Source organism: Xanthomonas sp. WCS2018Noco2-27 (assembly GCF_031843525.1).
Taxonomy (GTDB): domain Bacteria; phylum Pseudomonadota; class Gammaproteobacteria; order Xanthomonadales; family Xanthomonadaceae; genus Xanthomonas.
On sequence record NZ_JAVTIK010000012.1, the window covers coordinates 115,343 to 159,149 of the forward strand.

Genomic DNA, 43,807 nt, shown 5'->3' on the forward strand with positions numbered 1-43,807 from the left:
TTCTGGTTGAGCGAGACGCTCAAGGTCACTGGCGATCTTCGCAAGTTTATGCCCGCCCCGCGTACGCCTGCGCAAAAACTGCTGATCGAAGAACTCGGCGAAGGCCCGGGCTCGCGGCTGTTGCTGATGGCCTTGTCCAATAGCGACCCGGCCACCCTGGCCGAGCAATCGCAGCAGTTGCACCAGGCATTGGCCGCGCAGCCGGCGCTGTTCGAGCTGGTCGGCAACGGCGGCACTGCGGGGTTGGAGGCGATTCCGGAGCGCTTGTTGCCGTATCGCTATCTGCTTAGCGATAGCTTCGATACCGCACCGCTGGACGCGGCGACGCTTGAAGCGGCGCTGCAGTCACGCGTGCAGGATCTGGGTTCGCCGGCAGCGGCGATGGTGGAGCCGCTGCTGCCGCGCGACCCGACGCTGGAAGTGCTGCATCTGGCCGAGACCCTGCAGCCGGCGGCCGCACCGCAAACACGCAACGGGGTGTGGTTCGATCGCGCCGGCACCTCGGCGTTGTTGATCGTGCAGACGCATGCGGCCGGCTTCGATCCCACCGGCCAGCAGCTGGCCTACGACGCCGTGCAAGCGGCGTTCGCCACAGTCAGCAAGGGCACCACGACGCAGCTGACCTTGACCGGCCCGGGCGCATTCGCGGTGGAGATCACCGCACGCACCCAGGGCGAATCGCAGTGGATCGGCACACTGGATACGGTGGGTCTGGTGCTGTTGCTGATGATCGCCTACCGCAGCTGGAAGATTCCGGTGCTGGGCGTGTTGCCGCTGGCCAGCGCCGGCCTGGCTGGCCTGGGCGCGGTGGCGCTGGTGTTCGACGGCGTGCATGGCATCACCGTGGCATTCGGCTTCACGTTGATCGGCGTGGTGCAGGATTACCCGATCCATTTGTTCAGTCATCAACGCCCCGGCCTGGATCCGCGCGACAACGCGCGGCATTTGTGGCCGACGCTGGCGACCGGCGTGGTGTCCACCTGCATCGCGTATGTGACCTTCCTGTTCTCCGGTGTGGATGGTCTGCGCCAGCTGGCGGTGTTCACCATCGCCGGTTTGGCCACTGCGGCGGTGACCACGCGTTGGCTGTTGCCGTGGCTGATCGACCCGGCCCCGCGCGACTATGCCGACTCGCGTCTGTTGGCAACGCTGTGGCGCGATATCGCGCGGCTGCCGCGGCCACGCATCAGCCTGGCGGTGATCGCGGTGATCGGCATGGCGGTGATCGCATTCGCGCCTGGCCAGTTCTGGCAGAACGATCTATCCAAACTCACCCCGGTGCCGCCCAAGGCATTGGCGCAGGACACCCACTTGCGTCAGGAACTGGGCGCGCCCGATGTGCGTTATGTGCTCGCGCTGCCTGCCGCCAACGATGAAGCGGCGCTGCAGGCCAGCGAATCCCTGCGGCCGCGGCTGGATGCGCTGGTACGCGACGGCGCCCTGGCCGGCTATGACATGGCCGCGCGCTATCTGCCCAGTGCCAAGACCCAGCAGGCCCGTCAGGCGGGGTTGCCGGATGCAGCGCAGGCGCGCGCGCTGACCGATCGCGCGGTGGCGGCCACGCCATTCCGCAGCGATGCGTTCGCGCCATTCCTGCAGGATCTGGATGCCGCCAAGCGCGCGCCGCCGCTGCTGCCAAAGGATCTGACCGGCTCGCCGCTGGCCACCTCGGTGGGCGGCTTGCTGCTGGGCCGCGGCGATCGCACGACTGCCCTGGTGTCGCTGACCGGCTTGCATGATCCGGCGGTGTTGGCTGCGGCGGTGCAGGGCAGCGGCGCGCAATTGCTGGATCTAAAAGACGCGTCCGAATCGCTGGTGGCCGCCTACCGCGGCCGCGTGCTGGGCGCCCTGGGTGTGGCGGCGTTGTTGCTTGCGGTGACGGTGGCGATCGCGTTGCGCAGCCCGCGCCGTATCGTGCGTGTGCTGTTGCCGATGGCGCTGACCACCGTGTTGATCCTGGCAATCCTGCGCGGCATCGGGGTGGAGCTCAATCTGTTCCACTTGATCGCGCTGATTCTTGCCGCAGGCTTGGGCCTGGATTACGCCTTGTTTTTCGATCACGCCGGCGACGATCACGCCGATCAGCTGCGCACGCTGCATGCATTGATTGTCTGCAGCCTGATGACATTGCTGGTGTTCGCGCTACTGGCCGCCTCCAGCATTCCGGTGCTGCGCGCGATCGGCAGCACGGTGGCACTGGGTGTGTTGTTCAATTTCATCCTCGCGTTGCTGGTGTCGCGCGAACCGGCACTGGAGCGCACACGCAATGGAGAATCGCATGCAGGGACGTGACGCAATCGCCGCCTTGATCCCGCATCAGGGCAGCATGTGCCTATGGGATGAGGTGGTGACCTGGGACCCGCAGCGGATTGTGGTGCGTAGTCACGCGCATTGCAGCGACATGCATCCGCTGCGTGCCGATGGACGTCTGCGCGCGCTGCATCTGTGCGAATACGGCGCGCAGGCCATGGCCGTGCATGGCGGCCTGCTGGGGCGAGAGTCAGGCAAGCCGGTGCGCCCGGGCATGCTGGTTGCGCTGCGTGCGGTGGAATTGCATGTGACGCATCTGGAGGCCTTGCCCGATGCCATCGAGTGCGAAGCGCAGGTGCTGATGCAGGGCGAGGACAGCCAGCAATACAGTTTCCGTCTGACCCATCAGGCGCAGCTGCTCGCCGAAGGCCGTGCCACGGTAATGCTGGGTGCGGCCTGAGATCTGCATCAGGGTGCGGCGTGTGTCTTCGTTGCAACCAGTGCGCTCAGCTTGACGACGCTAGGCAGGCGGTGCGCATACAGCCGCGCAATGTCGTCGCCGCTGTGTAGATGCTCGAAATGCTCCAAGCCGATAGAGAGGAATTCGGGATTATCATCGCGCGCGGGCTTGATCTCGCCGACTTCAAGTGCCTTCAATGCGCTGATCCAATGGAAGGACTGACCAGCATCCTGGCGATTGAAGTAGGCGTACCAAACCGGAATGCGGAACAGTCGTTCGAACGCCACCGCACGTTTGAGCTCGCTCTCGTAGGGAAGGCTGTAATACGCCTGATTGGCGTGCTTGAACTGAACGTAGTTTTTTACGTCGATGGCGATCAAGCCAATTGATTCCAAAAGCATCAGGAAATCCGGACGTTTAACCGCAGTGCCAAATAATGGCGCGAAGGTATCCGGCGCTTGGCAAATGGCTACATAGCTGAAGCCATGCAATTGCAGCCAGGAATTCATCGCGTCCTCGCCTTGTTTGCCAAGGCCCGCCAAGTTCACTGCACTCATTTCGTTTCGTTCATCGCCGCGCATGCCTGGAAGCTACCAGCCAGATTCGAAGGTACTCAAGCGGCAGTGGTCGGATTTGCGGCATGGTTAGGCAAATACGGGATGGGTGCCAAGAGTCCGTCTTTCAGCAGGCAGCTTGCTCTACGATAACGCTCCTTCTCTGCTCATATGGTTCGTGGCTTATGAACTCAGCTGCACGACGCGCACTCGTCACCGGCGGCAGCGGCGATCTTGGCGGTGCGATCTGTCGCCATCTGGCGGCGCAGGGGCGGCACGTGATCGTGCATGCCAATCGCAATCTGGCGCGCGCGCAAGAGGTGGTTGCCGCCATCGTGGCCGACGGCGGTAGCGCCGAAGCGGTGGCCTTCGATGTGGCCGATGCGCAGGCCAGCGGCGCGGCGCTGGAGAACCTATTGGCGTCCGGCCCGATCCAGATCGTGGTCAACAACGCCGGCATCCACGACGACGCGCCGATGGCGGGCATGAACGCCGAGCAGTGGCATCGGGTGATCGATGTGTCGCTGCACGGCTTCTTCAACGTCACCCAACCGTTGTTGTTGCCGATGGCGCGCACGCGCTGGGGACGCATTGTCAGCGTGTCGTCGGTGTCGGCAGTGCTGGGCAATCGCGGGCAGACCAATTACGCCGCAGCCAAGGCGGCATTGCATGGCGCGACCAAATCGTTGTCGCGCGAGATGGCCAGCCGCGGCATCGCCGTGAATGTGGTGGCGCCGGGCGTGATCGAAAGCGACATGGTCGGCGAAAATTTCGCGCCGGAGGTGATCAAACAACTGGTGCCCGCCGGGCGCGTCGGCAAACCCGACGAGGTCGCCGCGCTGGTCGCCTTCCTGTGCTCGGAGTCTGCCGGTTACATCAATGGCCAGATCATCGGCATCAATGGCGGCATGGGCTGATTGCCTGACGTCCAGGCTGCTGCGTTGCGCGCGTGGCTAGCTGCGACGACGGCGTTGATCGATAGCACATTGCGTTACAACCGATGGCGTCCGAGTGCCATCGGCTTTACAGCCGATCTCATCGATCTTCATGTCGAATCGCACAAGCATGACGTGCGCTTCAAGAAAAACGCGCCGTTGCCGGCGCGTTCGATCGGCCTCACGCCGCGTCCGCGTACCACGTCGCCGTCAGGATCGGGTCGCCGCTGGCGTTGGCGGTCAGTGCGTCCAGCCCGTGATCGGGCAGGTCGGGGTGACGGTGGCGCGCCTGCTGCAGGATCTCGCGTGCCAGCACCGCCATCTGCGCCACGTTGGTGTGGATGCGTGCGGCAAACGCGTCGTCGTCCAGGGTGTCGTGCAAGGCGCCATTGAGCTCGTTGAACCAGCCGATCAGATACTGGTCCAGCAGACGGCCATCGCTGGTAGCGATGCCTTGAGCAGTGTTGTGCACGCCCCAGTCGTGCAGCACGCGCTGCATGGCCAGGTTCATGTCGCGCGCATAAAAGAAGTCGGCTTTCATGCGCGACAACAGGCTCAGGTCGGCGATGCGTCCGGAACAAAACAGCGGCGCCAGCAACGACCAGTAGTAGGTGTAATCCCAGATCACCTTGACCGGCATGACCTGCTCGTCGCCGAACAGCGCGTACTGATCCTGATACAGGGTCAGGGTGTTTTCGTAGAACGAGAAATACAGTTGCTCATACAGCTCGGTATACGGGCTGAGCGACCTGCCGGCGCGATCGCGGCCGATCAGTTCGCAGATATAGGTGTTGGAGATGGCGATGAAGTCGCTGCCCGGCGAATAGAACGGATCCAGGAACACCCCTGCCTCGCCGGTGAGCGCCCAGCGCTGCGACGAGAACACCTGTTTGCAGCCATACGAAAAATTGCGCAGGAACAGAAAGTCCTGCAAGCGGTAGTCGGCCTTGTCCAATGAGGCGGCGACCTGCGGTTGATGCAGACGCAGCCAGTCCATGGCTTTTTCGTGCGTGTTCATGGTCTCCAGCGGGTGCATCTGCGCATCGCACACGATGCCCAACGAATGCGCGCCGGACGACAGCGGGATCAACCAGAACCAGTAACCGGGCCCGCACATGTGATTGGTGGAACGCCAGCGATCCGGCGGCGTGCAGCGCTGCAGCCAGCTGCTGTCCTGCGACCAACCGTTCGGGTCGATCAGGCCTTCCACGCGCCACCACACCGCATTGGCGTTGTGCGCGTTGTCCTGTGCCAGGCCCAGCTTGCGCTTGAGCAGGCCAGCGCGGCCACTGGCATCGACCACCCAACGCGCGCTCAGCGTGCCTTGCTCGCCGGCATGCTCGTAGCGCACCGCATGGTCGGTCTCGTCCTCGGACAGATCCACGCCCTTGACGCTGCAGTTGTCCAGGAACGCGATGCCCTGCGCGCGGGCGCGCTCACCGAGGAAATTTTCGAAGCGGCCGCGGTCGATCTGCCACGACGGTGTCGGCAGGATCTGGCTGACGCCCAGTTCGGTGCAGCGGTCGATGTCTTCGCGTTTGTCGGAGAAGAAGAAGCGGAAACCGAACTTGCGGATCTGCTCGGTCTCCAGATGCTCGCGCAACCCCAGCACGTCGGCAAAATAATGCGCGCCGATCTCCACCGTGGATTCGCCCACCTTGAACGCGGCCTCGCGCACCGGGTGCGCACGGCGCTCCAGCACGGTGATCGCAAGCTCCGGATCGCGTTGCTTCAATTGCAGGGCCAGGCTCAGGCCGGCCAGACCACCACCGGTGATGACGACATCGCGACGCTGTGCATTCATGGGGACGGGTTGCTCTTGGTAGCCGCGGGCACAGTAGCAAATTCGCCGTCGACATCGTCAATGATCACCGGGTTGGCGCGCACGTTGCGGTACTCGCGCCAGATGTGCCCATAGGTCCAGGCCTGCACGACCACGTGCGAGGTGATGTTCCACAGGTCGCGCACCAGCCGGAAATGGCTCTTGCGGAAGGTGCCCGGCGCGCTGCCCGCGTAGCGGGTTTCGATCGGCACCGCGACCACCCGTGCGCCGGCCTGGCGTGCGGCGGAAATCAGCAGCTGCGCCTCGAACACGAAGCCTTCGCCGGACACGTTGGGCAGGGTGAACACCGAGGCCGGATACAGCCGTTGGCCGCTCTGGCTGTCCACCAGTTGAAAACCGCAGGCCCAGGCGATGCCCCAGTCGCCGAAGTCGTTGCCGATCCGGCGGATGGTGGGCTGGGTGGCGCGCTTGCGCATGCGCGCGCCGACGATCACGCAGCCGGGGTAGCGGTTGGCTGCGGCCAGCAGGCGCGGGAAATCGGCGGCCTTGTGCTGGCCATCGCCGTCCATGGTCATCACCGCGCGCATACCCATCTGCTGCGCCTGCGCAAAGCCGCTGCGCAACGCGGCGCCCTTGCCCATGCGCTGCGGATGGCGGATCAGGCGCACCGGCAGGTCGGCGATGCAATCGGCGGTGCCATCGTCGGAACCGTCGTCGATCACGATCACATGCGAGCAGTAGGTCAACGCATCGTTGACCACTTCGCGGATACGCAATGCCTCGTTCAAGGCCGGCACCAGAATCGCGGTGTCCTCGCGGGTCAGCGGCACCCGGCTCATCGCTGCAGCTCCACACGCAGCACCCGGCCAGGGCCGGCATACAGGGCGGCGCTGTCGCCGTGGCCGGCCAACAGCGCGAACAGCGGCAGCATCGGCGCCATCGCATTGGCGGCGACATGGCGCGCCAACGCGCCGTCAGCGGGAGACGGCGCGCCATCGTCCAGCCACGCCTGCAGCTGCGGCTTGCCGGCCTGGCCAGCGCTGCCCAGCACCAGCGCGCCACCAAGCAGGCCCTGGCTGGGCGAGATGCGCCCAAGCGGCCCCACCGAGCGCGCGTCGTAGCCGGCCAGCAGCACTGCATCGACGCCGGCGGTGAGTTGCACCAGCGCTTCCAGCAGGCCTTGCGCAAAACTGGCATCGCGGGCGCTGATCGCCGTGGCCGGGGTCATCGCGCCGGCACCGATGGTCCAGTAGCCGGCCGCGGCGTTGTGCACCGAGTTGTGGAACTTGGTCGGCGAGATCGCCAGCGGGTCGCTGGCCAGCGTGGTGCACATGTAATCGGTGATGGCCAGATCGCCGTGCGTGGAGGTGAACACAGACGGCAAGCTGGCAGGGTCGCGGCCGGCGGCGGTGCAGGCCGCCAATGCGGCTTCCAGCGACACCGCCACCGTATCCGGCGCACGGCGGCGCTCGTTGGCGGCCAGCAGCTGCGGCGCCGGACGTGCGGGCGTCTCCTGCAGCGGGCCGCCCTGCATGAAGGCATGCGCGGCCTCCCAGTTGGGCAAGCCTTGGGTCCAGAAACCGATCCCTTCGATGGTGGCGGTCAGCATCAGCGTGCCCGCCCGAACAGCAGCGAACAGTTGTTGCCGCCAAAGCCGAAGGAGTTGTTCATTGCGTAATCGATCCGGGAGTGGGCGTTGTCGAAGCGGATCTGCGGGCCGCAGGCGGGGTCGGGCACCTCGCTGTTGAGCGTGCCAGGCAGCACGCCGTCGCGCAGCGCCAGCAGGGCGATCACTGATTCGACGATGCCGGCCGCGCCCAGGGTGTGGCCGGTCCAGGCCTTGGTCGAGCTGGCGTGCAAGGTGTCGGGGAAGATCGCCGCCACCGCTGCCGCTTCCACGCTGTCGTTGGCCGGCGTGGCGGTGCCATGCAGGTTCAGATAGCCCACCGCCGCTGCGTCCAGGCCGGCGCGTTCGAGCGCGCCGCGCATCGCCAACTGCGCGCCCAGGCCCTGCGGATGCGGGGCGGACATGTGGTGCGCATCGCTGGATTCGCCATAGCCGTACAGCCACAACGTCGCATCCGGGGCGGCGGCGGTGCGTTCGACCAGCGCAAAGCCACCGGCTTCGCCCAGGCTCAGACCGACCCGGCGCGCGTCGAACGGCTGGCACGGTTCGGGGGCGACCACCTGTAGCGAGTTGAAGCCGAACAGCACGCTGCCGCACAAGGTGTCCACGCCGCCCACCAGGGCCGCGTCGATCACCCCGGCCTCGATCAGCCGCGCCGCCTGGGCAAACACCTTGGCGCTGGACGAACAGGCGGTGGCCACGGTCACGCTGGGGCCGCGCAGGCCGGTGGCGTGCTGGACGAAGTCGCCCAACGAATGCGGGGTGTGCACGATGGGGCGGTCCAGATCGTCCGGAAACCGCGCGCCGTCGGCGTCCTCTACCAACCGTGTATAGGCTTCTTCGCTGGCGCCGATGCTGGAGGTGGAGGTGCCGATGATCACCGCCACGCGTTCGGCGCCGTAGCGCTGCGCGGCGGCCTGCACGGCATCGGCCATGCCGTCCTGCTGCAGGGCCAGCCAGGCCAGCCGGTTGTTGCGGCAGTCCCAGCCTTGCAGCGCAGCGGGCAGGACCACCTCTTCCACGCCGTCGACGCGGCCGATCCAGCACGGCAGCGGTTGCGGTCCGAAATCGTTGTAACGCAGGCCGCTGCGGCGCGACTGCAGCGCGGCGGCCTGGGCCGCAAGCCCGGCGCCGAGCGCGGTGGTGGAGGTGTAGGCGGTGACGGCGACCGGGGCCATCTGGGACGAATGCTGCGCTTGGCTCACGATGGTCTGGCTGGCAAAAAGTGCTCGCAGTATATCGGTGGCGTACGCCAGCCCCGTCGATGGCGCAACTGAACGCGCCGGTCATGTCGCTGACGTGGCTGGGATTTTTCGCAGCGGCCGCGCTTTCGCCGTCGCCGCAATTGGGACACAATCCTGCGACCCACCGCTCTACGAGCGCGATCACGCGCGCATGCACGCCTACGTCTATAAAAGCCAACGCAAGCAGGACACCTTCGTCTACCTCGCCAAGCGTGACGATTTCTCCGGTCTTCCCGCTGCCGTGCACGCGCCGTTGGCGCCATTCGCATTCGTGCTGGAGGTGGCGTTGACGCCTGAGCGCCGCTTGGCGCAGGCCGACGTGGTGACCGTGCGCGAAGCGCTCGCCAAGCACGGCTTCTACCTGCAGCTGCCCAAGACGGTGGTGCTGGCGGGCGAGTGCGACTATGACTGAGCCGCAGCGTGCCGCGCGATTGCGCGCCGCAGCGCTGGCGGGTGCAGCCGGCGTGGTGTTGTCCCTGCTCGGTGGCCTTGGCGGCGCCGTTGCCGCAGTGAGCCTGTGGCTGGCGCAGCCGGCCTTTGCATTGGCAGTGTCGTGGGCGCGTGGCACCCGCACGCTGGCGACGCAGCCGCGCGCCATCGCACAGGCGCTGCCGCCGTTGCTGGCGATCTGGGGTGTGGGCCTGCTCGCCTTGGCGGCATTGATCAGCTGGCCGCTGACCGCGCTGCGCGATAGTGGCAGTCTGGCCGCTGCCTTGGCCTTGAGCGTGGCCGTCAGCGCCGCCTTGCTGGGACTGTGGCGTACCTGGCCATTGTGGGGCGAAGTGGAACGCGACGGTGGCGCGCTGGCGCCACGCTGGCACGCCCTGGCCACGCAGGAACTGCATGCCTGGCGCGGTCTGCTGGCCGCCGCATTGGTGTTGGCGGTGTGCACCCTGGTGGTGGCGCTGGCCTGGCCGGGTTGGTTGTCCGGCGGTCTGCGCTGGGGCCTGGCGATTGCCGCCAGCGCGCTGCTGCCCGCCGCCCATCTGCTGTTGCAACGCACCGCCGCACCGGCGCGCAGCGATGTGCCGGTAGCCCGGCAGGCTGCCGATTTCTTCTCCGAAGCGGCCGCCGAACCGCGCCCGCTGGAGCCGGTCGCCCAGCATCAACTGGTGCCCGAACTGTTCGAAGCCGCACGTAGCGGCCGGGTGGATCGCGCGCTGCAATTGCTGGAGGCCGGCGCCGACCCGCAGGCGATGCCGCTGCCGGAATGGCGCGACCAACGCAGCCTGCCGGCGCTGGCGGCGGTGCTGCCGGATCTGCGTCTGCTGCGCGAACTGATCGTGCGCCGCGTGGACGTCAACCAGCCGCATCGCGGCATGACGCCGCTGCTGGCCGCCACCCGCGACAGCTGGCATGGCCGCCCGGATGCGGTGATGACGCTGCTGGCCAACGGTGCCGACCCGCGCTCCACCGACAACGACGGCAATACGCCGCTGCATCATGCGGTGCGCAGTTCCGACCCCGGCGTGGCCGCGTTGCTGCGCGATGCCGCCGCCGACCTGGACGCGCTCAACAACGAAGGTCATTCACCGCTGGCGATGGCGTGCCAGGTCGGCAATTGGCGGTTGGCGAAATTTCTGCTGGAACGCGGCGCCCATTCCGAACCGGACGGCGGCGCGCCGGTGTTGCTGGCCGCCGCCGGCACCGAAGAAGACGACCCGGCCGGCGTGCAGCTGCTGCTCAAGCACAAGGCGCGCGTGGATGCGCGCGACCGCCAGCGCCGCAGTGCCTTGCACGAAGCCGCGCTAGCCGGCCACGGCGACATCGTCGAGGCGCTGTTGTCGGCCGGCGCCAATCTGGAAGCGCGCGATCTGCTCGGCCGCACGCCGTGGCTGGATGCCGCGCGTCAGGCGCGCAGCGCGGTGCTCGAACGCCTGGTCGCGCGCAAGGCCGATGTGCTGGCCATCGACGGCGACGGCCGCAATGCGGTGATGCTGGCCTGCGCTGCCGACAGCGTGTCGCCGGCGCTGATCCGCCGCCTGCTCGATCTGCAGGTGCCTGCCGACAGCGTCGATGTGCATGGCCGTCGCGCCGTGGACGTGGCCGCCGAAGCCGGGCGTTGGGCGATCGTGCAATTGCTCGACCCCAACTATCCCTTGCCGGCCGCCGTCAGCGATGCGCATGGCGACACCCCCGGCGTGGCGGTGCTGCCCGATCGCCCGCCGCTGGTGTTGCTGCGCGAGGGCCTGCAGTTCGGCCAACGCGATGGCCTGGACGCGCTGGCGCGACTGTGCGGCCCGGACGAACTTGGCGGCCTGCTGCACGACGCGCATCTGGCGCTCAACGCCGATGCGGTGGACTGGCTGCTGCGCCACGGCGCCGATGCCGAAGTGCGCGATGCCTGCGGCGACGTGCCGATGTTTGCGCTGCTCTCGCGTGGTGTGGAGGCGGTGCCGGCGCTGCAGGTGCTGCTGCGTCACGGCGTGTCGCCGGCCGGTGCAGGTGGCCTGACCCGGCTGCTCAGCGCCTGCGTGCAGCACGATGCGGCATCGCGCGGGCTAGAACAGTTCGCAGTGGAATTGCTCGAACGTGGCGCCGACCCGTTTGCGCCGTCGGCGGCCGGCGATCCGCCGTTGTCGCTGGCCGTGCGGCTGGGCTGGCTGCGCCTGCAGCAGTGGTTGCTGGAACACGGCGTGGACCGCGAAGCGCGCGACAGCCACGGCATGACTGCGCTGCATCTGGCCACCGCGCTGGGCCGCGATGCCTCGCTGAAATTGCTGGTCAAGCAGGGCGCCTCGCCGGAAGCACGCGCTGCCGACGGGCAGACCCCGCTGGGCGTGGCGCTGTCGATCGGTCGGCGCGATCTGGCCGACTGGCTGGACTGGCGGATCTGGTCGCTGCCACGCCGCACGCTGCGCGAAGCGGACGTGCCCGCTGCCGCGATGACTGGCGATACCGATGCGGTGCGACGCCTGATCGACCTCGGCCTGCCGGTGGATGCTGTCGATGCCCAAGGCTGCACCGCGCTGCTGCGTGCGGCCGGTGGCGGCCACCTGGGCGTGGTCGCGCACCTGCTCGGCCGCGGTGCCGACCCCCAGCGCGCAGCCAATAGCGGTGCCACGCCGTTGTCGGCGGCGGTGAGCATGCGCCAGACCGACATCGTCGCCGCGCTGCTGCAGGCTGGCGCGCAGATCGAACATCGCCTGCCCGGTGGCGTGACCGTGCTGATGCTGGCGTGCGCACTCGGCTTGCCGGACATCGTGGCGCGTCTGCTCACGGCCGCAGCCAACGTGCACGCCACCGACGATCAGGGGTTGGCACCGCTGCATTGCGCGGCGCTGTACGGTTTCACCGCGCGCGACACCACCCGCCTGCTGGCGTTGCTGGACACCTTGTTGCTGGCCGGCGCCGACCCGGACGCGCTCGCCGGTGGACGGGTCAGCCCGTTGCTGCTGTTGCTGGGTGCGCGTGCCGAACCGGGCACCGCCTGCGACGAGAAGGTGGTGCTGGCCGGCGTCGAACGTCTGCTCGACGAAGACGTCTCGCTGGATGTGGCAGACCAACGCGGCTTCGGCCCGCTGCATCTGGCCGCACTGCATGGCTTGCCGCTGCTGGTGCAGCGCCTGCTGCGCGCCGGTGCCGATGCCGACCGTCGCGATGCGCTCAACCGCACGCCGCGCGAGATCGCCATCATGCGCGGCTTCATCGATGTGGCCGGCCAGTTCGAACCCGCGTTGCCGGGCGTCTCTTCGATGGCGCGCTTCCTGCGCGAAGGCCGCTGAGCCAGCGCGGCGGCACACCGCTGCGGGTGCTGTTCGTATGTAGCCGCAACCGGCTGCGCAGTCCCACCGCCGAGCGCGTGTTCGCCGACTGGCCGGGCGTGCAGACCCAATCGGCCGGGCTGGCAGCGGACGCCGAGGTGCAGGTCACGCCCGAATTGCTGCAGGAGTCCGATCTGGTGCTGGTGATGGAGCGCCGCCACCTGCAGTTGCTGCGCAAACGCTTCGCCGCGCATCTGCGCCATTGCCGCGTGGTGTCGTTGCAGATTCCCGACGACTACACCTATATGGATCCGGCACTGATCCATCGGCTGGAACACACGGTGCCACCGTTGCTGCGTTTGCCCGCGTATTCGTAACCCGATCCCGACACCGCGCATGTAAGACTGCGGATTCTTTCGCTGGAAGGAAACGCCCACACGATGAGCGTGCGTATCGAGGACCACGCCATGCTGGGCAACTGCCACAGCGCGGCCCTGGTCGACCATCGCGGCACCATCGACTGGCTGTGTCTGCCACGCTTCGATTCCGATGCAGTCTTCGCATCGCTGCTGGGCGACGAGCAACACGGGCAATGGGCATTGTCGCCCGCCGCCGCATTCCGCAGCGAACGCGCTTACGAAGACGACAGCCTGGTGCTGTGCACGCGCATGAGCACCGACACCGGCACGGTGGAACTGGTCGACTTCATGGTCGCCAACGACAAAGGCGACAGCCACCAGCATCTGGTGCGCATCGTGCGCTGCGTGCAGGGCGAGATGCCCATGCACATGCGCCTGACGTTCCGTTTCAACTACGGCCGCACGGTGCCGTGGGTGACCGGCATCGACGGCGGCATTCGCGCGATCGCCGGCCCCGACCAGCTCGCGTTGCGCTCGCCGCAGGAACTGCATGGCGAAGACCTGGGCACCGAAGCCGACTTCACGTTGCGCGAAGGCGAAAGCACCTGGTTTCTGCTCAGTCACGGCGCCTCGCATCAGCCCACGCCGCCGGCGATCGATCCGGAGCAGGCGCTGCAACGCACGACCGCGTTCTGGCATGGCTGGGCACGTCGCTGCACCGATGTCGGCCCGTGGACCAAGCAGGTGCGTCGCTCGCTGGTGGTGTTGAAAGGGCTCAGCTATCTGCCCACCGGCGGCATCGTGGCTGCGCCCACCGCCTCGTTGCCGGAGCATCTGGGTGGCACGCGCAACTGGGATTACCGCTACTGCTGGTTGCGCGATTCGGTGTTTACGCTGATCGCGTTGCTGCAAGCCGGCTATCGCGATGAGGCTGCGGCGTTTCGCGACTGGGTCCAACGCACCATCGCCGGGTCGCCGGATCAATTACAGGCGCTGTATGGCATCGGCGGCGAGCGCCGATTGCAGGAATGGGAAGCGCACTGGCTGCCCGGCTACGAAAATTCCGTTCCGGTGCGCATCGGTAACGGCGCGGTGGATCAATTTCAGCTCGATGTGTACGGCGAGCTGATCGGCGCCTTTCATTACGCACGCGAAAAAGGCGTGGGGCCGCCTGCCGATGACGATGGGTCGTCGGCGTCGTTGCTGGAAAAGATTCTCGACACGCTGGAAACCCTGTGGCGCCAACCGGACGAAGGCATCTGGGAAATCCGCGACGAGCGCCGCCATTTCGTGCATTCCAAAGTGATGGCGTGGCTGGCATTCGATTGCGGCAGCCGCGATGGCATTACCAATGCCGATGCCGACAAGCGCGCGCACTGGGGCCGGCTTGCCGAAGAGATACGCGCCGAAGTACTGGAAAAAGGCGTGCATCCAGATGGCCACTTCGTGCAGAGCTACGGCTCCGATCGTCTGGATGCAGCGCTGTTGCTGATTCCTATCGTCGGCTTTCTACCGCCGGACGATCCGCGCATCGCAGCGACCGCCGATGCGATCGCGCGCGAGCTCACCATCGATGGCCTGGTCGAACGCTATCGCGCCGACGACAGCGCCGATGGCCTGCCGGCGGGCGAGGGCACCTTCCTGGCCTGTAGTTTCTGGCTGGTGGAAAACTTTGCGTTGATCGGTCGCACCGATGAGGCGCGCGCATTGCTCGAGCGTTTGCTCGGGCTGTGCAACGACGTGGGCCTGCTCGCAGAAGAATACGACCCGCGCGGCAAACGCATGCTTGGCAACTTCCCGCAAGGGTATTCCCACGTGGCCCTGGTCAATGCGGCATTGCGCCTGCACGGACGCATGGGCGAAAAGGAAACACATCCATGAACGAACAAGCCACAACCCCGCCGTGCATCATCGTGGTCTTCGGCGCCCGCGGCGATCTCACCAAGCGGTTGGTGATGCCGGCGCTGTACAACCTGCGCCGTGCCGGTGCATTGGGCGAGGAATTCGCCATCGTCGGCATGGACCATGGCGACATCAGCGAACGCGCGTGGCGCAGCAACATGGGGCAGTCGATGACGCAGCTGCTGAGCAGCCGCGATGCCGAATTCCAGACCGACGAATTCGACACCGACACCTGGGACTGGCTGCGCGAGCGCATGCATTACCTGCGCGGCGACTTTACCGACCTTGGCGCGTATCAGGCGCTGGACGGCGTGCTGGAGAAACTGCACAAGCGCTATGGCACGCAAGGCAATGTGCTGTTCTATCTCGCCACCGCCGCGCGCTTTTTCGAGCCGGTGCTGTTGAATCTCGGCGAAGCCGGCCTGGTCAAACAGCGCGAAAATCAGGGCTGGCGCCGCGTCATCGTGGAAAAACCGTTCGGCCACGATCTTCCCAGCGCCAAGCATCTCAATGCCACCGTGGCCAAGGTGCTGCATGAGGATCAAGTGTTCCGCATCGATCATTTCCTGGGCAAGGAAACCGTGCAGAACATTCTTGCGTTCCGTTTTGCCAATGGTTTGTTCGAGCCGGTGTGGAACCGCGACCGCATCGATCACGTGCAGATCACCGCCGCCGAAACCATCGGTGTGGAAGGGCGCGGGCGCTTCTACGATCCCACCGGCTGCTTGCGCGACATGGTGCCCAATCACCTATTCCAGTTGCTGGCGATGATTGCGATGGAACCGCCAGCCGCATTCACCACCGAGGCGATGCATCGCCGCCGCGCCGAAGTGATCGAAGCCGTGCGCCCGATCAAGCCGGAAGATGTGGTGCGCGGCCAATACGCGTCCGGCGCGGTCAATCGCAGTGCCGTGCCCGGCTATCGCGAAGAAGACACCGTGCCGGACGACTCGGAAACCGAAACCTATGTGGCGATGAAGCTGCAGGTCGATACCTGGCGCTGGGCTGGCGTGCCGTTTTATTTGCGCACCGGCAAGCGTCTGCGCGAGCGCACCACCGAGATCGCCATCCGCTTCAAACCCGCGCCGCTGGCACCGTTTCGCAGCACCGAGGTCGGCGGCTATGGCCCCGACTGGCTGGTGCTGCATATCCAACCTGATGAAGGTATCTCGTTGCAGTTCGACGTCAAGCGCCCCGGCGCGCAGGTGGCACTGGCGCCGGTGCGCATGGACTTTCGCTACCGCGACTGGTTCCCCAAGGAATACACCGTGGGTTACGAGCGTCTGCTGCAGGACTGCATGAACGGCGAAGCCGGTCTGTTCCAGGACGCGGCGATGGTGGAAGGTGCGTGGCGCATCGTGCAGCCGATCCTGGATGCCTGGAAACAACCGGCCAGCGACTTCCCCAACTACGCCGCTGGCAGCGCCGGCCCCTCGGCCGCCGACGCGCTACTGGCCATGAACGGCGGACACGCCTGGCGCGCACTCACCCCAGGCCGCAAACCGCCGCCGCGCCGCCCGCCGGAAGTGCGCAGCAGCGCTACGACGCCGATCAAGAAGGTAAGCAAGAAGACGGCGAAGAAAGCGGGCAGGGCGACATCCCAACGTGCTGCAGCACCTGCCGCAAAATCTGCTGGAAGCGCAGGCGGTTTGCCCAGCAAGGCTGCAAAAAAGCCAGTGACCAAGCGGGCGGCGAAGAAAGTCGCAAGAACAGCTGAGAAGACCATGAGCAAAACCGCAGCCGGCAAGGTGGCAGCGAACAAGTCGATCAGCAAGAGTGCAGCTGCGCGTAAACCGCACAACTGATTCGCAGGCGCCAGCCATTGCGTGATGGCTGGCGCGTGTACAAAGCAATCGATGAAGCTTCTGGCTTGCTGCGTCACGATGCTCGTTGCCTAGCGACCGGCACACAGCGTGTGAAGACAGGCGCTCGCGATCATCGGTGTGTGCGTGAATCTCGATTGCAAACTAACGTGACGTGACGCGATGCTTGGCGAGCCCAGATCTGAGCAAGATAATGTGCGCATAGCAGATTGCTGAGGCCGCTAGCTGGGAAGAAGCTGTGCGCCTTGATCATTAGGTGAGCCAGCATAAGTTGAACTGATACTTGACTGGAGCAATTTCGGCAGGTGATAGTGGCGCACTTGTGGCAGCCACGTCGTGCTCGATAGCGCCTGTAGCACTGTTGAGCAGTTAAAAATAGAGAGAGATTAGAACATGGAAGTTCTTAGGCCCTTGTGGCTTAGTCATTACGTTTGCGCCCTGCTGCTGACCGCTGTCTGCGGAGTCTCCGCGCAGGAGGTCAAACCAGAATGGACGGTTTCTGCCAAGCACCCAGAAATTCCGACGACAACCGTTGGCGTTTTTGACAATCAACATCGTGCAATTGAGGCCATGGCGCAGATCGCTGGTCCCAGCGATGCACAGTATGCGTATGCTTTAGCTACGCACATAAAAGAGACAAAAACAAACGAAGACCAGACAGTGACGCTCACATACTGGCTTGGGAACGATCAACCTTCCGATCCAGAATGGACTTTCTCTGCAGTAGATGGCCGTTACGCAACTGAGGCTGAGATGGTTGCACGTCTTGAGTCCTTCTATGGTGGATTGAATGAATGTGGCAAGGTTTCGCTGAAGCCATCAACCGAATGGACGCCATATTCTGATGAATTCGAAGGTCGTATAGAGTCAAGAAATTTTGACATTATATCGAATGTAATTCTATACGATGGAACTTGCTTCCCCATAGAGCACTTTGGGACCGGCACTCGCGCCCGCAGGTTATTCTGTCCTGTGTATACGACTTGGAACAATGATTATAAGGCTTGTGTAAATCTGGAGATATTTGCTTATTTGACAGGACCTTCCTTGGAGGATACGTGCTCGGTTGGTAATCCTTGCGACGTAAAAACTGGAGAAAAGTCTCAGCCTGAAGAAGATTTTGATCTTGGGTGGATACGTCTCGTTCGAACGTTTCGGTCCTCGCAGGTTGGACGGCGATCCAACCTTGGGGCGGGCTGGTTCAACTCACATGAAATCAGCGTTTCTGCAAGTGGCTCTCACGCAATGCTTGCAGAAGGAAGCGGGCTTCAACGTAGTTTCAAATCGGTCGGAAATTCTTTTATTGCTTCTGATGGTTCTGGGGATCGGCTCGAGAAAATAGCTAATGGATGGCGGCTTTTTAGGTCGGATACGGTTTCGGAATTTGACGCCACAGGCGCGTTGAGCTTGGTGTCGAAGGACGACGGTACTTACCTTCGATATGCGTACGATCGGTCCTCAAGGTTGGAGTCGATCACGCACTCGACCAGCCGCAAATTGGTTTTCCACTACGCTGATGGTTCCCGTTATGCTCAGCTTATTCGAATTGCGCTGGACGGAGTTGCGTTGGCCACCTACGCTTACTCTGACACTTTCCCGGATAGCGCGGTGCTGGAGAGCGTGACCTCTGCGGACGGCCGGGTCAGGTCGTATCTGTATGAAGACGAGGATTTTTACCGCTTCTTGACCGGTGTGGTCGCCGAGGATGGAATGCGCTACAGCACATTCGCCTACAGCGCTACGGGGCGTGTTGTGTCAAGCCAACATCACGACGGCGCAGACAGTGTGACGCTTGATTACACCGATGACGCCACCGTTGTAACCGATGCATTGGGAAAGCGGACGACATATACGCTGAGCCAGCGTTCCGCAGGTCCTAGAAAAATAGATGACGTCACCGACAGCGCAGGTACCCTCAGCAGCGACTATCTGGACGCAAGTGTCGATTTTCGTCGGCGCTTGAGAGCATCTACCGATCGTGCCGGGTTTATCACGCAACACGCGTATGCCGAACTTGCGGATGCTGGCGTGCCAGTCAATATGCATACGGTCACCGAGGCGGCTGGTTTAGCCAGTCAGCGAACGACAAGTACGCGCACGGCTGTCGACAGCAATCGATTGATGTCAGTTCAATCAAGTGATAAGAAAATAGGCTATGTCCGAAATGCGCGACTGCAGCCGCAGCAAGTCATCACGACCGACGTCGCAAGTGGTCAGACCAGGATTCTCAGGACGGACTACTGCGAGGCAGCCGATGTGGTTGCAGGCGGCGACTGTCCCGTGCTCGGCCTCCTGAAGTCCATCGACGGCCCGCGCACAGATATCGACGACCGTACGACCTACAACTACTACCCCGTCGATGACGCTGGGTGCGATACGGTCACTGGAGCGTGCATGTATCGCAAGGGTGACCTCAAGCAAACCATCAACGCCCGCGGCCAGATCCGCGAGAATTTGAGCTATGACGCAGCAGGCCGCGTTCTTTCTGCTGTCGACGAGAACGGCGTGCTGACTGATTACAGCTACCACCCACGTGGTTGGCTGGCATCGACCACAGTTCACGGTGCGACTGTCGCGCAGAATCGCGTCACCACGTTCGAGTATTGGCCCACCGGCTTGGTCAAGCGCATCACCCAGCCCGATGGCAGTTACGCCACGTTTGTCTACGACCAGGCCCAACGCCTCACCGATGTCACCGATACGCTCGGCAATACCCTCCATTACGTGCTTGATAAGGCTGGCAACCGTCTGGAGGAGCAGACCAAAGATGCACAAGGCGTGCTCAAGCGCAGCTTGAGCCGTATTTACAACCAATTGGGCCAACTGGAAACGCAGGCAGACGCAGCCGCAAATCCTACCGACTACGCCTACGATGCAAATGGCAACCTGCGCTTGATCACCGACGCATTCGGCCGTAGCACCCTGCAAGAGCACGACCCACTCGGCCGGCTTGCACGCACGTTGCAGGATGTCGATGGCATCGAGGCCGAAACCAATGTGGGCTACGACACGCAGGATCGCCCGTTGCAGGTCAAGGACCCCAAACGTCTGGACACGCGCTACACGTACAACGGCTTCGGCGATACCCTGAAGCTGACCAGCCCGGACACCGGCGTCACTAGCTATACCTACGACAGCGCGGGCAACCGCGCCACGCAAACCGATGCGCGCGGCGTCACCTCCACCTACGCCTACGACGCGCTCAACCGCGTCTTGAGCATCAGCTATCCAACCGCCGCCTTCAATGTCAGCTATACCTATGACGTCACGCAGAGCGTGTGCGCCAGCGGCGAGACGTTCACAGTCGGGCGCTTGACCAAGCTCCAGGATGGCGGCGGTACCACTCAATACTGCTACAACCGCTTCGGCGAGGTGGTGCGCAAGGTGCAGGTGGTCAATGGCAAGACATTCGTGTTGCGCTACGACTACACAACCGGCGGCCGCCTACGGTCGATGGTCTACCCGGACGGCACAACGGTCGATTACGTCCGCAACGCGCAAGGGCAAACGACCGATGTTGGGGTCACCGCACCAGGTGGCAGCCGCCAGCGCCTGCTGGGCAATGCGACCTATTACCCATTCGGTCAATCCTCGGGCTGGACTTACGGTAACGGCCGTAAGCTGGCGCGCATGTACGATCTTGACTACCGCCCCCGTAGCATCCAAGACACCCGCGCGGGCGGCTTGGAAATCGGCTTTGGCTTCGATGCCGTTGGCGACCTCACCGCTCTGACCCCGGCTGGCAATCCGACACCAGAGCTACGACTGGACTACGACGCCCTCGGTCGGCTCAAAGCGCTTAAGGACGGCGCCGCCAATACCGTGATCGATGGCTACAGCTACGATGCCACCGGCAATCGCCTGAGTGCGAAGGTCGGCGGCGCGACGCAGGCCTACACCTACCCAACCACCAACCATCGCCTGAGTGCGGTCGCCGGAGTGGCGCGCACCTACGACAAGATGGGCAATACCCTCACCATCGGCGGCAAGGCGCGCGAATACCTGTACGACACCACCGGCCGCATGACCCAGGTAAAACGCGCAGGTGCCGCGGTCATGAACTACCGCTACAACGGCCGCGGCGAGCAGGTACGCCGTTACCTAGGCACAACCAACACCTACACGCTCTACGATGAGGCGGGCCACTGGCTCGGTGATTACGACACCAACGGCGCACCCAAGCAGCAAGCGATCTGGCTAGATGACTTGCCGGTGGGCCTGCTGGCCAACGGCGGTCAACTGCACTACATCGAACCCGATCACCTCGGCAGCCCACGTGTGGTCGTCGATGCCGCCCGCGATGTTGCCGTGTGGAACTGGAGCCTGAAAGGCGAAGCCTTCGGCAACACGACACCCAACCAGGATCCGGATGGGGATGGCATCGCGATGGTGTTCGATATGCGCTTCCCAGGGCAGCGATTTGATGCGGCCAGCGGGTTCAATCAGAACTACTTCCGGGATTACGATGCGGCTACTGGGCGGTATGGGCAGAGTGATCCGATTGGACTCGGTGGTGGCCCAAGTACTTACTCATATGCTTCCGGCAACGCATTTAACTTGTATGACGATCAAGGAATGCGTGCGGTATGTAGGTGCGTGGAAGGTGGTGTTGAAATAAACATAAATTTGGAATTTAGTGGTGTTGCGTCTAATCCGCAGGTCATCAGCTCGATGCGTAGTGCGATAGAGGGAATTTGGTCCGTCCCGGGCTTCAGGGTAACTACAAGCATAGGTGGCAGACGGGCGAGCAAAATTGAGCTACTTCCAGGCACCGGGACATCATTCGTCCAAGGCAACGGCGGGAAATGGTATGTGGACAATGATCCATGGGTTGCCGCCCATGAAGCCGGCCACCTGATGGATTTCTATTATAGCTCCCGAGACGATATGTACGACATAGTAGGTAGAAATCCCAGAAAAGCGAAAGCGGTCCCGGGTTGGGAGGGAAACATCATGGGGGAATATTTTGGCGCTCCTGATGATCGAGTTAGAGATATCATAAAAGATAGATTGGATTGCAAATGAATCGATCAAGATCTCTTGTTTTTCTATGCGTCCTTATTTCTGGCTGCGCCAGCGGTGCTGTTGGAAAGGCCAGTATGAGCGAGGGCGGGAGTGTTAATGAATTAAAGAAATCCTATAGATTAAATAGTGGTGAAATATTAGAGGTTTCTCCTGGTGCTATTGACGCTGTTAGAGCTGCTCTTGGTACAGAGGATTATAAAAAAGTAAGTGTTGAGTTTTTTCAAAAAATCACCGGATTGCGTGAGTCTTATGAAAAAACTAAAAATTATTATATTGTAAAATCAAAAAAAGATGATGTGGAAGGAGTGTATTCTGGATTTTTCAATCAAGGTAGACTTACCTTGAACTACAGCCACCTGGGCGAATGCGGCCAATTAGTGCCAGATATGGTTGTTGTTTTAGTGGATGCGGAATTGACAAGTGTGTCGAGCGGATGCTCCGGAGCACTTTAAGAGCGAGCTCGAGCGTCTTATGAGTATAAAGAACATAATTGACATATTTACAATACTGAACGAAGGTGCGTAAATAACATTTGCGACGCATCGGTACCCGTCTGAGTACCAAAGTCGGCGCCGCGACGCAGGCCTACACCTACCCAACCACCAACCACCAACCACCAACCACAAACCACAAACCACAAACCACAAACCACCGCCTGAGCGCGGTTGCAGGCGTGGCGCGTACCTACGACAAGATGGGCAATACCCTCACCATCGGCCGCAAGGCACGCGAATACCTGTGCGACACAACCGGCCGCATGGCCCACGTCAAGCGCGCCGTTAACTACCGCTACAACGGCAACTACCGCTACAACGGCCGCGGCGAACAGGTACGCCGTTGCCTAGGCACCAACAATACCTACACGCTCTACGATGAGGCGGGCCACTGGCTCGGTGATTACGACACCAACGGCGCACCCAAGCAGCAAGCGATCTGGCTGGACGACTTGCCGGTGGGCCTGCTGGCCAACGGCGGTCAACTGCACTACGTCGAACCCGATCACCTCGGCAGCCCACGTGTGGTCGTCGATGCCGTCCGCGACGTTGCTGTGTGGAACTGGAGCCTGAAGGGCGAAGCCTTCGGCAACACCGCACCCAACCAGGATCCGGATGGGGATGGCGCCGCGATGGTGTTCGACATGCGCTTCCCAGGCCAGCGATTTGATGCAGCGAGCGGGTTCAATCAGAACTACTTCCGGGATTACGACGCGGCCACAGGTCGGTATGGGCAGAGTGATCCGATTGGATTGGAAGGTGGGACAAGCACCTATGCCTATGTCGGGGGAAATCCAGTCTCGAACATTGATCCGCTGGGATTGCTTTGCTTTAACTTCGATCAGTTTGTGAATGACATTGAAGAAAACAGATTCGATCTAGGAAAAACTGCGGCGACTCTTGGGATTACGTTGGGTGCTGGCACAATGCCAAAAACCCCATCTGAGCTCAGGGGTTTGGGCGTTCCGAAAAGTCAGCTGAATCCGTACACGAGTCAGCTCAGCCGCTGGGCAGGCAGAACAGGGATTAGGGACCTGCGTGAGCTCGGTCGGACTGTCGGCGGAAAGGCACTCGGTGTAGCTGCGACTGGCGCACTAATCTTCGAAGGGTTCTTTGACCTTACTATTGAAGTCAAAGCGGCAGTAGATGCGATTTCAACTGAAGATGATTGTGGCTGTAAGTAGGGGGACACCATGGACGCGTTGGAGCAAATGATACGGGCCAGTGCTATCGTAAGGCTGGCCGAAATTTTTCACTTGCCAGTAACCAAGTTGAGCCCTGATCTAAGGTTCGGCACTGACCTCGCGGCGAGCTTCGTCTCTGATTTTCGGAGTAACGAGCTTGATCAGGTCAATGACGACATTCGCGATGTTGCGGATAGGGCAATCACGAAAGAACTCGGTACGGGGCAGGTCACCATCCGAACTGTCGGTGATTACTGCGACCACATGATCCGGTGCAGCAAGGTCAGGCCCAAAGATGTCAAACGGTTGCTGAAGCACGCGTAAGGCCGGTAGAGCGCAATCCGCACAGCGGCTGGCGCCAAATGAAGATCGAAGCCCCGCCAAGTGCGGGGCTTCGTGTTTAGCGGCCCGCGGCCTGTTGCTGCAAGACGGTATCGATCATCTGCATGACGAAGCGCTGCTGTGCCTTGGGCAGGCGAGTGATGCGTTCGAGCTGCTGTTGCAGCTTCGGCGCCGGTCCGCGCTTGGCTGTCGTGACGGGTTCGCCGATCAGCTCTTCGACCGACACGCCGAGCGCCCGCGCAATGGTCGGCAGGGCCGAGACCTGGATACGTCGGCGGCCAACTTTGTAGGCGGTGATGGTCTGCTGCGAGACGCCGAGCCACTGGGCGAGCTGCGCCTGGGTGATGGACTGGTCCTTGCGCAGTTGCGCGGTGCGCGCACCCATCTGTACGAAAAAGGCGGTCTCTTCTTTGCTCAGGGCCAAGGCGGCGGGCAAGACAGAGGAGGTGTTCATACGCTAACCCTGGGTTGCGTGGGGTGGCTGATGCTACTACTCAAAGTACGGCTATGTTGGCGCAAACCCCACAGATGGCAGTGATCCCTCAGGCTTAAGAAGACTTTGTGATTGCGAAGAGACGTCCCTTTCAAAATGTAAGGGCTACGTTGACCTTGGTCGCGTACGAATTTTTCCTGATTTCGGCATTCTGCCTGACGGAACTAATGCCATGACGATAGGCTACAATATATTCGTCAATTCTGGAGTGGATAAGCCAGGGAGTGCTGATACCATAGCGCTAATTGCACGTGAGCTTGAGCATGTGTTCAACAGCAAATGTGGAACAGAAATTTTCTGCCAAATTAATTCCAACAGTATTTTGATGGGCGCACATCTGGGCTGTCTGACTATGCGGCATATAGAGAAATTGGGTTTGAAGTCCAGGGTCATAATGCGCAGGGTGTCATGGAGTACGATTTATTAAATGGCAGAAATTATTGTGAATAAGGCTATTATTTTCTTTTTCCTGGCTTTGACTTCCTGCGGCCTGACTTCAAAAGGTGAGGAAAGTGATAGTGAATACAGGAAATTTCCAACGGCTTGTTCGGCTGAAGCCTATTTGAAGGGGCTTTCAAGATATGCAAAAGCTAGATATATATTTGGTGCGCTTCATTCTCGCCCTCAAGCTGCCTGTATTGTTTATTTGATATCAAAGCAGGACGTGGAATTTCTAATTCACTTGAAAGATGAAGTTTCAGAAAGAGGAGAGATGCATGATCATCTTGATTTCCTCAGTGCCTTGGTCCTGAAGAAAGAAAATGGTCAACTTGCAGAGAAACAGATTCAACGCTTGCAATTGAAAAATTTCTGTTCCGGAATTGAGGATGCCGATGGCCGTTGCGTGAATTTACTGAGGAGGCTGGATTGAAGAAGATTCGAGCAATGCGGCCTGGATCTGCTACATTCAATCAAGGGAACGAGCAGATAATCTTGACAGAGGTGTGTGGGACTTGACCTGTCTGAGCTAAAGCGATTCCCGGTGCTGGAAGATGAAAATCGCAGAATTGAGCTCGTAGCCCATTGGCCAGCGCAACAACAGGTTAGGTTCACTCCGGGTCGCCTTGCCGGAGAAATTTGGAATGCTTTACAACACGCTTTTAAAAATGAATGCCTGGGACAATGACTGCCAATAATTCAAGGCTGACAATTATTTTTATAATTTCCTTGTCCGCTTGTGCTGCTCCTGGTCAGGGTATGAAAGCCAAGAAAACAAAGGAACTCGGTGACGATATAATTCGTTCAGTCGAGGCCTATCGCTTTGAGAGGGCGACTTATCCAAGGTCGATTGATGAGCTTGAAAATTATAAAGAAATTATGAGGGGCGTTGATTCTGCCAACATAAGGTTATTCTTTGTTTCAAATTCGCCTGACCATTACGAGTTGATAATCAAGTATTTTGGCCCGGGCAGTAACTTGTGCGTACATCGTTCTGCAGACGCACAAAATGTCTGGAACTGTACAGGTAGCGACTGATCAAATGTCACTACCTAGGTGTGCCGTTAGCTGTATTCACCATCAAAAAACCTGCCCACTTCCGGTAATCGACGGCTACACCTACGATGCCACCGGCAATCGCCTGAGTGCGAAGGTGGGCGGCGCCATGCAGACCTACACATATCCAACCACTAACCATCGTTTGAGTGAGGTTGCCGGCGTGGCGCGTACCTACGACAAGTTGGGCAACACCCTCACCATCGGCGGCAAGGCACGCGAGTACCTGTACGACACCACGGGCCGAATGACTCTGGTCAAGCGGGCAGGTGTTGCTGTCATGAACTAACGCTACAACGGCCGCGGCGAGCAGGTACGCCGTTACCTAGGCACCAACACTACCTACACGCTCTACGATGAGGCGGGCCACTGGCTCGGTGATTACTACACCAACGGCGCACCCAAGCAGAAAGCAATCTGGCTTGACGACTTGCCGGTGGGCCTGCTGGCAAACGGCGGTCAACTGCACTACGTCGAACCCGATCACCTCGGCAGCCCCCGTGTGGTCGTCGATCCTGTCCGCGATGTTGCTGTGTGGAACTGGACCCTGAAGGGCGAAGCCTTCGGCAATACCGCACCCAACCAAGATCCGGATGGGGATGGCACCGCGATGGTGCTCGACATGCGCTTCCCAGGGCAGCGATTTGATGTGGCCAGCGGGTTCAATCAGAACTACTTCCGGGATTACGATGCGGCTACTGGGCGGTATGGGCAGAGTGATCCGATTGGGCTGGATGGAGGGATCAGCACATATTCCTATGTTGGAGGCAACCCGGCTAGCCGCGTTGGTCCGCTGGGGCTAACTGAACTAAATTTGTTTTCACCAACAGATGGACATTTTTACAGCAGCTCAACGATCTATCAGTCACCGCAAGGCGTGTATACGATGGGTGGGCACGGGGCGCCCGGATACATGCAGGATGCAAACGGCTACTTGGTCACGCCGCAGCGGCTAACTGATATGATTAAGAGCGATCAAAAATTCGAGGATGCAGATTAGGTTCAACTCACTAGTTGCAACACAGGTAAGTATGGAGATGAATCGATTGGTCAGAAGTTGGCTAATTTGCTGGGCAAGCCTGTTGTCGCTCCAAACAAATTTATGTTTTACCGGTCCAACGGTAAGTTCTACTTGGCGAGCGCCAACTCCAAGACAGGTGCGCCCATACTAGGATCGGGCGGTAGCTGGATCACGTTTTATCCAATGAGTGCAATGAGACCATGAATGTGCCACTCGTTTTACGCCTATTGCTCGTCTCTGTGCTACTGAATGGATGCACTTACTCTGGTCAATCGAGTACTTCAAGGAAGATTATGGCAGGACCAACATCTAGTGAGATTAAAATTCCTGAATCAGAGCAGTTGCCTTTATTGAAAAATCAGGCAATGTCAGGTTCACAAGATGCTGCCTTACAGCTTGCGGTTTGGTACATGAAGTTCCCAAGCGGGAAAGATAGTCACGCTTACTGGGCTCAAGTTGCTGCTGAAAACGGCAGTATGGTTGGCCAATTCAATTTTGGAATTCTGCTTCTAGCGGATGAATCAGACCCTCTGAACCGTGTTCGGGCACGCTATTGGCTTGCTCGGTCCGCATCTCAAGGCAGTACATTAGCGCAAGCCCAGCTTGCTAAGCTCGATGAGCCTAAGAATCCATAGATCTGTTGTGTTGTCGTGACCGAGAAAGAACGGGGTCAGATTGAGAAAGAACGGGGTCAGATTCACTTAATTATTAGCACTATTTTGCATGCTCTGCCGGCTTACTCCACCCCAAAGACAGCACCACCACTGGAATGGATGGCTATCGCTATGACAGCACCGGCTCGTCTGAGTGCCAAGGTCGGCGGCGCGACGCAGGCCTACACCTACCCAACCACCAACCATCGCCTGAGTGCGGTCGCCGGCGTGGCGCGCACCTACGACAAGATGGGCAATACCCTCACCATCGGCGGCAAGGCGCGCGAATACCTGTACGACACCACCGGCTGCATGGCCCACGTCAAGCGCGCCGTTAACTACCGCTACAACGGCAACTACCGCTACAACGGCCGCGGCGAGCAGGTACGCTGTTACCTAGGCACCAACAATACCTACACGCTCTACGATGAGGCAGGCCACTGGCTTGGTGATTACGACACCAACGGCGCACCCAAGCAGCAAGCGATCTGGCTGGAAGACGTGCCGGTGGTCCTGTTGGCCAACGGCGGTCAACTGCAGTGCATCGAACCCGATCACCTCGGCAGCCCCCGTGTGGTCGTCGATCCTGTCCGCGATGTTGCTGTGTGGAACTGGAGCCTGAAGGGGGAAGCCTTCGGCAACACCGTGCCCAACCAGGATCCGGATGGGGGTGGCACCGCGATGGTTGTCGACATGCGTTTCCCAGGGCAGCGGTTTGATGGGGCCAGCGGGTTCAATCAGAAATACTTCCGGGACTACGATGCGGCCACAGGTCGGTATGGGCAGAGTGATCCGATTGGTCTGGATGGGGGAATCAGTATATTCTCGTATGTAAAAGCCAATCCGCTAGCTTTTAAGGATATTTTAGGTCTTCAAGATGTCGGATCTAATTCAACTCTTTCTTACTACTCTGGTTTGACTAAAAAAAAGGGACAAAGTCGCATAGATTGTCTGCATCTGTCGGCCGGGATTTACGTTGCGAGCGCTGGCATTACTGTGACTAGAAATAATATTGTATTCCTTGGATTTGGATTCATAAAGCCTGGACCTGGTTCGCTTGTAAGTGGAAATATAGGTGGATCCATTTCGGCTGGGAAAATGACCTGCGAAAAATCAGGTGCTGAAGTGGACAATTTTGTATCCGGCGCTACAACTGGTGCAGGTGCTTACTATGGACCAGAAGAAGCGTTGGTTTACAACGCAGCGGGAACGGCGTTGGAGCTCGGGTTAGGCATGCCGGGAGTTTCATTGTAGCCCTATGAGTATATGTTTCTTATTTAGAACTTTAAGTGAAATTAGCGCATATGAGTTATCGTGCCTTTATATTATTATTGCTGACCGTAGCTCTTAGCGTCTTATTATACGCGCTGGGGCCAGAAAAAATTACGGCCATAGTGATGGGGGATATAGATAAGAAGGTGGGTGTTAATAATCTCGCTCGCCAGTTCGAAAAATTTCCCTTAGAAGAGAATTCCAGGTTGATATCAAAGGCGGGTCTGGATAAAGGTCCGATAACTAGTTTTTCAGCTCACGTGGCCTCCACTTCAACTAATCGGGATGTTCTTAATTATTATGAAAGAAAATCTTTAGAAATGGGTTGGTGGCGCGCCCTTAAAAATGACAAAGAACTGAAGTTGTGTAAGGGTGGCATTAGTTTGATAGTTCAAATGATTCCATCAGAAAGTGGATCTAAGTATTACTTCGGATTGACTTGGGTTCTGTACAAGAATCACCCAGCATTTTGTCCTTAATCGCTATGGGGATGTTTAAAGCGGATATCTGGATAAAATAGGGTGGTTGCTAGCGTAGCTGAGTTTGGCTATAGGGCTGGATGTTTTGGATATAATCGATATCCGTCATGTGCGCCTCTATCTCAGAGGAGATAATATTTACGAGCTGGAAGACGTAGCCGACTACGACACCAACGGCGCACCCAAGCAGCAAGCGATCTGGCTGGACGACCTGCCGGTAGGTCTGCTGGCCAACAGCGGTCAATTGCGCTACATCGAACCCGACCACCTCGGCAGCCCCCCTGTGGTGGTCGATGCCGCACGCGACGTTGACGTGTGGAACTGGAGACTGAAAGGCGAAGCGTTCGGCAACAACGCGCCCAACCAGGATCTGGATGGGGATGGCGCCGCGATGGTGTTTGACATGCGCTTCCCAGGGCGGCGATATGATGCGGCCAGCGGGTTCAATCAGAACTACTTGCGGGATTACGATGCGGCCTCTGGTCGGCACGGGGACAGTGATTCGATTGGATTGAATGGTGGAAGGAACACATATGCCTATGTTTCTAGCAATCCAGTGAGTTTGATCGACTTCTTTGGGCTAAGACAAGAAGATATTGATTATTTTTCAATGCTTGCGAAAAGAAGAGGAATGGATCTAAATTTCCCTGGGCAGCTGCAGGTGAAGGATTAGTTGGTAATAAAGTGGGATATATCAACTGTGCTAAAAGAAAATCACGTTAGGCGACCGTTAGTTGGATAACCTTTCGCCGGCTCAACGCGCTGATTTACAAGGCGCCATTATCCGTGAAGGACTTCATCTGAATAAAGGGATATTCTACATTGCTCGTAACCATAATAAGATTTATGAAAGAACGGCAAGGCAGACAGAAGCTGCCAAGAACTAAATGGAGGGAGAGTTTTATGGATGTGTGGAATAAAGTGGTTTTATTTACAATGGGCTCGGCTTGTCTAGCCGGGTGCAGCAGCACATCACTAAATGTTAGAAATGGCCTTATAGCTGATGCAGATAATTGTCGACCAAGTTCGAAGCTATCTACCGAAATTGCAAGGTCTCAGATGGCGTGTCATCAAGGCATTAGCGGCGATGGCGTGCAAGTGATCATTGCGAAGACAAATAGGCTCGCATCTACGAATAGTGACACCACTCAGCGAGAGATGATATCAATATTTATTCAGCCCGCTGGCGCCGTGTCTCACTTGGGTCCCGTTAAATTTAACGCCTTTTACTCAAATGGTCTCTTTGATTTTTTGGGAAAAACGGGATGTGTTGGAGTTCTGGAAGACGGCTCTGTGGATATTAAAAATTTACTAAACGACGCGACTCTAACCTATGCTCTTAAATTCAAATTGATAAGTCCGCTTGGTTGGTTGGACGATTGCAAGGGTTATCGCGAAGTTGCCGGTTCAACGAAAATATAAATAAATAGGCAACGAGATCGGGACGACAAGGTCATCGCATTGCTCTCCGAATTTGGCGAGATCTTCCCAAGCGTGAGTTTGGAAAAGCTCGTTCAGATCATCCGCTTTCGCGGACATGTTACTTGATGAAGAGATCAGTGATAAGTGCAGCTGGTATTCTCCAGGCAGGAGTGGGTGCGACGACAGGGCGGGCTAGCAAGCTACATTTTTTTCTCATTCAAAAGGTGCTGAGGTGCTCAGTGATCGACTATTCTGCTAGAAATACAGGGATTGAGTTGCTGCGCAAGATGGATGAAAATCACCTGTGTTCAATTGATTTTGAGGATAAGTGGCCAAAAAAGACTAAAGACAAGGCGGTTAAGTCGATCGGATACTGGGTGTGGACTTTGTTTGACGATTGTCATGATCTTATTATTGAAATAAAAGAGAATTCGGAAGAAAAGATAATTCTAATAAACTCAATTGATTTTTTAAATTCAGATCGAGTTTTTCACCCAAAGATGCTTGGTCGATATGGAAAGATAAAGAGATTTATCTCAGAGGGTACGGAATGGTTAGGGTGCGAATTGCCTTGGCATAAGAAGTGGCCTTTTCCTGAGTAGGTAATTCATGCGGAACGTGAGGGCCTTATGAGGATGAGTTGCTTCGATCTGGTAGTAACGTCATTGCCCTGACTCCCGAGGGCAGTCCGACACCAGAGCTTCAGCTGACCTATGACGCGCTTGGTCGGCTGACTGCACTCAAGGATGGCATTACTGGTAGCGTGATCGACGGCTACAGCTACGATGGCATCGGAAATCTTCTCAGCGCCAAGGTTGGCGGCGCGACGCAAACCTACACATACGCAACCACCAACCATCGCCTGAGTGCGGTCGCCGGCGTGACGCGCACCTACGACAAGATGGGCAATACCCTCACCATCGGCGGCAAGGCACGCGAATACCTGTACGACACCACCGGCCGCATGACCTAGGTAAAACGCGCAGGTGCCGCGGTCATGAACTACCGCTACAACGGCCGCGGCGAGCAGGTACGCCGTTACCTAGGCACCAACAATACCTACACGCTTTACGACGAGGCGGGCCACTGGCTGGGCGACTACGACACCAACGACGCACCCAAGCAACAAGCGGTCTGGCTGGACGACCTACCGGTAGGCCTGCTGGCCAACGGCGGTCAACTGCACTACGTCGAACCCGATCACCTCGGCAGCCCCCGTGTGGTCGTCGATGCTGTCCGCGATGTTGCTGTGTGGAATCGGAGCCTGAAGGGCGAAGCCTTCTGCAACACGGTGGATATGGGGTACAGAAAAGAAGTGAAGTATTAGATGGGAATCACTTGGATGGATTCAAGAAGCATCACGAAGCCGAAGGGAATACTGTTGGGGTCCAGTGTAGAGACATAAGCAAAAATCAGCAGAAACAAATTAGACGTCAGGTCAGGATGTCTCCAACTGCGACCGGTCCGACATGTGCTTTGAACGTTTCCAATGTTCTGAACGCTTCGGAAGTCTTCAAAAACTTCGAAGGGTCCGTATTTCCAGGGTCGTTGTCGAGGGGATTTCGGGATGCAACAGTTAAGTAGGCCGGTTTTAGTAGTCTGCGTTGCCACGTTTGTTTTGGTTTGGGCGTGGATAGCAGGGCTGGAGCTTAGAGCTCCGGCAGTCCTGTTTGCAGCTCTCCAAAGTGCCGCTGTTCTTGGCGTTGGCCTTGCGCTACGAAAAGCAAGCGGCGGAACGATTGTTGGCTTGATTTTGTCGGCGTTGTTGGGCTGGTTAATTAGCTTCCTGGTGAGTATTGTTTTGGAGTGGACCTTCTCTCCTCACTTTCATTCTTCAATCAGTCAACACGTGCGATTTGGCAGCATTCACTCTCAAATGTATGGTTGGTTTGTTGCTTCGGTCATGTATTTAGGGGTTTTGCAGGGCCCCTTGGTGTTTTGTTCGTTAAGAATGCGAAATGGCCGTAGACTGGGATGAAGCGAAGTGAAATCCCAGCGTCATTTTAAAGCGAATCAGAGGAATCGATCATGTTGCATAATTCAATCGAGTATCTCGTCTCGGATAACGCTTTTATCTAGCAACACTTGAAAAAAATTGCGATGCTGAAAAGGGATTTATCAAGCAGCATTGTATGGGGTGCGGGCTGCCTCGGCAGCTGAAGGAGCCACTTCCAGAAAATGGCTAGGTGAGGGCGACATTACTAGTATTCCGATGGCGTGCACGAAAGTAAGTGGTTTGGCTGGACAATTGTTCAATCTACCTGCAGGCTCGCTGGGTTGGATAAAATCTTAAAGTGGACGGGATTTGCGATGAAATTTCATTCAAGGGCGCTGAGTTTTATTGCCATCTCGACCCTAGTTCTGCCCATCCTTGTAGTCGTCGCTTACGACGTTTTCGTATTATCGCCCCGTTTGAGCGATATCCGGGCCATTCTTGTTAGTGCAGATCCTTTTGACCGCTCCCCACCGCCGAATATTCGGCGGTATATCCAAGTACTGCATCGGGGGAATGCAGCGCCCTCGGCTCTAGTCGCAATGCGGTTGCGCACGCGCTTTCTGCCGGGCAGCACTGGATTTTGGTCACGTATGGGTGAATTGCTTTGGGGGAAACTTCTCTGGCTACATCTGTCGCAGGACGAGGTTATTGCGCTCTATTCGACTCTTGCCCATAACGGACAGGGCAATGGTTTGAACGCGTTGTCTCACCATCTGTTTGCAAAGCCACTGAATACCCTGACAGAGCAGGAGGCGGCAACCGTGGTTGCCTATACGTGGGCGCCGAGCATCTACAGGCTTCATCCAGAGCGCCTTGTAGGACGTCGCGACGCATTAATTCAGATGGCGCGCAGCAGACGCTAGCAGTTCCGCTGTATCGCGCAGGCGGCTTATGGAGTGAATCCAGTGGATAAAGTTTTGCAGTCAATAAAGACGCTATCTTGTTGGCTACTATTCGCTGCTGGCGCTGTCTTGTTGGGTGCAGGAATCAGCAGTGTGTTGGCCACCTACGGTGTCAGCGACTTTGCACATGATCTGCGCGGTGAGTGGGCACACCTGACTGCTCCGATTTGCGTGGGCACGGGCCTTCTGCTGGGCGGGTTGGGCGCACAGCGCCTTATCGGCTCTTGTGGGTGCACGCGTTCGCAGATTGGCCTTGCAACTGTGATTGCGGCCTGCGTGTCGTGTGGCTGGTTCACGTGGCGATTCAGCGAGGGCGTTTGATTGTCATTCGGTCAAGCGCACTCGCAGCGCACATCTGGTTATGAGTTTGCCAAGCGCATTTACGCATCGCGCGTGGCCGCCACTGGCACGTCATCCCCATCCACATCCGCCTTGACGTCGGCTTCGAACAGGCGCATCAGGTCTTCGCGCGCATCGCGCGAGGTCTGCAGCACTTTGGCTTCGTCGTCGTAGACCAGGTGTTGCGCACGCATCAGGTCTTCGTCGTGCTTGCGGAAGCGCTCGATGTGTTCGCGCGCGAGCGCATCGCCCACGCCGAGCGAGGTCAGCACGCGTCCGCCCAGTTCCAGGCTGGAGGCGAATACCTCGCGGAACGGTTCGGCGCCCAGGTCCATCAGTTTCCAGGCGTGTTGGCGGTTGCGCGCGCGCGCCAGCACGGTGGCCTGCGGGTACAGGCGGCGGATCAGCCGCACCGTCTTGATGTTGGTTTCCGGGTCGTCCACCGCAATCACGAACACCTTGATGCGGTCGGCGCCGGCGGCGCGTAGCAGGTCCGGCCGGGTCGGGTCGCCGTAATACAGTTCGCCGCCGAAGCGGCGGATATCCTCCACCGTGTCGGGGTTGTGCTCCAGCGCGACAAACGGCACATGGCGCGAGGTAAGCAGGCGGGCCACCACCTGGCCAAAACGGCCCACGCCCGCGATCAGCACCTGCGGCGACTGCGCATCGATGGTGTCGAAGGGGCGCTCGGACTTGGGCACCTGCACCCGCAACGGTCCATTGAGCAGGCGCTGCATACCGAGCAGCAACAGCGGCGTCAGGGCCATGGAGACGCCGACGATGGCCACCAGGCGATCGTGATTGGCCGGATCCAGCAGGCCGACGCGATCGGCCTCGTTGAACACCACAAACGCGAATTCGCCGCCCAGCCACAACACGCTGCCCAGCATCAGGCTGCTGCGTAGCGGCAGCTTGGCGACGCTGCCGATACCGACCAGCAGCGAGAACTTCACCACCAGCAAGATCGCTACGCCGGCGGCGATCAATCCCGGTTCGGCGACCACGCGATTGAGGTCGATGCCCATGCCCACCGAAATGAAGAACAAGCCAAGCAGCAAGCCTTCGAACGGTTCGATCTGCGATTCGAGTTCGTGGCGGAATTCCGAATCGGCCAGCAGCACGCCGGCGATGAAGGCCCCCAGGCTGGCGCTCAGCCCGGCTTCCTGCATGATCCAGGCGGTACCCAGCACCACCAGCAACGCGCTGGCGGTGAATACCTCCGGCATGCGGGTGCGCGCCACTACGTTGAACAGATAGCGCAACACAAAGCGCCCGCACAAGATCACCAGCGCCAATGCGGCCATCGCCTTGGCCACTTCGGGCCAGGCGAGAGTGGCGTTCTTGCTGCCACCGAGCAGCGGGATGGCGGCCAGCAACGGGATCGCGATCAGATCCTGAAACAGCAGGATGGCGAAGGCCAGTCGCCCGTAATCGCTGCCCAGCGCCTTGCGTTCGGCCAGCAGCTGCAGGCCCACCGCAGTGGACGACAACGCCAGCGCCACGCCGACGATGAGCGATGTTTTCCAGCCCAGGTTACCCAGCATCAACAGGCCGCCCAGGATCATGGCCGTCACCACCACCTGGGTGGCGCCGGCGCCGAACACCGAATGGCGCATTACCTTCAGGCGGGCTGGCGAGAGCTCCAGGCCGATCACGAACAGCAGCATCACCACGCCGATTTCGGCCGCGCCGCTGATGCGCTCGGCATCCTGCACTACGCCCACACCATCCGGGCCCAGCACCACGCCGGCGACCAGATAGGCCAGCACCGCGCCAAGGCCGAAGCGCTTGAACACCGGTACCGCCACGATGGCGGCCAGCATCAGGACCAGAGCCAGTTCCAGGCCACCGCTATGCATGCACGTTCTCCGTTGAGGTGCGCATTATGCCGCCCGCAGCAGTCGGCCAGCTTGCACCAACGTGCCGGAGTCGCCGCCGATGCGCATCGCATGCCACGCGCGGTGCGGTACTGTGAGATGCGGCAGCGCCACGCAACCGGCCACGCCGGCAAGCGCGGCCATGCGGCGACCGCAGCGTCTAGCATCCGCCAGACGGAGCTGGTGTGCTGGACGCGCTGAGATCGCACTCTCGAAGCGAACAAGACCCGCTACTGCGCTTGCGATAGCAGGACGCCGAGCAGCCTGCGCAGGGCCACTGCGCAGCCGCCAGAGGCGCGCGGCCGGTGCGCTATGCGGCAGCACGACGCATCTCAATGCGCCATGCATTCCCGCCGTGTGGCCGCGCTACGCTCGCTTGGCTGCGTTCAGTGGCTCTTGAGCAGGAAGCGTCGATCCAGCGGCTGCAGCGGCCGGGCGTTGAATGGGTAGACGCGCTCGAAGGCGTTGATCTGCTCCTCGGACACCTGCACCGGCTGCTCGAGCACCACCCAGTCCACCGTTTCGCTGCACGGCGGGGTGGTCAGCGAGCCTTCGTAGCGATAGAAGCGGCGTTGCTGCTTGGGCGGAAGGAAATCGCTGGCCCGCACCGAGGCGTTGGCGACCTGCCGGGTCTGGTTCTTGTCTTTGGGCATGGCATCCAGCACCCGCTGGAAGGCAGGATTGGCCTTGCCGGTTTCGAAGAAGATCGCCAGCACGCCCAGGGTTCCATCCGGGCCCTGATGCACGATGTGCGCCTCCATCGGGAAGCGCCGGCCGTTCAACAGGTGCTCGCTCGGGTGATGGAAATGCAGCTGCAACGCGGTGTACTGCTTGCCGCCGATGACCATGGTGCCGCCGTCATGCAACTCCAGCTGGATGGAATGACCGGTGTTGCGCACCGCCAGCGGCACGGCGCTGTAGTCCAGCTCCAGCTTGCCCAGGTTGGCGTCGAGCGCGCCTTTCAGATCGATCGGGCTGTTCTGTTGGCCGTTGCCGCACAGCACGTTTTCCTTGGCCAGTTCGGCCCAGTGCTCGGCGCCCTCCGGACCGGTATAGCCCCACTCATGCCCGACGTGTTGGGGGGTTTCGTGCGCCTCCACGGGGGGCGTTGCAGGCAGCGTGGTTTGCGCCATGCCGACCGTGACCCAGCCCGCGGCGGCACACAGACACACCGGGCGCAGACGGCGTAACAAAAACGACATAGAAGACGGCATTGGTGATTCCTGAGCAGCGACGGGAGCGGAGGGACGCGATGGCGCGCGCCCTTCCACGAAGATGTGCGGTGGGTTGGCTGTGCCAAGAAGCGGACTGTACCTATTGCTGTGCCGCACACCACAGGTTTGCGACGGCCGGTGGATTCGCTCCGACCAGCACGACCTCTTGGCGCGGCTGGGCCCATCGCGGCGACAGGTGTGCAGGCGAATGCCTGCATCCCGCGCGGAGGTGCCACGACGATGGCACCTCCGCGTACTCGCCTCTTGCGCAGCGTCAGTCGCGCGTTGTCGGCGGGGTGAGCGGCATGGCCTGCGCCAGCGACGTGCAGTGCAGGCTCGGCATGCTGGACGCCCAGTGAAGCGGGGCTGCTGCGAAGGATTGACCAAGCGAGCGCAGGCGCGCAGACTGCGCCGCGCCGCCGCCCGGATCACCGGTCGGTGCGCACCTTTCGGAGCCTTTACTCATGTCCAGCGACAGTCACCCTAGACCCGGGTCGATGACCCAGCTGGCGCGCGCCTGAGGCTCAGGTTCGCCGGCTGTCATCGACGACGGTCGTCACCAGGCGAACCACCATGTACAACGAAACCCTGCGCCTTGCCCAAGGCGTCGATGCATTGACCGCACCCCTGGCCGAGCTCAACACGGCCGATGCGGTGGAATATCTCAACACGCTCGATCGCGACGATGCGGCACACGTGCTGGCCGCGTTGCCGGCGCCGCGTGCGGTGAAGTTGCTCGAACAACCGGAGCTGCGCGACGCCAGCGCACTGGTCGCCCTGCTGCCGGCCGAGCAGGCCGCCTCCTTGCTCGGGCAGATGGCCGACGACCGCGCCACCGATATCTTCCACGGCCTGGATGCCGAGCAGCGCCAGCCGCTGCTGTGGTTGCTCAGTGCCGAGGCGCGGCTGTCGATCCAGGCGCTGATGCGCTACCCGCCCAACACTGCCGGTGCGTTGATGACCACCGAATTCGTGGCGGTGTCGTCCGACTTAACAGTGGGCCGCACCTTGCAACACATCCGCGAAGTGGAGCGCAGCCGCGAGACCGTTTACGCCATCTATCTGCTCGACCCGCAGACCCGCGTGCTGCAACAGGTGGTCACCATGCGCCGGCTGATCACCGGCGCGCCGGAGGCACCGATTCTGGAGGTGGCGCAGGTCAATCCGCCGGTCACCGTGGACCCGGCACTGGACCAGGAAGAAGTGGCGCGCCTGATCCGCCGCCACGACCTGCTCGCGATCCCGGTGGTGGATGCGCGCGGGCATGTGCTGGGCATCGTCACCGTGGACGATGTGCTCGACGCATTGATCGCCGAATCCACCGAAGACGTGCACAAGTTCGGCGGCATGGAAGCGCTGGACAAGCCCTACATGCACATTGGGTTTGGCCAGATGATCAAGAAGCGCGCCGGTTGGTTGAGCGTGCTGTTTCTGGGCGAAATGCTCACCGCCAGCGCCATGCAGCACTTCGAGGACGAGTTGTCCAAGGCGGTGGTGCTGACCTTGTTCATTCCGTTGATCATGAGCTCGGGCGGCAACTCCGGTTCGCAGGCCACTTCGCTGCTGATCCGTTCGCTGGCGCTGCGTGAAATCCGCCTGGGCGACTGGTGGAAAGTGGCGCTGCGCGAGCTGCCCACCGGGCTGACCCTGGGCGCGATTCTGGGCGTGCTGGCGATCGTACGTATCGCCATCTGGCAGACCGCCGGCCTGTACGACTATGGCCCGCACTGGCAGATGGTGGCGCTGACCATCGGTGCGGCGCTGATCGGCATCGTCACCTTCGGCTCGCTCTCGGGCTCGATGCTGCCATTCGTGCTGCAACGCTTCGGCTTCGACCCGGCCAGCGCCTCTGCACCGTTCGTGGCCACGCTGGTGGATGTCACCGGGCTGGTGATCTATTTCAGCATCGCTGCGGCGATCTTGAGTGGAACGTTGTTGTAGGCTTTGCCAACACGACCGATAAGGAGATCGCGATGGGCAACAAGGCGCTGCGGTATGTACTTGGGGCGAGTGCATTGCTGGTCGCCATGTTGCAGCCAGGATGGGCCGAACAGGCCCATCCACCGGCCTGTGCCTATGATCGCGCCGCCATGCTGGCGCTGGATGAGAACGCCTTCGACCAAGACATGCAGGGCGGCTGGCGCACCATCGCCGACCGCCCTGGTTGCGCCCTGGCGGCAGCCGACCTGCTGCGCGAGTATCGCCTGGCGCATGCGATCACTGGCGGCATAGTGACCTGGCACGAAGGCCAGCTGCGTGCAGAGGCTGGTCAAACGGCACAGGCGATCGCCTTGTTCGAAAAGTCTTACAAGCCAGCCGCCGAGGATCTCGCCGGCTGGAATCTGTATGTGGATGCGATGCTCGCGTTCCTCAAACGCGACCGCGCCGGCCTGGATGCCGCACGTGCGCGACTTGCGACGGTGCCCTATCCGCAGGCCAAGGATATGCCGCCGCTGCAGGATGGCTATATGGTTTTTCCCGCCGAGAAGGGCCGAGCTGAGATGAAGGTGCGCTGGCCACCAAACCTGGATGTCGTCGATGGCTTGATCAAATGCTACGACGAACCCTATTCGGTGGCTTACAGCGCCCAGCGTTGCCGCACATCGACCTCGACACTTTCAAAGTAGGCAGGCATCGACAGGCTGGGCACCGCGATGCGCTGCGGCAGGCATGACGACGGTGCAGGCAGTGGTGCACTGACCAGTCAAACAAATCACCAACCCGAACGGTCTTCGGTGGAAACGATCGACGATTGTCGACGACGGCCATGCCGCGAGACGGCTGCGCCAAGTCCCTGGCCGCGGAGCACGCGCACCGGTCGGCCGCCCCGCCATCTCGCGTTCGCCAACCTTGCCGCATGCCCTCGCACTGCTGTGCGTGTACCGTAGCGCGATGGCAGTGTTCTCCCCCGCACAATGAGTACTTATCACCTGCAACAGGTCTTCCGCCCCAGCACCGTTGCGGTGGTGGGTGGCAGTCCGCGCGATCGCTCGGCCGGGCGGGCGGTGGTGCGCAATCTGCGCGCGGCCGGCTTCCCTGGGCAGATCGGTTGGGTGAGCCCGCGCTATAGCGAGATCGATGGCGTGCGCACGGTGGCGCGCTTGACCGATCTGCCGTGGGTACCCGACCTGGTGGTGATCACCGCGCCGGCGCGCATCGTGCCGCGCATCGTCTCCATCGCGGCGCGGCGCGGGGTGGCCGCAGCGATCATCCTTACCGCTGGTTTGGGCCGTGGCCCCGGCTCGCCGGCCGCACGCATGGAAGCGGCCGCACGGGCAAAGGGCATGCGCATCCTCGGCCCGCATTGCCTGGGCGTGATCGCCCCGCATGCGCGGCTCAATGCCAGCATCGCCGCGCACTGCCCACAGGCCGGCGATCTGGCGCTGATCTCCGAATCCAGCGCCATTGCCGCTGCCCTGGTGGAGTGGGGCGTGGCGCGTTCGGTCGGGTTCTCGGCGGTGGTGTCGCTGGGCGATACGCTGGATGTGGACTTCGGCGACCTGCTCGATTACTTCGCCACCGACTACCGCACCCGCGCCATCCTGCTCTACGTCGAACGCATCGGCGATGCGCGCAAGTTCATGTCGGCCGCGCGTGCGGCCGCGCGCGCCAAACCAGTGGTGGTGGTCAAGTCCGGCCGGCAGTTCCGCATCAATCCCAATGCCGATACCCACGCGCAGGCGCTGGCCGGCTCGGATGCGGTGTATGGCGCCGCGTTCGCGCGTGCCGGGCTGCTGCGCGTCGGCGCATTGGACGAGTTGTTCGCCGCGGCCGAAACGCTGGGCCGGCTCGGCAGCTTCCCGGGCCGGCGTCTGGCCATCCTGAGCAATGGCGGCGGGGTGGGGCAGCTGGCGGTGGACCAGTTGGTGCTGCGTGGCGGCACGTTGGCCGAGTTGTCGGCCAAGACCCTGGAGCGGCTGGACCAGTCGCTGCCGGAAGGCTGGTCGCGCAGCAACCCGGTGGACATCATTGTCGACGCCGATGGCGCGCGCTATGCCGCCGCGATCGAGGCGCTGCTGGACGACCCCGAAAACGACGCCTTGCTGGTGGTCAACGTGCCCACCGCATTCACTTCCTCGGCCGACGCGGCCAAGGCGCTGACCCGCGCGCTGGAGCAACGCAACCGCTATCAGCGCGACAAGCCGGTGTTTGCGGTGTGGCTAGGCCAGGACGACGCGGCGATCGCCGCGCTCAACGCCGCGCGCGTGCCCACCTACGCCACCGAATCGGATGCGGTGCGCGGCTTCACCCACCTGGTGCGCTATCGCGAGGCGCAGGCGGCGTTGATGGAAACCCCGCCCAGCCTGCCGGAAGATTTCGTGGTGGATGCCGGCATCGCGCGCGCGGTGGTCGATGAAGCCTTGGCTGCGGGCCGACGTTGGTTGGACCCGGTGGCGACCAACCGGCTGCTGGCCGCTTACGGCATCCCGATCGTGCCGTTGCAGGTGGCCACTACCGCCAACGAGGCCGCCTTGCTGGCCGATCCGCTGCTGGCAATGGGGCGCACGGTCACCTTGAAGGTGTTGTCTGGCGACATCGCGCACAAGTCAGATGTGGATGGCGTGCGCCTGAATCTGTCCAGCGTGGCGGCGGTGCGCGAGGCGGCGGCCGGCATCCTGGCGCGTGCCCGCGCCGCGCTGCCGAATGCGGTCATCGAAGGGGTGATCGTGCAGCCCACCGTGTTGCGGCCCAAAGCGCGCGAGTTGATCGCCGGCATTGCCGACGACCCGGTGTTTGGCCCGGCGATCGTGTTCGGCCGTGGCGGCACCGCGGTGGAGGTGATCAACGACCGCGAACTGGCGCTGCCACCACTGGACTTGCGCCTGGCGCACGAGCTGATCGGCCGCACCCGCGTCTCGCGCATCCTCAAGGCCTACCGCGACGTGCCGGCCGCCGACGAGCGCGCCGTGGCGCTGGTGCTGGTCAAGCTGGCGCAGCTGGCGGCCGACATCCCGGAAATCACCGAGCTGGATATCAACCCGCTGCTGGCCGACTGCGATGGCGTGATCGCGCTGGATGCCCGCGTGGCGGTGGCGCCGGCGCGCAAGCTGCACAAGGGCCGCGGCCATCCGCGTTTTGCGATCTTCCCGTACCCGAAGGAATGGGAGCGCCAGATCGCGCTTGGCGATGGCACCCACGCGCTGGTGCGCCCGGTGCGCCCGGAAGACGATGCGCTGTTCCGCGCCTTCTTTGCGCGGGTCACCGACGAAGACCTGCGGTTGCGGTTCTTCCAGTCGGTCAAGCATTTCAGCCACGAATTCATCGCCCGCCTGACCCAGCTCGATTACGCGCGCTCGATCGCGCTGGTGGCCATCGACCCCAAGACCGGCGACATGCTCGGCGCGGTGCGCCTGCATGCCGACGCCGATTACGAGCGTGGCGAGTACGGCATCCTGATCCGCTCCGATCTCAAGGGCCACGGCATCGGCTGGCAGCTGATGCGCATCATGATCGAGTACGCACGCTGGCTGGGCCTGAAGCAGATCGAAGGCCAGGTGCTGCGCGAGAACCGCACCATGCTGGCGATGTGCCAGAGCCTGGGCTTTGGCGTACGCCCGGATCCGGACGATGCGACCCTGATGGCGGTGACACTCCCTATAATGGGCGAGCCGCGCCCGGCCTGACGTTGCGTCACGCCGCGGTCCCCCATCCTCCACCGCACGCCGGATCTGCCGGGCTTTGCCCTGGCCCGTTGTTCCGGCTGTCGTCTCGGCCCGCCTGGGAGTGTCAATGTTTCGCGAGTTCAGAATGTCGTTGTTGGTCGCCGCCGTCTGCCTGGGCGTTGCCGCCTGGTGGGGTCACACCACCTCAATGGGTTTGTGGCAGGCGTTGTGGTTGTGCCTGGTGCTGAGCGTGCTGGAGGTGTCGTTGTCGTTCGACAACGCGGTGGTCAATGCCGGCGTGCTCAAGCACATGAACGCGTTCTGGCAGAAGCTGTTCCTGACCGTGGGCATCCTGATCGCGGTGTTCGGCATGCGGCTGGTGTTCCCGATCGTGATCGTGTCGGTGGCGACCGGCATGGGCCTGGTGCCGGTGATGCAGATGGCGCTCAAGGAGCCGGAGCGCTATAGCCAGGTACTGACCGACAACTATCCGTCCATCGCCGCCTTCGGTGGCATGTTCCTGCTGCTGGTGTTCCTCAACTTCCTGTTCGACCAGGAGCGCAAGCTGCACTGGCTTGGCCCGGTGGAGCGGCTGGTCGGCAAGCTGGGCAAGGCCGATGCGATGTCGGTGATCGTGGCGGTCACGGTCCTGCTGTGCACCAAGCTGTTCCTGCCCGAGGCGATCTTCCAGAGCGTGCTGTTCGCCGGTCTGGGCGGCATCCTGCTGTATCTGCTGGTGGGCAGCGTGGATGCCTTGTTCGAGTCCGAAGAGAGCGAAGACGGCATGGGCCCGGCCAAGCGCTCGGGCATTGCCGCGTTCTTGTACCTGGAGGTGCTGGACGCCTCGTTCTCGTTCGACGGCGTGATTGGCGCATTCGCCATCACCCGCGACGTGGTCATCATCATGCTGGGCCTGGCGATCGGCGCGATGTTCGTGCGCTCGATGACGGTCTACCTGGTGCACAAGGGCACGCTGGACGAGTTCGTGTTTCTGGAGCACGGGGCGCATTACGCCATCGGCGTGCTGGCGATCATCATGCTGGTGGGCACCGTCTACCACGTGCCGGAAGTGCTGACCGGCCTGATCGGCGTGGCCTTCATAGTCGCCTCGGTGTGGTCGTCGATCCGCTACCGCAAGCGCCACCACATCGGCCCGACCGAGATCTGAGGCCGCCCGGCTGTGCGCAGGGCGTCACGCCGTTCACTTGAGAGCGGCCGGACTGCGCTTTCGCGTCTATTGGACGGGCGCTGCTAGATCTGTGTTTTGGCTGCAAGGCCCTCGCCTGCTCTCGCACTGTGAGTTTGCTGCAGGGCCCTTGCCCGCCCACCATCGCGGGACACGCCGTGAATCCGTCC

31 protein-coding genes and 6 pseudogenes (1 of these 37 only partly in view) are annotated in these 43,807 nt (G+C 61.0%); 29 read left to right on the forward strand and 8 right to left on the reverse strand.

Annotated elements, in window-relative coordinates; genetic code table 11:
* Both RQH86_RS17710 and RQH86_RS17715 read left to right on the forward strand, forming a co-directional pair.
* Positions 1 to 2,292, forward strand: partial view of an MMPL family transporter gene (locus tag RQH86_RS17710; protein WP_311239870.1) — the 3' portion only. Its footprint begins 75 nt before the window's first position; the window shows 2,292 of its 2,367 coding nt (coding positions 76–2,367); its start codon lies beyond the left edge, outside the window; its stop codon occupies positions 2,290 to 2,292.
* Entirely contained in the window at positions 2,279 to 2,710 is a 432-nt protein-coding gene (locus tag RQH86_RS17715) for a phosphotransferase (RefSeq protein ID WP_311239869.1), read from the forward strand. Before RQH86_RS17710 ends, RQH86_RS17715 begins: the two co-directional genes overlap by 14 nt.
* 8 nt (positions 2,711 to 2,718) lie before the next feature.
* Here the strand turns inward: RQH86_RS17715 and RQH86_RS17720 are convergent, their stop codons facing one another.
* On the reverse strand, positions 2,719 to 3,267 hold the full coding sequence (locus RQH86_RS17720; protein WP_055850182.1) for a hypothetical protein: 549 nt from the start codon (positions 3,265 to 3,267) through the stop codon (positions 2,719 to 2,721).
* Between the two features lie 182 nt (positions 3,268 to 3,449).
* Here RQH86_RS17720 and fabG point away from each other — a divergent pair, with 182 nt between their 5' ends.
* On the forward strand, positions 3,450 to 4,181 hold the full coding sequence (gene fabG, locus RQH86_RS17725) for a 3-oxoacyl-ACP reductase FabG (protein WP_055847012.1): 732 nt from the start codon (positions 3,450 to 3,452) through the stop codon (positions 4,179 to 4,181).
* A gap of 199 nt (positions 4,182 to 4,380) precedes the next feature.
* Here the strand turns inward: fabG and RQH86_RS17730 are convergent, their stop codons facing one another.
* The 4 genes from RQH86_RS17730 to RQH86_RS17745 are packed head-to-tail and all read right to left on the reverse strand — an operon-like array spanning position 4,381 to position 8,787.
* A complete protein-coding gene (locus RQH86_RS17730; protein WP_055847015.1) occupies positions 4,381 to 6,003 on the reverse strand; it encodes an NAD(P)/FAD-dependent oxidoreductase in 1,623 nt (540 codons plus the stop codon).
* Positions 6,000 to 6,821, reverse strand: coding sequence for a glycosyltransferase family 2 protein (locus tag RQH86_RS17735; RefSeq protein ID WP_055847018.1), 822 nt, complete (start codon positions 6,819 to 6,821; stop codon positions 6,000 to 6,002). Before RQH86_RS17735 ends, RQH86_RS17730 begins: the two co-directional genes overlap by 4 nt.
* Positions 6,818 to 7,591, reverse strand: coding sequence for a beta-ketoacyl synthase chain length factor (locus RQH86_RS17740; protein ID WP_311239868.1), 774 nt, complete (start codon positions 7,589 to 7,591; stop codon positions 6,818 to 6,820). Before RQH86_RS17740 ends, RQH86_RS17735 begins: the two co-directional genes overlap by 4 nt.
* The gene (locus RQH86_RS17745) at positions 7,591 to 8,787 is read right to left on the reverse strand and encodes a beta-ketoacyl-[acyl-carrier-protein] synthase family protein (RefSeq protein WP_311239867.1); all 1,197 of its coding nucleotides are present in this window, start codon (positions 8,785 to 8,787) and stop codon (positions 7,591 to 7,593) included. Before RQH86_RS17745 ends, RQH86_RS17740 begins: the two co-directional genes overlap by 1 nt.
* 217 nt (positions 8,788 to 9,004) lie before the next feature.
* Here RQH86_RS17745 and RQH86_RS17750 point away from each other — a divergent pair, with 217 nt between their 5' ends.
* The 9 genes and pseudogenes from RQH86_RS17750 to RQH86_RS17790 all read left to right on the forward strand — a co-directional run bounded on the left by RQH86_RS17750 (position 9,005) and on the right by RQH86_RS17790 (position 23,668).
* Positions 9,005 to 9,265 carry a YcgL domain-containing protein gene (locus RQH86_RS17750; protein ID WP_055847027.1) on the forward strand — a complete coding sequence of 87 codons (261 nt, stop codon included), beginning with the start codon at positions 9,005 to 9,007 and terminating at the stop codon, positions 9,263 to 9,265.
* Positions 9,258 to 12,578, forward strand: a complete 3,321-nt coding sequence (locus tag RQH86_RS17755) for an ankyrin repeat domain-containing protein (protein ID WP_311239866.1) — start codon at positions 9,258 to 9,260, stop codon at positions 12,576 to 12,578. The genes RQH86_RS17750 and RQH86_RS17755 overlap by 8 nt, the downstream gene beginning before the upstream one ends.
* A 26-nt stretch (positions 12,579 to 12,604) precedes the next feature.
* Positions 12,605 to 12,934, forward strand: coding sequence for a phosphotyrosine protein phosphatase (locus tag RQH86_RS17760; RefSeq protein ID WP_311239865.1), 330 nt, complete (start codon positions 12,605 to 12,607; stop codon positions 12,932 to 12,934).
* A 63-nt stretch (positions 12,935 to 12,997) separates the two neighbouring features.
* Entirely contained in the window at positions 12,998 to 14,797 is a 1,800-nt protein-coding gene (locus tag RQH86_RS17765) for a glycoside hydrolase family 15 protein (protein ID WP_311239864.1), read from the forward strand.
* Entirely contained in the window at positions 14,794 to 16,623 is a 1,830-nt protein-coding gene (zwf, locus tag RQH86_RS17770) for a glucose-6-phosphate dehydrogenase (protein WP_311239863.1), read from the forward strand. Before RQH86_RS17765 ends, zwf begins: the two co-directional genes overlap by 4 nt.
* 411 nt (positions 16,624 to 17,034) lie before the next feature.
* Positions 17,035 to 21,666 carry an RHS repeat-associated core domain-containing protein gene (locus RQH86_RS17775; RefSeq protein WP_311239862.1) on the forward strand — a complete coding sequence of 1,544 codons (4,632 nt, stop codon included), beginning with the start codon at positions 17,035 to 17,037 and terminating at the stop codon, positions 21,664 to 21,666.
* Entirely contained in the window at positions 21,663 to 22,118 is a 456-nt protein-coding gene (locus RQH86_RS17780; RefSeq protein ID WP_311239861.1) for a hypothetical protein, read from the forward strand. The genes RQH86_RS17775 and RQH86_RS17780 overlap by 4 nt, the downstream gene beginning before the upstream one ends.
* 92 nt (positions 22,119 to 22,210) lie before the next feature.
* Positions 22,211 to 23,344: pseudogene (locus RQH86_RS17785) on the forward strand (RHS repeat-associated core domain-containing protein); the annotation flags it as partial.
* 9 nt (positions 23,345 to 23,353) lie between these two features.
* Positions 23,354 to 23,668, forward strand: a complete 315-nt coding sequence (locus RQH86_RS17790) for a hypothetical protein (RefSeq protein ID WP_311260615.1) — start codon at positions 23,354 to 23,356, stop codon at positions 23,666 to 23,668.
* A 76-nt stretch (positions 23,669 to 23,744) separates the two neighbouring features.
* On the opposite strand, the gene RQH86_RS17795 is transcribed toward RQH86_RS17790, so the two are convergent.
* The gene (locus tag RQH86_RS17795; protein ID WP_311239860.1) at positions 23,745 to 24,122 is read right to left on the reverse strand and encodes a helix-turn-helix domain-containing protein; all 378 of its coding nucleotides are present in this window, start codon (positions 24,120 to 24,122) and stop codon (positions 23,745 to 23,747) included.
* A 484-nt stretch (positions 24,123 to 24,606) separates the two neighbouring features.
* Here RQH86_RS17795 and RQH86_RS17800 point away from each other — a divergent pair, with 484 nt between their 5' ends.
* The 13 genes and pseudogenes from RQH86_RS17800 (at position 24,607) to RQH86_RS17860 (ending at position 33,379) form a co-directional block, all read left to right on the forward strand.
* A complete protein-coding gene (locus RQH86_RS17800) occupies positions 24,607 to 25,050 on the forward strand; it encodes a hypothetical protein (protein WP_311239859.1) in 444 nt (147 codons plus the stop codon).
* A gap of 251 nt (positions 25,051 to 25,301) precedes the next feature.
* Positions 25,302 to 25,655: a hypothetical protein gene (locus tag RQH86_RS17805; RefSeq protein WP_311239858.1), complete on the forward strand. Its 354-nt coding sequence runs from the start codon at positions 25,302 to 25,304 to the stop codon at positions 25,653 to 25,655.
* Positions 25,656 to 25,719: 64 nt separating this feature from the next.
* Positions 25,720 to 26,673: pseudogene (locus RQH86_RS17810) on the forward strand (RHS repeat-associated core domain-containing protein); the annotation flags it as partial.
* 221 nt (positions 26,674 to 26,894) lie between these two features.
* On the forward strand, positions 26,895 to 27,329 hold the full coding sequence (locus tag RQH86_RS17815; protein ID WP_311239857.1) for a hypothetical protein: 435 nt from the start codon (positions 26,895 to 26,897) through the stop codon (positions 27,327 to 27,329).
* A gap of 128 nt (positions 27,330 to 27,457) precedes the next feature.
* A pseudogene (locus RQH86_RS17820) lies at positions 27,458 to 28,601 on the forward strand (RHS repeat-associated core domain-containing protein); the annotation flags it as partial.
* Positions 28,602 to 28,636: 35 nt separating this feature from the next.
* Complete coding sequence (locus RQH86_RS17825) at positions 28,637 to 29,098, forward strand: hypothetical protein (RefSeq protein ID WP_311239856.1); 462 nt, start codon at positions 28,637 to 28,639, stop codon at positions 29,096 to 29,098.
* A gap of 160 nt (positions 29,099 to 29,258) precedes the next feature.
* A pseudogene (locus RQH86_RS17830) lies at positions 29,259 to 29,771 on the forward strand (RHS repeat-associated core domain-containing protein); the annotation flags it as partial.
* 230 nt (positions 29,772 to 30,001) lie between these two features.
* Positions 30,002 to 30,520, forward strand: coding sequence for a hypothetical protein (locus RQH86_RS17835; protein WP_311239879.1), 519 nt, complete (start codon positions 30,002 to 30,004; stop codon positions 30,518 to 30,520).
* Positions 30,497 to 30,640, forward strand: a pseudogene (locus tag RQH86_RS17840) (IS3 family transposase); the annotation flags it as partial. The gene RQH86_RS17835 and the pseudogene RQH86_RS17840, both read left to right, overlap by 24 nt.
* Before the next feature lie 119 nt (positions 30,641 to 30,759).
* Positions 30,760 to 31,122 carry a hypothetical protein gene (locus tag RQH86_RS17845; RefSeq protein WP_311239855.1) on the forward strand — a complete coding sequence of 121 codons (363 nt, stop codon included), beginning with the start codon at positions 30,760 to 30,762 and terminating at the stop codon, positions 31,120 to 31,122.
* Between the two features lie 56 nt (positions 31,123 to 31,178).
* A pseudogene (locus RQH86_RS17850) lies at positions 31,179 to 31,811 on the forward strand (RHS repeat protein); the annotation flags it as partial.
* A 276-nt stretch (positions 31,812 to 32,087) separates the two neighbouring features.
* Positions 32,088 to 32,498 carry a hypothetical protein gene (locus RQH86_RS17855; RefSeq protein WP_311239854.1) on the forward strand — a complete coding sequence of 137 codons (411 nt, stop codon included), beginning with the start codon at positions 32,088 to 32,090 and terminating at the stop codon, positions 32,496 to 32,498.
* 332 nt (positions 32,499 to 32,830) lie between these two features.
* Positions 32,831 to 33,379, forward strand: coding sequence for a transglycosylase domain-containing protein (locus tag RQH86_RS17860; RefSeq protein ID WP_311239853.1), 549 nt, complete (start codon positions 32,831 to 32,833; stop codon positions 33,377 to 33,379).
* 419 nt (positions 33,380 to 33,798) lie between these two features.
* Here RQH86_RS17860 and RQH86_RS17865 read toward each other — a convergent pair whose 3' ends face one another.
* Both RQH86_RS17865 and RQH86_RS17870 read right to left on the reverse strand, forming a co-directional pair.
* A complete protein-coding gene (locus RQH86_RS17865; protein ID WP_311239852.1) occupies positions 33,799 to 35,616 on the reverse strand; it encodes a monovalent cation:proton antiporter-2 (CPA2) family protein in 1,818 nt (605 codons plus the stop codon).
* A gap of 404 nt (positions 35,617 to 36,020) precedes the next feature.
* Positions 36,021 to 36,848, reverse strand: a complete 828-nt coding sequence (locus RQH86_RS17870; protein ID WP_311239851.1) for a carbonic anhydrase family protein — start codon at positions 36,846 to 36,848, stop codon at positions 36,021 to 36,023.
* Between the two features lie 573 nt (positions 36,849 to 37,421).
* Here RQH86_RS17870 and mgtE point away from each other — a divergent pair.
* From mgtE to RQH86_RS17890, 4 genes are all read left to right on the forward strand, one after another.
* Positions 37,422 to 38,789, forward strand: coding sequence for a magnesium transporter (gene mgtE, locus RQH86_RS17875; protein WP_311260614.1), 1,368 nt, complete (start codon positions 37,422 to 37,424; stop codon positions 38,787 to 38,789).
* Between the two features lie 32 nt (positions 38,790 to 38,821).
* The gene (locus RQH86_RS17880; protein WP_115529201.1) at positions 38,822 to 39,475 is read left to right on the forward strand and encodes a hypothetical protein; all 654 of its coding nucleotides are present in this window, start codon (positions 38,822 to 38,824) and stop codon (positions 39,473 to 39,475) included.
* 288 nt (positions 39,476 to 39,763) lie between these two features.
* Entirely contained in the window at positions 39,764 to 42,472 is a 2,709-nt protein-coding gene (locus tag RQH86_RS17885; RefSeq protein ID WP_311260613.1) for a bifunctional acetate--CoA ligase family protein/GNAT family N-acetyltransferase, read from the forward strand.
* A 106-nt stretch (positions 42,473 to 42,578) separates the two neighbouring features.
* Positions 42,579 to 43,619 (forward strand): DUF475 domain-containing protein, encoded by a 1,041-nt coding sequence (locus RQH86_RS17890; RefSeq protein WP_115563305.1) that lies wholly within the window; start codon positions 42,579 to 42,581, stop codon positions 43,617 to 43,619.
* Positions 43,620 to 43,807: the final 188 nt, after the last annotated feature.

Coding starts and splice junctions, on each gene's coding strand:
- RQH86_RS17715 (WP_311239869.1), top strand. CDS start 2,279: ATGCAGGGACGTGACGCAATCGCCGCCTTGATCCCGCATCAGGGCAGC.
- RQH86_RS17720 (WP_055850182.1), bottom strand. CDS start 3,267: ATGAGTGCAGTGAACTTGGCGGGCCTTGGCAAACAAGGCGAGGACGCG.
- RQH86_RS17790 (WP_311260615.1), top strand. CDS start 23,354: ATGGACGCGTTGGAGCAAATGATACGGGCCAGTGCTATCGTAAGGCTG.
- RQH86_RS17815 (WP_311239857.1), top strand. CDS start 26,895: ATGAATGTGCCACTCGTTTTACGCCTATTGCTCGTCTCTGTGCTACTG.
- RQH86_RS17765 (WP_311239864.1), top strand. CDS start 12,998: ATGAGCGTGCGTATCGAGGACCACGCCATGCTGGGCAACTGCCACAGC.
- RQH86_RS17805 (WP_311239858.1), top strand. CDS start 25,302: ATGACTGCCAATAATTCAAGGCTGACAATTATTTTTATAATTTCCTTG.
- RQH86_RS17835 (WP_311239879.1), top strand. CDS start 30,002: ATGGATGTGTGGAATAAAGTGGTTTTATTTACAATGGGCTCGGCTTGT.
- fabG (WP_055847012.1), top strand. CDS start 3,450: ATGAACTCAGCTGCACGACGCGCACTCGTCACCGGCGGCAGCGGCGAT.
- RQH86_RS17885 (WP_311260613.1), top strand. CDS start 39,764: ATGAGTACTTATCACCTGCAACAGGTCTTCCGCCCCAGCACCGTTGCG.
- RQH86_RS17730 (WP_055847015.1), bottom strand. CDS start 6,003: ATGAATGCACAGCGTCGCGATGTCGTCATCACCGGTGGTGGTCTGGCC.
- RQH86_RS17755 (WP_311239866.1), top strand. CDS start 9,258: ATGACTGAGCCGCAGCGTGCCGCGCGATTGCGCGCCGCAGCGCTGGCG.
- zwf (WP_311239863.1), top strand. CDS start 14,794: ATGAACGAACAAGCCACAACCCCGCCGTGCATCATCGTGGTCTTCGGC.
- mgtE (WP_311260614.1), top strand. CDS start 37,422: ATGTACAACGAAACCCTGCGCCTTGCCCAAGGCGTCGATGCATTGACC.
- RQH86_RS17865 (WP_311239852.1), bottom strand. CDS start 35,616: ATGCATAGCGGTGGCCTGGAACTGGCTCTGGTCCTGATGCTGGCCGCC.
- RQH86_RS17890 (WP_115563305.1), top strand. CDS start 42,579: ATGTTTCGCGAGTTCAGAATGTCGTTGTTGGTCGCCGCCGTCTGCCTG.
- RQH86_RS17880 (WP_115529201.1), top strand. CDS start 38,822: ATGGGCAACAAGGCGCTGCGGTATGTACTTGGGGCGAGTGCATTGCTG.
- RQH86_RS17750 (WP_055847027.1), top strand. CDS start 9,005: ATGCACGCCTACGTCTATAAAAGCCAACGCAAGCAGGACACCTTCGTC.
- RQH86_RS17780 (WP_311239861.1), top strand. CDS start 21,663: ATGAATCGATCAAGATCTCTTGTTTTTCTATGCGTCCTTATTTCTGGC.
- RQH86_RS17735 (WP_055847018.1), bottom strand. CDS start 6,821: ATGAGCCGGGTGCCGCTGACCCGCGAGGACACCGCGATTCTGGTGCCG.
- RQH86_RS17800 (WP_311239859.1), top strand. CDS start 24,607: ATGGCAGAAATTATTGTGAATAAGGCTATTATTTTCTTTTTCCTGGCT.
- RQH86_RS17860 (WP_311239853.1), top strand. CDS start 32,831: ATGAAATTTCATTCAAGGGCGCTGAGTTTTATTGCCATCTCGACCCTA.
- RQH86_RS17745 (WP_311239867.1), bottom strand. CDS start 8,787: ATGGCCCCGGTCGCCGTCACCGCCTACACCTCCACCACCGCGCTCGGC.
- RQH86_RS17775 (WP_311239862.1), top strand. CDS start 17,035: ATGGAAGTTCTTAGGCCCTTGTGGCTTAGTCATTACGTTTGCGCCCTG.
- RQH86_RS17870 (WP_311239851.1), bottom strand. CDS start 36,848: ATGCCGTCTTCTATGTCGTTTTTGTTACGCCGTCTGCGCCCGGTGTGT.
- RQH86_RS17855 (WP_311239854.1), top strand. CDS start 32,088: ATGCAACAGTTAAGTAGGCCGGTTTTAGTAGTCTGCGTTGCCACGTTT.
- RQH86_RS17740 (WP_311239868.1), bottom strand. CDS start 7,591: ATGCTGACCGCCACCATCGAAGGGATCGGTTTCTGGACCCAAGGCTTG.